The following is a 57,671-nucleotide window of genomic DNA, read 5'->3' on the forward strand; positions in this document are numbered from 1 at the left end:
TCAATCAAGTGAAATTCTGCGAATTTTCGCGCGATCGCTTCCGCGATCCTCTTCTCGATCTTTTTTCCGGTCGTTTTCCGGATCCTCTTTCAGATCCTGTTTTCGATCCTTTCCCAAATTATCCCGGCAGATTGTTTTTTTCGTGGTCTTTTTCCTTCCTTTTTCTGGTCACGCATTGACATCACAGACAACTAGGAATGCGATACAGGGTAGTGCACCTTATCTGACTTTCGACGGTGGTCGTACGCGTGTTGTTGATACTAACGGTTTGCTTGGGATTACACTATCTGATGGTACACATTATACGCCTTCTACCAATTCATCATCTTCTTCAAGACCTATCGTCTTGCCGGTTGTGGGTCAGAGTTTTGCTGATATTAGTATGTTGGTTCCTACTGATACTAATTCAGTCGATTTAAGTTCTCTTATCGGTCCTCCTAATAATTATTGGGGTGATGATGATGGTGATGCTGACGTTACTGCTACTGGTCGTTTAAGTTTATCTATCGTCGATAAAAACGGTCAAACGGTATCACGTAATTCAGTGTTAACGACTTGTAATTCTCCTTACAAGGTTACGTTATCTAGTACTAACGGCACATTATCTACTCGTTATGGATTTCCTAATCGTAGTACTTTCAGTGCTCGTAGTGAGACTTATTACGTCAATCCTAAGGCTTCGCCTGTGGTTTGTTTTGCAAAGCCTAATTTGGCTCACGGTGTATATGAATATGCTGGCCCTTCTTCAATGTGGGACCCTAATAAAGGTTTTCTCACTCAAGAAACAGACCCGTCACTTTACGGTAGAAACTTTCCTACTACAGGTCTTAATGGACTGTACTTTGATTTACTCATTACCGGTAGTAATCAGCCATTGTCTTGGTCTCCTGTTTCTCGGGGTGGTATCACAGCTACAATGTCTAATCCTACAGCTACAAGCGTACGCGTTACTTTAACAGGTCCTTACGCTAGCACATCCCAGCATAATTCAAACAATCCTGGTCGTATTTCCACTCCATCTTTGCCTCAGACCTTCGAGTTGGTCGGTCGTGATAGTAATGGTGCTCCAGTCGTCAAATATGGTTTTACTTTGAAGCAGTGGTTCGTCAACCGAGGTTTTAAGAATGACACTTATTCTAATACATTATCTTGGTGTAGTCGTATTGGTTATCGCCTTCCTAAGGTAAAGGATTTAACCAACGCATCTTGTTCTAACAGCGATTATAGGTGTCGTGGTTCAGTCGGCGCCACTCCTTCCTCATCCCATAATGGTTATATGCGTCATATAGGTTCTGGTTTTTTCACTGAGTGGGGTCGTATGGAGGATTATTCAGGCGTTGGCTTCATCGGTTGGTACTGGACTAGTGACTCGTCTGGTAGTAACCACTTTATCGTGCACATATACTCCGGTGACGTGATTTGGTACAACAGCGACAACCGCGGACTATGCTCCCATCCTTAGTTTTTATTTCTTCGTCCTTAATCCTTAGGGTGGGGGCGGGAGTGATAAAAAATAGTATTAGGTGATTAAAAGTAAGCTGACTCAAGGAGTCAACGTCGTTTAGCCATAAAAAAAAGCGATTTTGCGGCTAAGCGATGCTTCAATTACCCGCTTCGGCGGGTTTATTTTTGAAGTGTTTTATCGCAAAAAAAGTTGAGGAGCGGGGTTTTTGAGGTTTTAAATTTTACTTAAAAAATTATTCAAATATCAAACTCACTAAATTTCTAATTCAAAGCCCTAAAATAAAATTTTTAAGGATCAATTGCTCTAATTCTAAAGATTTGTAATTATAATATATTTAATTAAAACAACAATTAAACAATCATTCTTTAGATCCTTTTTAGATCTTATTTACAAAAGTTAACGTAAATGAGTGAAAAAAAGTGTTGCATCGTGTTTTTCCAATCACTATACTTTTTACACGGTTTTAGCTCAAAGGCTAAAATTTAGCAGAAAAGTATAAAATTGTAAATTAATCAAAAAATTACTTGACAGGATTGTCACATATGCATTATAATTTTCAACAGGCAACAGGCAACAGGCAACCTGGCCAACCTATCTTTTAAATTCGTCTAAGTCCAGCACCCAGTTTAAATTTTTCACTGAAACTTATTTTTCCACGCAATCAAGTGAAATTCTGCGAATTTTCGCGCGATCGCTTCCGCGATCCTCTTCTCGATCTTTTTTCCGGTCGTTTTCCGGATCCATTTTCAGATCCTTTTCTCGATCCTTTTTCGGATCCTGTTTTCGATCCTTCGATTTTTCCGAATTATCCCGGCAGATTGTTTTTTTCGTGGTCTTTTTCCTTCCTTTTTCGGGTCACGCATTGACATCACAGACAACTAGGAATGCGATACAGGGTAGTGCACCTTATCTGACTTTCGACGGTGGTCGTACACGTGCTGTCGATACTAACGGTCTGCTTGGGATTACACTATCTAACGGAGCTAATTACACGCCTTCTAACAATTCATCATCTACAACCCCAATCGTCTTGCCGGTTGAGGGTCAGAGTTTTGCTGATATTCGTATGTTCGTCCCAACTAATACTAATTCAGTTTCTTTAAGTACTCTTATCGGTCCTCCTAATAATTATTGGGGGGATGATGATGGAGATTCTGGCGTTAGTGCTACAGGTTCTTTAAGTTTATCTATCGTCGATAACAGAGGTCAATCGGTATCACGTAGTACAGAGCTAGAGATTTGTAAGGCACCTTATAAGGTTACGTTATCTAGTACTAACGGTACATTATCAACTCGTTACGGATTTCCTAATCGTAGTACTTTCAGTGCTCGTAGTGAGACTTATTACGTCAATCCTAAGGCTTCGCCGGTGGTTTGTTTTGCTAGGCCTAATTTAAAATATGGTAAGCTTAATGAGGATGGTATTTCTCACGATTTCCGCGGTCCATCTTCAATGTGGGACCCTAATAAAGGTTTTCTCACACAAAAAACAGACCCTCGCTATTACGGTCAAAACTTTCCTACAACTGGCGCTAATGGGCTGTACTTTGATTTAGATATTAGTGGTAGTAGTCAGCCATTGTCTTGGTCTCCTGTTTCTCAGGGTGGTATCACTGCTACTATGTCTAATCCTACTGCTACAAGCGTACGTGTTACTTTAACGGGTCCTTACGCTACCCTATCCCAGCAAAGTTCATCCACTCCTAGTCGTCTTCCCACTATTTCTTTGCCTCAGACTTTCGAGTTGGTCGGTCGTGATAGTAATGGTGCTCCTGTCGTCAAATATGGTTTTACTTTGAAGCAGTGGTTCGTCAACCGAGGTTCTTGGACGAACACTTATCCTAATACATTATCTTGGTGTAATAGTCTTGGTTATCGAATGCCTCGCGTAAAGGATTTAACTAATGCATCTCGTGGTTGGAATGGTAACCCTATATCCATCGGCGCCACCCCTTCCTCCCCAGGTAAGTATTACATGCGTCATATAGGTTCAGGTTTTTTCACGGAGTGGGGTCGTATGTATGGTTATTCAGGCGTTGGCTTCGACAACTATTGGGACTGGACTAGTGACCCGAATGGTAGTAGCCAGTTTCTCGTGTACACAGGCAACGGTAAGGTGACTTGGAACTACACCCACTACGACAACGGCTACGGACTTTGCTCCCATCCTTAGTTTTTATTTCTTCGTCCTTAATCCTTAGGGCGGGGGCGGGGGTGATAAAAAATAGTATTAGGTGATTAAAAGTAAGCTGACTCAAGGAGTCAACGTCGTTTAGCCATAAAAAAAGCGATTTTGCGGCTAAGCGATGCTTCAATTACCCGCTTCGGCGGGTTTATTTTTGAGTTTTTTTATTGCAAAAAAAGTTGAGGAGCGGGGTTTTTGGGGTTTAAAATTCTGCTTTGCAATGTTGCCTCAAATAAATAATTCTGCCCTAACTATGGCGCTTTTTAGTAGCTGTGTTTTTCTATCAAAAAAAGTTGAGGAGTGGGGTTTTTGAGGTTTTAAATTTCACTTAAAAAATTATTAAAATATCAAAATCACTAAATTTCTAATTCAAAGCTCTAAAATAAAATTTTTGAGGATCAATCGCTCTAATTTTAAAGATTTGTAATTGCAATATCTTTAATTAAAACATAAGTTAATCAAATATCGGTTAGATCCTTTTTAGATCCTATTTACAAAAGTTAACGCAAATGAGCGAAAAAAAGTGTTGCATCGTGTTTTTCCAATCACTATACTTTTTACACGGTTTTAGCTACTAGGCTAAAATTTGACAGAAAAGTATAAAATTGTAAATTAATCAAAAAATTACTTGACAGGATTGTCACATATGCATTATAATTTTCAACAGGCAACAGGCAACAGGCAACCTGGCCAACCTATCTTTTAAATTCGTCTAAGTCCAGCACCCAGTTTAAATTTTTCACTGAAACTTATTTTTCCACGCAATCAAGTGAAATTCTGCGAAATTTCGCGCGATCGCTTCCGCGATCCTCTTTTCGAACGTTTTTCCGATCGTTTTCCGGATCCATTTTCAGATCCTTTTCTCGATCCTTTTTCGGATCCTGTTTTCGATCCTTTTCCGAATTATCCCGGCAGATTGTTTTTTTCGTGGTCTTTTTCCTTCCTTTTTCGGGTCACGCATTGACATCACAGACAACAGCAAATCAGATACAGGGTAGTGCACCTTATCTGACTTTCGACGGTGGTCGTACACGTGCGGTCGATGCTAACGGTCTGCTTGGGATTACACTATCTAACGGAGCTAATTACACGCCTTCTAACAATTCATCATCTACAACCCCAATCACCTTGCCCGTTGAGGGTCAGAGTTTTGCTGATATTCGTATGTTCGTTCCTACTGATACTAATTCAGTCGCTTTGAGTTCACTTATCGGTCCTCCTAATAATTATTGGGGAGATGATGATGGTGATTCTGGCGTTAGTGCTACAGGTTCTTTAAGTTTATCTATCGTCGATAAAAACAATCAAGTTGTATCACGTAATTCAGTGCTAACAGTTTGTAATGCACCTTATAAAGTTACGCTATCTAGTACTAACGGTACATTATCTACTCGTTACGGATTTCCTAATCGTAGTACTTTCAGTGCTCGTAGTGAGACTTATTACGTCAATCCTAAGGCTTCGCCTGTGGTTTGTTTTGCTCGGCCTAACTTATTATATGGTAAGCCTAATGAGAATGGTTGGGGTATGGATTTCCAAGGTCCATCTTCAATGTGGGACCCTTATGATGGTTTTATCCCTCAGTCAACTGACCCGTCACTTTACGGCCAAAACTTTCCTACAACTGGTCTTAATGGACTGCACTTTGATTTACTCATTAGTGGTGTAAGTCAGCCATTGTCTTGGTCTCCTGTTTCTCATGGAGGTATCACTGCTACTATGTCTAATCCTACTGCTACAAGCGTACGCGTTACTTTAAGTGGTCCTTACGCTACCGAATCCCAGATTAATTCATCCAGTCCTATTCCTATTTCTAAACCTACTTTGCCTCAGACCTTCGAGTTGGTCGGTCGTGATAGTAATGGTGCTCCTGTCGTCAAATATGGTTTTACTTTGAAGCAGTGGTTCGTCAACCGTGGTGATAAGGAGGACACTTATCCTAATACATTATCTTGGTGTAATAGTATTGGTTATCGTCTTGTTAAGGTAAAGGATTTAACTAATACATCTCGTGATTGGAATGATAACCCTATATCCATCGGCGCCACCCCTTCCTCACCTGGTTATTATTACATGCGTCATATAGGTTCAGGTTTTTTCACGGAGTGGGGTCGTATGCGGGATTACTCAGGCGTTGGCTTCTACTACAATTGGTACTGGACTAGTGACCCGAATGGTAGTCTCCAGTTTATCGTGAACACAAACAACGGTTACGTGAATTGGGGCTACACCTACCGCGACTACGACGGACTTTGCTCCCATCCTTAGTTTTTATTTCTTCGTCCTTAATCCTTAGGGCGGGGGTGGGGGTAATAAAAAATAGTATTAAGTGATTAAAAGCAAGCTGACTCAAGGAGTCAACGTCGTTTAGCCATAAAAAGCGATTTTGCGGCTAAGCGACGTTTGAATTACCCGCCTCGGTGGGTTTATTATTGCGGTGTTTTATCGCAAAAAAAGTTGAGGAGCGGGGTTTTTGTAACGATAAAAAGCCGAACAAGCCTCTTTTCATCCCCTAAAACATTAAGTAACCCTTTTTTTAAAGTTCCAAAAAGCAATCTCCATTTTAAGTTATACAACTCTATGTTATCCTTAACGCAACATTCGATCACAGGACGTTCTATATGATAAAAGATCCATTTTATGATCGTGAGGCGAAAAAGTATGAATCGCCGATCGCCAGTCGTGAACTGATTTTGGATTATCTTACCAAAGAAGCAAAACCAGCCAGTTTAGAAAAAATAGCTAAAGCCGTATCAATCAAATCTGACGAGCAAAAAGAGGCTTTACATCGCCGATTGCGAGCGATGGAACGTGATGGTCAGGTGGTTTACACGCGTCGTAAATGTTATGCCTTACCTGAAAAATTCGATATGGTTAAGGGTAGTGTTATTGCACATCGTGATGGCTATGGCTTTTTACGGGTTGAAGGTAAGCCGGAAGACTATTTTTTGTCACACGAGCAGATGAAAAAGGTTTTACAAGGCGATGTTATTTTGGCTCAGCCAATCGGTAGTCAATACCGTGGTAAGACTGAAGCGCGAGTGGTGCGGATTTTAGAGCCGCGTACTAATCTGATTGTTGGTCGTTATTTTATTGAGCAAGGCGTTGGTTTTGTGGTGCCGGATGATAGCCGTTTGAATTTTGATATTTTAATCGCTGGCAAGCCAAATCGTACGGTTAGAATGGGCTCAGTTGTTGTGGTTGAATTGCAGCAAAGACCTGAACGACGCCAAAAAGCGGTCGGTGTGATTAAGGAAGTGCTTGGCGAGATAATGGGCACGAATTTAGCCATCGATATTTCATTACGTAATCATGAGATCCCTTATGAATTTCCAAAAGCGGTTGAAAACGCGGCTAACAAGTTTAGTGAGCAAGTGCCTGAAAGCGCTAAAAAAGGCCGTAAGGATCTACGCGATTTGCCGTTAGTAACCATTGATGGTGAAGATGCACGAGATTTTGATGATGCGGTCTATTGTCAAAAGAATCGTGGTGGTGGCTATCGTTTGTGGGTGGCGATTGCTGATGTGAGCTATTATGTGCGAACCGGTAAGGCGCTTGATAAAGAAGCTTGTTTGCGTGGGACTTCAGTCTATTTTCCGTCGCGCGTGGTTCCGATGTTGCCGGAAGTTTTATCCAATGGCCTTTGTTCGCTCAATCCACAAGTTGATCGCTTGTGTTTAGTGTGCGAAATGACCGTGTCGAATAAGGGGCGTTTGACCGGTTATCAATTTTATGAAGCGGTGATGAATTCACACGCGCGTTTAACTTATACCAAGGTAGCTAAGATTTTGGAAGGTGATAAGGATTTGCGTGAGCATTATCATGAGTTGGTTCCTCACCTTGAAAATCTTTATGGTCTTTATAAGGTGCTTAATAGTGCTCGAATTGCCCGTGGCGCAATCGGGTTTGAGTCGGAAGAGCCTAAATTCATCTTCAATGCTGATAAACGTATTGAGAGCATTGAGTTAGTTCAGCGAAATGAAGCGCATAAGATCATTGAGGAGTGTATGATTTTGGCCAATGTTGCCGCAGCAAAATTGGTGATTGATGCTGAGATTCCGTCGCTATTTCGTGTGCATGATAAACCGGATGAAGATCGCATAAATAATTTACGCAGTATTTTAAGTGAACTTGGTTTGTCTCTCGGTAAGGGTACCAGTCCAAAAGATATCGCTAAGTTGATGGTTGAGGTTGAAGCAAGACCTGATCATGAGATGTTGCAAACGGTCATTTTGCGCTCAATGAAGCAAGCAATTTACGATCCTGAAAATCGTGGGCACTTTGGGTTAGCACTTGAGGAGTATGCGCACTTTACATCGCCAATTCGTCGTTATCCTGATCTGTTATTGCATCGTGCGATTAAATGGGTTATAGCTGATCAGCAACATAGTAAACAACATGATAAAACCGGCGGGCACCGTTATACGACTAGCGAGATGCTCTATTTTGGTGAACACTGTTCAATGACTGAGCGCCGAGCGGACGAAGCGGTTCGTGATGTCGTTGATTGGTTGAAATGTGATTATATGCAAGATCATGTCGGCGAGGTATTCAATGGCACTATTTCGAGTGTTGTTAATTTCGGCTTTTTTGTGCGATTAGATGATCTATTTATTGATGGTTTAGTGCACGTTTCTTCACTCGAAAATGATTATTATATTTTTGATGCATCACGTAATCGTTTAATTGGTGAAAATACCCGTTTTATTTATCGTTTAGGTGATAAAGTTCAAGTAACAGTCGTTAATGTTAATCCTGACGAGCGTAAAATTGATTTTTCATTGGTTGGCAGTAATAATAAGCCACAACGCCAAGGTAAGACAGCCAAAGATAAGGCGAAGAAAGTCGATAGTGATGCTGAACAGCCAGTTAAGCGCAAAAATAAAAGCCAAGCTAATAGTAAAAAAACGAGCGCAAAGGTTGTCGCAAAGAGTAAAAAACGCAGTAAGCCAAAAACAGCTGCTAAAAAAACCTCTAAATCAGCATCGACCTCAAGCAATCAGAGAAAAAAGAGTAAAAAATAGATGAGTGAAACAGTTTACGGTATCCACGCGATTGAAGCTTTGTTAGCGCGTGCACCAGAAAGAATTATTGAAGTTTTTATCGTTAAAGGCCGAGAAGATAAGCGCCTTAATGCCCTTGTTCGTGAGTTGGAGCAGTTGGGTTTAGCCGTAAAAGTGACCAATAGGCAGTATTTAGATGAAAAAACGAAAAATGGCGTTCATCAAGGTATTTTGGCGATGGTTAAACCAAGCCGTGGTTATCAGGAAAATGATATTCCATTATTAATGGAGCAAAATTCCAATCCGATTATTTTAATTTTAGATGGTGTGACTGATCCACATAATTTAGGCGCTTGTATTCGTACTGCCGATGCCGCTGGTGTGAGCTTTATTGTTGTTCCTAAAGATCGTTCTGCACCACTTAATTCAACCGCTCAGAAAGTTGCATGTGGCGCGGCTGAAAGCGTGCCAGTGGTTAGAGTCACCAATCTGGCGCGTACTATGCGTATGTTACAAGATGAATATCAAGTTTGGATTGTGGGTACCGCTGGTGAAGCAACCAGCACACTTTACCAAACTGACTTTTATAAAAATTCAACAGCATTGGCCTTAGTGATGGGGGCAGAAGGTGAGGGGATGCGTCGATTAACCAAAGAGCATTGTGATGAGTTAGTCAGTATACCGATGGCAGGTATTGTTTCTTCGCTTAATGTGTCTGTTGCTACCGGCGTTTGCTTATTTGAGATTGTTAGACAAAAAAATAAATAGTTAGAGTTATAGTATGTTAGGATTTTTGAAAAAGCTTTTATCAGGGAATAAAGAAAAAAATGCTCCGGCGCTGTCTGAGCGAGATTTGAATGGTCGTAATCGTGTCGGATATCCGACAATGCAATTATCGCGTGAGATTGATAATTTAGTTAAATTGAAATACCGTCCTCTTAAACGTGTAATTAAGGTGTATAGAGACACGCTGTTTTTTAAATGGGGTCCTGCAGTTATCAATAATACTTTATCAGATGAGCAGTTGGCTAATTTGTCCGGACGGAATGTTCAGATGGTTTATTTATTGCTGTTTCGTGATATGTTAAGACATATTTCAGGTTTAGCTAAATTTAGGCATTTTGCCGAAGATTGGCCGGAACAATTTGCGAATGAGTTATTAGATAATTGTAAAATGCTAGGCGATAGTGATGATGTTGATGTCGCTAAAAAAGAAGCGTTATTTGCTAACACTGAGCTTTATAATGTTGATAATCCCATCGATCCTAAACACCCAGAAAATACGCAAATCCCTGATTGGACAGCGCCATTAGCGGAATTAATTATGCTGCCACCGGATATGATTTATAAGTGTCATCGTCCTTTAATGGTTGCAATTGACCGTCGCAAAAAGCGCTAACTTTAACGATTGATTGAGTTGAAGCTGTAATATCGATTCACTCAATCAATTTTGTTAACTTAATTTACTTCCTTCCTTAAATAACACTATTTATTACCAACAATTTTGCAATTTATCTTTGCAAAAATACCCACAGCAAATTCCTCTCACTGCTTGAATTTTGCATTTATACAATTCAATTCTTTTTGTCATAACTAATCAGCCCGATAAGTTCGACAAAGTCTAACAATTATGTGAGGAGAGATAGTAAAGGTATTAACACTTATTTCTATTAAGATAAAGGTCAATGCCGACACAATGGTGTCGGCACGATTATTTTGCTTTTTAGCTTTTGATTAGATCAACATCAATACCTAACCCTTTTGCTACACCTGAACCATAATCGGGATGGACTTTATAGAAGTGTTTAAGCTGTCTAATTTGAATATCACGATCGACGTTTTTCATCGAAGTGACAATATTATCAATAAGCAGTTGTTTTTGATCTGGACGCATTAAATTAAATAATGCACGTGGGTGCGAATAGTAATCACCATCAACACGATGATCGTGTTTATCCATTGTGCCGGCAGGGACATGCATCGGTGGCTCAGCATACTGAGGTTGTTGTTTAGGTGCACTATCAACACTATTTGGTTCATAGTTTGGTGCATTATCTGGCGTATAAAAGCGCATAGCTCCGTCACGTTGATAATTGTGTACTGGGCATTTAGGTGCATTGATTGGTAATTGTTGGTAGTTTGTACCGATACGATAACGGTGCGCATCAGCATACGCAAAAATTCGCCCTTGTAACATTTTATCCGGTGATAAGCCAATACCAGGTACAATATTACTTGGTTCAAATGCGGATTGTTCGACTTCAGCAAAATAGTTTTCCGGATTACGGTTAAGCTCCATAACACCGACTTCAATAAGCGGAAACTGTTTTTGCGACCAAACTTTAGTGACATCAAATGGGTTTTCTGGATGGTTATTGGCTTGTTCTTCACTCATCACTTGTATATAAAGTCGCCATTTAGGGTAGTTACCTTGTTCAATGGCATTAAAGAGATCTTCTTGCGCTGAATCAGGGTTGCTTCCGTCGAGTTCTGCGGCTTTTTTAGGATGAATATTTTTAATGCCTTGTTCCGTTCTAAAATGCCATTTTACCCAAGTTCGTACATTATCTTTGTTGATTAAACTATAAGTATGGCTACCAAAACCATGCATATGTCGAAATCCGTCCGGAATGCCTCGGTCAGAAAAGAGAATTGTTACTTGATGAAGTGATTCTGGCGATAAAGAGAAAAAGTCCCACATCATTTGCGGATCTTTTAAGTTGGTCTTAGGATCGCGTTTTTGGGTGTGGATAAAGTCCGGGAATTTGATTGCATCACGAATAAAAAATACTGGCGTGTTATTACCGACGATATCCCAGTTACCTTGATCTGTGTAAAATTTTACTGAAAATCCACGTGGATCACGTGCCGTGTCAGATGAACCACGTTCACCGCCAACAGTTGAAAATCGAGCAAAAACGGGAGTTTGTTTGCCAACTTCGGCAAAAATGCTGGCATAGCTATATTGAGTAATGTCATTGGTGACGGTAAATGTTCCGTGTGCGCCAGAGCCTTTGGCATGGACTCGTCTTTCTGGGATATTTTCACGGTTAAACTGAGCGAGTTTTTCGATTAATTGATAGTCGTCAATCAATACCGGTCCACGAGGGCCAGCAGTGCGAGAGTTTTGATTGTCGGCAATAGGGGCACCATTATTGGTGGTGAGTTCTTTTTTTTCTGACATTGCAATACTCCTTATTAGATTGTAACTTTATAGTTAAAGAGTTGTGATTGATTTTATTGAAAAACTAATTTACTAAGGAATAAGATAAAGACGGTGATGCGTGTAAAAAAAGATATTGCTCGATTTATTATATAACTAAATTGGCTATTAATTGTAGAAAAACAAATTTATTATTTTTTAATCTAGTAATGAGCGATAGTGAATATAAAAATGGGTCCTTAACCCGATTAAGCATAAATGATTTCCGGTAATTTAACATCCCAATGCTGATTATCAACATGATCAACTTTTTGGCAGGCAAATGCTAGCCCAATAGGATAAATTTGCTGTTGTTGGTAGTTTTCAAGTAAGCGATCATAATAGCCACCGCCCATACCGATACGAAATCCTCGGTCATCAAAAGCCACAAGTGGCGTAAAGATGATATCAAGTTGTTCTATATTTATGATTTTAGTTTTATCGATTACTGGTTCTAAGATACCAAAGCTATTTTTTACTAGTGGTGTATTTGGGGTGTAATTTAAGAAGATTAGTTTATGTTCAGCAACTGGGACAGGTAAATAGACCGATTTATTTTGTTGCCATAGATATTCAATAATCGGTTTAGTGTCGACTTCTCCATCAAATGATAAGAATATTGCAATATGTTGTGCTTGGCTGACGGCAGGATGGTTTTTAATTTGTTGGTAGATTTTGGCCTGTGCGCTGTCGCGTTGTGCCTGAGATAATTCACGTCTTTTTTGACGTATAGTTTGCCGAATGTCCATAAGTTTTTATTTGAAAGAGAGAAGGAATAAAGACTCCAAGATGCCGTTAGGGGCGTAACCCTTGAACCCGAGGTTCAAGGTGAATAGCATGTTTTAATTTTTAGGTTTCCTAAGTTAATTAGGCATACACACCAATTAAAAATCACACCATTCTAAATTAAAGATTATCGGCTCAGGGGACTAACCCATATCGCGAACATCTCAGAGATGTTTACTATGATACAAAATTTAGAAAATCATACAATAGTCTTTGTGGTTTATTTACATTTCATCTAACTAATTGTTAGTATTTAATGCGGAATCAAGTAATTGCTGTAGCATTTTTAGTCGATTTGCAAATTCATCGCTTTTTTCTTTTTCTTTCGTTAGTTCGTAAGAGATATTTAATGCAGCAGTCATGATAAGTTGATCGCTTCCAACTTGGGGGGATTTTTCTCGTAAATTTGTTAATCGCGCATCTAAATCTTTAGCTGCATTTGTAAGTGCGTCAACTTCATCGACTGGACAATTAAATTTTAACGTTCGCCCAAAAATCTGAACGGTGACAGCTTGATTTTCCATATTTAACCTATAGTTTGATAAATTTATTAATTTTGTCGATTATATGTTTAGCGTTTAATCCGACTTCATCGCGCATTTCTTGCTGTGAGCCTTGCGGGATAAAAATATCAGGCAATCCGATATTTAAAATATCACATTTTATTTTTTTCGATAACAAAAATTCATTAACAGCGCTTCCTGCTCCACCTTTGATGCTGTTTTCTTCGATGGTGACCAGTATATTATGGCTTTGGCTAATGTGCAAAAGGACTTTTTCATCAAGTGGTTTTACAAAACGCATATCTATCACTGTAGCATTTATTTGGTCGGCTACTTGTAAAACTTCAGGTAATAGTGTGCCAAAATTGAGTAAAGCGATCTCTTCGCCCTGCCGGCAGCATTTTGATTGTCCTAGTGGTATTGTTTTTAGTGGCTCTAAATGTGCGCCAGTGCCTTCGCCTCGAGGGTAGCGTACTAATGCTGGTCCATCATGTAAATAGCCTGTATAGAGCATTTGTCGGCATTCGTTTTCGTCACTTGGGGTCATGATGACTAAGTTTGGAATACAGCGTAAAAAGCTTAGATCAAACGCACCTTGGTGGGTTTCACCATCAGCCCCCACAATGCCTGCTCGGTCTATCGCAAATAAAACCGGTAAGTTTTGGATGGCAATATCATGAATGACTTGATCGTAAGCTCGTTGCAAAAAGGTTGAGTAGATAGCAACCACTGGTTTTAATTCGCTAATAGCAAAGCCGGCAGCTAATGTAACTGCATGTTGTTCAGCAATGGCGACATCAAAGAATTGATCTGGAAATCGTTTAGCAAATTCAGTCATGCCAGAACCTTCGCTCATGGCTGGCGTGATTGCCATTAGGCGTTTGTCTTGCTCTGCTATTTCACATAGCCAGTCACCAAAGATTTTGGAATAAGTTGGGGTAATTTTATTTGTGCTTGGTAATATTCCTTCATTTGGATTAAATTTAGGAACGCCGTGCCATAAGGTTGGGTTTTGCTCGGCTGGAGCATAACCTTTTCCTTTCTGGGTGATAATATGCAGTAATTGTGGGCCTTTTAGTTGTCTGACTTTTTGTAAGGTGGCAACTAATGTTTCAATATCATGTCCATCAACAGGACCAATATAGTTAAAACCTAATTCCTCAAATAAAATAGCCGGAGTGACTAAGCCTTTTAGGTGCTCTTCCGTTTTTTTGAATAGTTCTTTTAATGGTGGAATATTGGAAAGCACTTTTTTGCCACTTTCACGAAGTGAGGTGTAGGCTTTGCTTGATAATATTTGTGCCAAATGTTGATTAAGTGCACCTGTGTTTTCTGAAATGGACATATCGTTGTCATTAACGATAACTAGCATATCTGGTTTTATGTGCCCAGCATGGTTCATCGCTTCAAATGCCATACCAGCAGTTAAGGCCCCATCACCAATAATAGCGGCGACTTTTTTACCTGACTGTTTTTTTTGCTCTGCGATCGCAATACCCAGTGCTGCACTTATTGAGGTTGATGAATGCCCTGTTGTTAATACATCATATTCACTTTCATTTCGGTGAGGAAACGGGTGTAATCCCCCTTTTTGGCGAATAGTTAGCATCTGATCGCGTCGGCCCGTTAGAATTTTATGTGGATAAGCTTGATGACCTACGTCCCATATAATTTTGTCAAATGGTGTCTGATAGACGTAATGCAACGCGACTGTTAATTCGACAACACCAAGACCTGAAGCTAAATGACCACTAGATTGGCTGACACTGTCTAATAAAAATTGTCGTAGTTCCTGACTAATTGCTGGCAATTGTGCGAGCGGATATCGCCTAAGATCCGCAGGTGAATTGATTTGCTTTAATAGAGGATATTTGTCTAAATTCATTTTTATCATCTAGTTATTTAGTTAACTATTTCGATTAATAATAAAACCAGCAAGGTCTTGTAATGGTTGGCTATTATAAGGTATTTGCGTCAGACTATCGATAGCTTGTTGATATAACTTGTGTGTCATTTCGATGGCATTTTGTAAACCCATCAATGCTGGATAAGTGCTTTTTTCCAGCTTAAGATCAGAGCCTTGTGGTTTACCCATCAGCTCTTGTTCACCAATGACGTCTAATATGTCATCTTGTATCTGGAATGCTAGTCCAATTGCTTTAGCATAGTTGTCTAACATTGGGTAATAGGGTTGAGCTACCTCATCGCATGAATAAGCACCGAGCCTTACTGCCGCTTGAATTAAGGCGCCAGTTTTATAGTTATGGATAGTTTGTAAATGTTCCAACGTGACTGTTTGGTGTTCTGCTTGTAAATCCAGTGATTGACCTAAACACATTCCAGCAAGGCCACTTGCACTTGCTAGTTCAGCAATCATTTTTATTTTACTTTGGTTGCTGATTTGTTGGTTTTCGGATAATAGGCTGAATGCTAGTGATTGTAGTGCATCACCAGCGAGGATGGCTTGTGCTTGGCCAAATTTTATGTGGCAGGTTGGTTTTCCTCGCCTTAGATTATCATCATCCATTGCGGGTAAGTCATCATGAATTAATGAGTAGGTATGCATCGATTCAATGGCAGCAGCAACTGAATCGAGTTTGGTTAGCGGACAATTAAACATTTGTCCGGTTAAATAGACCAGAATAGGGCGTATTCGCTTGCCACCAGCAAGCAGGCTGTAACTCATCGCTTGTTGCAAATTAGATGGTGCAAACTGCGAAATATATGTTGTTAGATAGTTATCAATACGTTCTTGTAATGGTTTTAGGCTATTCATTATTATCAATGGAAAATTCAGATAATTGTGCATCACTATTTTCAGATAATAAAATTTGGATGCGTTGCTCAGCTTCATTAAGTTGTTTTTGACCAGAACGAGCTAGTTTGATGCCTTTTTCGAATTCATTTAGTGCTTCATCTAATGGTAAATCGCCATTTTCAAGTTGAGTGACAATTGCTTCAAGTTGCTTGATGGTTTCTTCGAAACTGACTTCATTATTGTTTGACATATCGTACTCCTTCTTATACCAAATGAGTATACACGTATTTTTTATGATGGTGAATTAAGATGTTTTAGTTAACAATTTAACTAAGCTGTTCTTTTTCATTTTCAAGTTCATCAACTGATAGTTGAGCTATATCTGGATTAATTGGTTTTTTTACTTCAATCCCTAATTCCCTAAATCGTTCTATTTGACCAATCACGTTACCACGCCCTTTCGAGAGTTTGTTCATTGAGTTTTGATAGGTCTGTTGGGCTTTATCCAAACAGTTGCCTAGATTTTCCATATCTTCGATAAATCCACGTACTTTGTCATATAGTTTGCTGGCTCTATCAGCAATAAGCTCGGCATTACGATTTTGGTATTCAAAACGCCATAAATTATGAATAGTTCGCAAGGCAACCAATAGGGTAGTTGGGCTAACAATCATGATGTTACTTTTTAATGCATCATTGATTAATGATGGATCTTGATCGATGGCGGATAAAAATGCCGGTTCGACAGGAATGAACATTAGAATGTAGTCTAATGATTGAATGCCATTTAGTTTATGGTAATCTTTTTGACTAAGTTGTTTTAAGTGATTACGCACAGCAATTAAATGATCAGCAATGGCTCTAGTTTTTGTCTCTTCGTCATCACTATTAAAATAACGTTCATAAGCAACTAAGGTGACTTTGGAATCGATGACTACATCACCGCCTTGGGGTAAGTGAACAATTACATCTGGTTGTAGACGTCGGTTATCTTCATTAGTTAGATTAACTTGAGTGTGATATTCGTAACCTTGACGCAACCCGGAATTATCCAATATTTGACTAAGAATAAATTCACCCCAATTACCTTGGGTTTTGTTATTGCCTTTTAACGCATTGGTTAAATTGGTGGCTTCTTTCGTCATGAGTTCGTTGAGCTGTTGCAAGTTGCGAATTTCGTGAGTTAAGGTATGGCGCTCTTTGGCTTCTTGACCAAAGCTATCTTGAACTTGCTTTTTAAAGCCTTCTAATTGTTGTTTAAGTGGTGAGAGTAAAAACTCTAAGCTTTGTTTATTTTGTTGCTCAATTTTTTTGCCACTGTGCTCAAAAATTCGATTGGCTAAGTTTTCAAATTGCGTGGTTAATCGTTGCTCGCTTTGTTCTAAAACGGTCTGTTTTTCATGTGCGGCATTGATAATCTCTTCTAAGCGCGTTTTTAATTCACTAATTTTGATATTTTGAGCAACATTTTGTTGTTGGTATTGGCTCAACTCTTGTTCTAATTGAGTGATATTTGCCATTAATGACTGATTTTCTTTATTTCTTTGATTAAGTTGTAAATCATATATGGCATGTAGGTTATTCGCTTTAAATTGCGCTTTTAGCATGGCAATTAGTAAGGCGATAATGGCAATAATTACAATAATGACTACTGCCCATTCACTTAAGCCTAAACTTCCTAACATGATTAAGCCCTTTCAAACGTGAATGAAATCACATCATCTAAATTCATTGCATCAAGTGCCAACATAATTAAGCGGTCAAGCCCAACGGCAACACCTGCACAATCGGGTAAACCCGCTTCCATAGCCGCGATTAATTCAATATCGATGTTTTGTGGTGGTAAGTTTTGATTTGCTCGATCAATATTATTTTGTTCAAAACGCATCTTTTGTTCTTGCGGATTGGTGAGTTCTTTAAATCCATTAGCTAGTTCAACCCCTTTGTAATAAAACTCAAAACGGCTTGCTACACGATGATCTTCTGAACTGATCGCTGCTAAAGCTGCCTGTGAGGCAGGGAAGTTATAAACAGCGATAGGTTTTTCTTGTCCAATATGCGGTTCAACGCCAAAACTAAATAAACATTGTAATAAGGTGTCGCGATCATAATCATCAGTATTGAGTTCAATATTTAGTTGTTTGATAGCTTCAACTAAAGTTGCGTGATCAGCTTCTAGTGGGTCAATATTAAGATGACGTTGGAATGCCTTTTGGTAAGAGATTCGTTCCGCAGGTTCACAATCTAGGATGCTTTGCAGTAGATCATCGACTTCGTTGATCATTTGCATCATATCAAATTGAATACGATACCATTCGAGCATTGTAAATTCAGGGTTATGATAACGGCTTACTTCTTCATGATTGCGAAAACATTTACAGATTTGATAAATCGGTCCACTGCCAGCAGCTAATAACCGTTTCATATGATATTCAGGGCTGGTGATTAATGACATTTTTCGCCCTTGTTGTTCATCGTTTTCACCAGGTTTTAAAAATAAGGTATGAAATGAACTAAGATGTACATCGGTTACCGCATATTGACTTAGGGTCGGGGTTTCCACTTCCAAAATACAGCGGTCAGCAAAAAACTGTCTTACTTTAGATACAATTTTAGCGCGCTTAAGTAAATTATTAATAGATGCAGTAGGTTGCCAAGTCATAAAAAATATCCATGCATATTGTTTAATTTCTAAAAGACGAAATAGGGCATTAAGCCCTATTTCTTATTGCTGGCATTCATTTTGCCACAATGTGAACAAATTGTCGTATTTTTCTTGTTGATGCCAGATATGGCGATGAAGTGCAGAAAGAATAATTGGATCTTCTAAGATCGCTAATTGTTGTTCTTTACTAATTTTTTCTAAATCCACTTGTTGATAATACTCAATAAGTTGTTTTCGCAACTGCTGATTTTTTGAGTTAGGTAAATGACGAGAAGTCGATAATGCACAGGCTAACGCATTATAAATTGGATCGACAAGCGCCATAATAAAGCCATGTTCAATAAAAGCAGCTTCGGTTTGGACTAAATAGTCACCAGTTAGTTTTACTGCTCGGGACGGATGTGTTTCTTCCGGTGTTAAGAATAACCCTGCTTTTTTGGCTTTCATACCAATACTTGATAAGCCAGAAATACGAACAACTAATGGTGAAATGGTTAATGGAATTAATATCGCTATATACCAATAAGTAAATTGAGGATTTAACCAAATAATCACACATAGCCAAACTATGCCTAGTAGCGATAATGGCCAACAGAAGTAGAATGATTCGCCCCAAGTTAAGGCATCATCGTTTCTTGCTGGTGATTTCCATTGAATTTTGCTACCCAGCCATGCTTTAACCACAAACTTGCTGTGGAAGATCATGCGGATTGGTGCAAGGATCATCGACCATACCATTTCAATTAAAATCGATAATGATAATTTGAATATTCCACCCACATCTTTTGCACCTGTTCGAGCAATAATAATGCCATAACTAAACAGTTTAGGTGCAAAAAGTAATACCATTGTGGTTGAAAGTAATTGAATAGCTAATTGTTCATCCCACTTTGGCCACGTTGGATAAAATTGGTTAGGTTGGAAGAAGTATTGTGGTTCAGATATATTGAACACTAATAATAAGAGTGTTGAGAAGATCAAGAAGATTAACCACAATAGTGACGAGATGTAAGCCATACCACTGGTTAAAAACATCACACGGTGAGTTAACGTAATTCCACTTTTAAAGATTAATCGCAAATTAATCAAATTACCCATACACCAACGATTATCGCGTTTGAGATCTTCTATCATGTTTCCTGGTAGCTCTTCATAACTACCATTCATATCATACGCAATCCATACGCCATAACCTGCACGACGCATTAACGTCGCTTCAACTAAATCGTGCGATAAGATATGAATAGGGCCTTTACGTTTTTGTAATGGCGATAAAATACAGTGCTCAATAAATGGTTTTAGGCGAATCATAGCATTGTGACCCCAATATTGGGCTTCACTTAATTGCCAGAAGTGAGTACCTGAGCAAAAAATATCACTGTATATTTGATTGGCAAATTGTTGAATACGACCATATAAGGTTGTCATTCTGACCGATTTAGGCGGAGACTGTAAAATACCTGCTTTTGGATTCATTTCCATCATTGCGATCATTTTTAAGATACAATCACCGGTCATAATACTGTCGGCATCAAGAATCATCATGTATTCATATTGGTGCCCCCAACGACGGCAGAAGTCATCGATGTTACCACTTTTACGTTTTACGCGACGCTTACGGTGGCGATAAAAGATATTACAACCATTGTCAGCTTTTTTAGCGTTAAATTCAGCCCATGCTTTTAATTCATTGACATAGAGATCGGGATCATTGGTGTCGCTTAGAATATAAAAATCACAACACTGCGCATGTCCTGTCTCAACTAGCGATTCATAAGTTGCTTCTAGCCCTGCAAATACCCGTGAAACATCTTCATTACAAATTGGCATGACTAATGCAGTACGATGTTTGGCGTCAATGTGGTTAGCAGGATCATTGGGGATGGCAATAGTGTAGCGATCTTTTTTGATCACCGCCAAAATAAGCCCCATGATGCTAGTCCAAAATCCTATTGAAATCCAACAAAATAGGATAGCAAATAAGGCAATGATAAAACCTTGTATGATATAAGGAATGATGCTGTAAATGGCAAGTTCTGGGTTAATATCCCAATTTGCTATAAAATTGATTTGTTGCCAGCTTTGATAAGGTAATAAGGTTGATAAGTAAGTTGTGCCGTAATAAGTTTGTATGGCAATAAGCACAAACATAATTAAACGACGAATAAATGCGATGATATTCAGACCAGGTTTGGATTGAGGACTATAACGTTCATTCCAAATTTGTGGTTGAACCGAAACACGCTCAACTTTTGGATAAGTTGGTTGTTGTTTTCTTTCATCATTAAAATGATCAGTTTTGCCAACTTGATTGAGTCGATATTTTAGAAATTCGAGTTTATCGTTTGGCAAGTCTTCCGATTTCTGACGCCAATATTCGGCGTCAGATAGGTTTTCGAAATAATCTTTTTTCATGTTATGTGCTTATTATTAAGATCATTGAGCCGGAAATTGTCCGCTCCAAGTTTCGGACACGATCGTATGTGATTTTTTCGACGATAATTGAAGGCGAATGTCAGTTGGTTTTTTGTTATCTTCAACGTTGAATCGCACTAGCACTCGCCAACCTTTTGTTACAGAGTTGTATTGTGTATCACAGCTAACTATTGAACCATTATTAATACTTGAAATAACGTCAACTGGGTCTTGCTCTGATAAGTTTGGACCAACAAAATCCACAACATAAGCATTAGAACCATCAAGTTTACGTATTAAGTTTGCTTGTTTTATATCACCTAATGATAAGCGCGTACTTTCTGCTCTAGCTTCATTTTTTGGATAACGTTGTTGTTCGTTGAGTGAATAATGTAATCGATATTTAACATCTAACACATCACCAGCTTTATATTGTTTTTCGGGTACCCAGTAGGTAACGATGTTGTCGTTGGTTTCATCTGCAGTAGGGATTTCAACCAATTCAACTCGACCTTTATGCCAATCATTCAATATTTCAACCCATACACTTGGACGAAGTTCGTAATGGTCGTCGAGATCTTGATAGTCATCAAAACCTTTGTCACGTTGAATTAAACCAAATGCTTTAGGGCTTTCTAAACTATATGATGAAAAAGATAAGCGTTTAGGATTATTTAATGGACGCCAAATCCACTCATTTTTGGCCTGAATTGAAAGTCCATTAGAATCGTGCATTGCTGGACGATAGTTTAATAGTGGTGATGGTTGGTTAGGGCCAAATAAGAACATACTAGTCAGTGGTGCCACACCAAGTTTTTTAACTGAATCACGGAAGAATACTTTGGCTTCTACAGTAATAGTAGTATCAACACTTGGGATTAAGGTAATTTTGTAAGCCCCTGTTACACTTTTAGAATCAAGTAGGGCATAAATGACTAAGTGTTTTTGATTTGGTTCTGGGCGTTCAATCCAATACTCTTTAAAACGTGGAAACTCTTCGCCAGACATTTCGCCTGTATCAATCGCAAGCCCTCGCGCTGAAAGACCATAATGCTGATTTTTACCAACAGCACGGAAATAGCTACCACCTAGTGCGGTAAATATTTCATCGTCGGTTTTTGCTGGGTTATTGATTGGATAGTGCACTTTAAATCCAGCAAAGCCTAGTTTTTTAGTATCTAACTTATCTAAATTAATAGGACTTAAATCGAAGTAATCTGGGCTAAATTTAATTTCATTAACTTGATTGTTTACAATCTCATTAATTTTGACAGGTACATCAAAATACATGCCTTCATGATAAAATTCGAGTTTGAAACGACTTTTGCGATCGCTCCAATATGCTTTATCATGCTTAAAATAAATCTTTTGATAATCGGCAAATTGTAGTGACGATAATTCACTAGGAATATTTTTAGATGGTTGGACGTAAGCTTTTTTTGATAGTTTTTCTGCTTGTGTCACAACATCGTTAAATGTAAAAGCCCATGAAGAAAAACTTAAACAAGATAAAGATGCGATACAAACTATCTTGCAAGTTAATGTTTTACTAAATCGACTAATAGGTAATAAATTGTACATAAAAAGACTCACTTGAGTATTATCTAAAAATATTGTTGTAATTGATAATATTGTCTTTAGGGCTACTTAAGCATTTTTCCATAAAGTCGCTTCTCATCTCTTGAAGAATACTTGGGTTTTCATCAATCAAAAAGTGAGAGTAGTTATCTTTGAGAATTTTAGCTTTTAAAGCGGCCAAATCTTGCACTGACATCTTAAATAAAGTTTGATAACTTTGGATTATATTATTGGTATCATTAGTATAAACTGCTTCAATAAAATCTGCTGACCATTGACAGTAATTTTTAACATTACTATCAGTTGGTGTGATTTTTTTCAACTCAAGATTATGTTCAGCTTGGTTTTCCTCGACGACTCTTTTAAGTTGAATGTCATATTTTAGCTTGTAGAATTCTTTGAGATAAAAATTTAGCACACAGGCAGATTGGTTGCTGTCACCTTTACAGTTTAAAATACCGTGTTTGGTTATATAGCTGTCAAAGTGTTTGTCTCCAACGAGTTGAAGTAATTGTTTTTTTGCGTCCACAACAAACGAATTATTTTGTTCAGATTGTTGCTTTAAAATCGCTAACTGATCAACTTTAGTTTTACCATCGGTTGAAGACGTATTGTTTTTTACACAGCCTGCGGCAAGAATAGAGACAATGGCGCATGTAAGGATATTACTTATTTTCATATATCAAATTCCACGAATATATTCTTGAGTTGTAATTTCAGGATGAGCAACTTACACTTTTTAGTGGAGCCGTAGCGCGAAATTATATACTCTTATTCTTTTAAAAACACTAGATGATTACATTAAATTTATAAAAACGCATTTATTATTCTTTTGTAAGTTTTTATTAATGTCGACATATTTTTCGAACATCGACGGTAAATTGTGAATCATCAATTGAAGCCGGCTTAAATTTTCCTTTTGCTTTTAAAAAGGCAATAAGTTGCTCGGCATTCATATCGGAGTTGGAACAGGTATGAAATTTAGCCTCGGTACCGAATTTTTTGTGTATGGCTTCAAGTAAAGATGATTCAGTATAATCATTCCCATCCATCATTTGTAACACTTCGTGGCCGTGAATTGACATCTTTTTTCCTCTCCATATAGCAGTTTAAACTAGCTTTATTTTTTATTTTTTTGAGCGGTGAAAGATAGCAGATATTATTATTAAAAAAAAGAGGATAAATGTTAAAAATATTATTAATATTTTTTAGCTTAACCCTGATAATTATCAGGGTTATTAATCATAGTTTGTAACTGATTAAATTGACTAGGGAATTTAAGAGTTAGATTCATTCAGTTTCACAATAACCGATAGATTTTCCATTTTAATTTCATGAATTTTAACAGTGATCAAATCAGCAATTTTGTATGCAGTTTCGCCTTTAATTTTAATTAGCCCTTCATCCGGACTAGTTGATATTTCATCGCGCACGGCATGAATCATTGACAGTGGTAAAAATGCTAATGCGCCAATATCATTTAAACGAACTCTCGCACCGCCACGGTTGATATCTAATATTTCCGCTGCGAACGCTTGTCCTATTTTGTTAGATAAATATTGGCAATAAAGGTTTTCGGCAATATCACGCTCAGCTAAACGTAATTTTTTACGTCTATCAGCCATGCTCTCTAATTGTTCGTTGGATGGAGCTGTTAAGGCTTCTGCTTTAAGCGAGGCTTTAAGTATACGATGGTTTATCATATCACCATATTTTCGAATTGGTGAAGTCCATGTTGCATAAGCATCAAATCCTAAACCAAAGTGAGGTTCTGGTTTTATAGAGAATTCAGCAGGTGTTTGGAACTTTCTCAATCGTGTTGATAAGAAGTCATTATCATCACTTAATCGGCGGAATTTAACATAGCCTTCAAATGAAGTAAGTGATTCTTTATCAAAATCTGTAATGCCATTGTCTGCTAATATTTTTAATATTTGTTCAATGTATTTGGTATCAAAGCCTGAATGAGTGTTAAATACGCCAGTACCTACGTTTTCTTTCAAATACATGGTGAGCGCTAAATTAGCGATAATCATCACTTCTTCAACAATATTATTGCCGATGCCACGTGATTCTTTAATGATTGTTTTTACTTGACGATTATTATCAAGGATAAATCGATAATCATTGTTCACTTTGAAAACTAACGCATTTTGTTGGCGCCAATTTATCCGTGTTTTTGCCAATTCTGATAATAATTTTAGTTGGTTTTTTATTGCCGCGTCATCGATATTTAAATCACCACGATTCTCTAAAAATTCAGACACATTGTGGTAAGAAAGCTTAGCTTTCGATTCAATCCATGCGGGTAAAAAACTGATATCATCATTCGTAAATTCGCCATTTTTATCAATTTTAATTTTACAAACCATAGCTGGACGTTTTTGATTAGCTTTTAATGAACAAAGATCGTCCGCTAACTGTTTTGGTAACATTGGAATATTAAAGTCGGGCAGATAGGTGGTAAAGTTTCGGTTTTTTGCGATATTGTCGATTTCACTATCTTGCTCAATATATGCGGTTGGATCAGCGATGGCGATCATCAGGTTATAATTACCCATATCATCTTGTGAAATGGTAATCGCATCGTCCATATCTTCGGTATTTTCACTGTCAATTGTAAAAAATTGAATATCCGTTAAATCTTGACGATTTTCTTTTTCAGTCTCTGAAATTGTTAAAGATTCAGCTTGTGGAGCTTTGTCTTCTAAATTATAACGAGCTAAAGTTTTAAGCCATAGTTGATAAATTGAATCAGCACTGGCAATAAATTTTGTTATTTCAGCAAGAAAATGATTTTTATTTTTTTCTAATGGATGAGATTGTAAGGTGGCAACAACCCAATCACCTTCTTTTAATTTTTGCTTTACTTCAGGATTAACTTTACAGCGAATGGCAAAATTGACAGGTATATTTTCGGGATAAATGACCATCGCATTATCTAAAAAACCAATTTTGCCAATAAATTTTTGTAAACTACTTTCAATTAATACTTCAGGTTCAAATGATGTTTTATCGTTAATGGTGGAAATAGTGCCAGAAACTTTATCACCATGACAAACCATTTTCATTTTCGAAACAGCAATAAAGTAGTCAGTTTTGTTGTCAACATTTAGAAAGCCAAAACCTTTTTCATGCGCTCGGACGATACCTTCAACACGAGGTTTTTGTTCATATAATTCTTTTTTTAGTTGGGCTAGTAAAGGGTTATTTTGAAACATAGTTTTTAATATTAATTGAAAAATTTGAACTAAATTCTATCATAGTTATGCTTTTGGGGTTATTGAATTGTTTATTAGTGATGACGAAACAGTCTTAATTACAATAAATTGTAGAGTGGCATAATGAAATTAAACTATAAAATACAGGGTGATAATCAACCAATTTTATTGATGCATGGTTTATTTGGAAGCTTAGATAATTTAAATATGTTAGCTAAAGATCTGTCTAGTCATTACCAAACTATTCAGGTTGATTTGCGCAATCATGGTCAATCACCATGGTCAAATGTCATGAATTATGAAGTGATGGCTGAAGATGTTGCTGAGTTATGTCATGATTTGCAGTTACAAAATATTATATTAATCGGCCATTCAATGGGAGGAAAAGTTGCCATGCAATTAAGCCAACTTATTCCTGTTTCTAAAATCTGTGTCATTGATATTGCGCCAGTTAAATATACTCAAACGGCAAACGCACCTGTTCTTAACGCTTTAGAAAAATGTATTAATCAACAATTAACTGATAAAAAGCAGATTATTGAACTTATGCATGATTTAAGTGCCCCGACAATTTCATTTTTACTTAAATCTTTTAAACATCAGCATTGGTTGTTTAATGCTCAAGTCATTATTGATCAATATGACAATATATGCGATTGGCACACAATTTCACCTTGTAACGTACCGACATTATTCATCCGAGGTGGAAATTCAAACTATATTACTGATAAGGATTATCCAGCAATATTTAGCCAATTTCCAAATGCTCAAATTGAAATAGTAGAAGGTGCTGGTCATAATGTTCATGCAGAAAAAACTCAGCAAGTTTTACAACTTTTACATACAAAAAGCTTCATCTAATCGATTGTGGTTGATGCATTGTTTAAAATGAGCTTATGGTCGTCATCCAACACAATAATGCTATCATTTATCACGTTAACTTTTGAAAAGTCTGGGATCGCAGTTTGTGCTCCGTGTTTGATAAGCTCAGCATCGCCTATTCCAACACAATAGGCGCCAGCTTCAACTGCTGAAGTCACGCCACTTATTGAGTCTTCAAATACTAACGTTTCAGCGGGTGGTAGCATAAGGCGTTTAGCGCCAAGAAGATAAGGATCGGGGTAGGGTTTTCCACGAGCCACATCGTTTCGTTCTACTATCACAGAAATACATTCCTGTATATTCAGCATTGCCATTATTCGATCTATTTTTTCGCGCCAACCACTGGTTACAATCCCCACCCTAATTTTGGCTTTCGCTAAGGCATGTATTAATAGTGCAACACCTGGTATTGGATCATAATCAGCAGTATTTTCAGCGTGCATGATATAGTCTTGAACACTTTTTTGCGCTTCAGTTGATAGATGCCCAAACAGTGCTTTAATCGTATGTGGCCCGGGTTGGCCATGAATATGTTTAATAATATCGTCATCCTTGACGGTTATTCCATATAACTTGCCAGCCTCAATCCACGCTTTTTCAATAATGGTATTTGAATCAATTAGAACCCCATCCATATCAAATAAAACCGCAGAAATTTTTTTTATTGCCTTACTCATAAGTTTTTTACCCCGTACGTTAACCTTAGCCGAGAATTTAACTATTTACATTGAATCTTTGGACTTATAGAAGAGCGTCCATTTAACAATAAACATCTTAATTTTATTCATAACTAATTGTACTTATTGAAATTAATATAAATAGTAAAAGTAATTATGTATAATGAAAAAAATGACTGATTTGATAACAATTAGGAATGGATATGGACATTGAAATGAAGTTGCTACGAGCTTTCGTCGCACTTGTTGAGGTAGGGAATTACCGTGTCGCTTCTGAGCAATTATTTATAACACAACCCGCGTTAACTAAACAAATTCAAGCATTTGAACGAGCAATTGATCGAAGACTGTTTATTCGTGGTCGGAATGGCGCAAAGTTAACTGAAGTTGGGAAGGCGCTATATCCTGAAGTTAAAAAGCTATTACAACAGAATAAGAAATTTTTACTCTTTGCTAATAATATTAAAAAAAACATGAATGGAGTTCTTTCAATCGGTTTTGGCATATCTTGTTTTCAACATGTTCCTAAATGGATTCGAACTTTTTCTGAAAGAAATCCGCAATGCCATGTTTCAGCAAAACAACTTCCCTCAAACGAGCAAATTACTCTGCTAATGCAGGGGGAATTAGATATTGGTTTTGTCCGTATGCCTGTGCCAGAGTCATTGAGTTCAATTATGTTATTTAAAGAGTATATCGTGCTAGCAGTTCCAAATAATCTAAAAGTCAGTAGGAACAATCTTAAAGATGTACTAGAAACGCATCCCTTATTACATATAAATCCCTGCTTGGCGCCTTGTTTGACCGAGCAAACAAAATTATTACTTGAGGCTATAAACGCTATACCAAAACAGGGCGGGGCGACGAATGATCTTCCCTCTCTTTTGGCTTTAATTGCTGCCAAAAATGGCATTGCTTTTGTGCCTGCTAGTGTTTGTCATTTTCTACCTAAAGGTGTAAAACTTGTCACGCTTGAATTAGCTCAAACAGGATGGGATATTGCGGTTGCATGGAATGAAAAAATTGAAAATAAACAGCGTGATTCATTTTTAGAAATGAACATTAATCACATAATAAACGTTGTTGTTTAATCGTCTTATGATTCGGTGGGGTAATATCAATAAAAACCATTTTACAAGGTGCACTATAAGGTTGGCTGTAAACTTGATATTGCCACTCTTTTGGTATGATTTTATCTACCGTATGAGGGTAACTATCAAGTAAAGCAAACGCCATTTGCTGTGCTTTGAAATGTTGATGAAAATAGTGGTGTTGATTAATAATTGAGGTTAAATAACGAATAAAACCCAGCATGATGATGGCAAACATTAAACATGACAACATAACTTCAATTAAACTAAAGCCAGCTGTTTTTTTATTACTTATATTTTTACTATTCACAATCAATCATCTTCTTTTCAGGGCAATAATCTAACCAATGACCTTTTTCAACAATAAGTTGGTTATCTTCAAAATGCGTTAACATATAAAGGAAATAATCATCATTAGCTTGTCCACGTACTAGGGTGTAGTTATCCACTTTTAATCGCGATTTTTTTATACATGCTTTTAATTGATATTGAGTATCAGATAAGCATTGCCACTCTTCAGTTGGCGGTTGCCAAATTTGTTTGGTTGCCCAATTTAAACTGGAACTAGCTTGATTAAACTGACGATAATATTGGGTTTCAATCAAATAGCTCCTTTTTATCGAATCAATGGTAATTTGAAACCCCGTTAGCAAAAGAAGTCCAACAATGGTTAATATGATCACCATCAAAAGCGTGCTAAAGCCATCATATTGAGTTACTGAACGATTAAAAGGGATTTTCATTTTTGATAATGGTTGTTGTTTGATATTTAATTTTTTTGTTTTTCTTCAATTGAGCACTAATATCTATCTCAAAATGATTATTTTGTTTTTTGATTGAAAATTGAGTGATTTTAATGTCGTGAGGATCGAAAATTTTCTCCCAATTGACACCTTCGCAATTGATTGTTCCAACCTTATATTCCAAATTATTATTATAAAGCCGATACGCAAAGATATCTGATTTGGTTGGAATAGTCGTATTATGAACCCAATCATTGCGGATCTCGCTATCGTAACGGAAGATATAGCAATTTTTTGCTAGATTGATTTCAATTGGTTGCTGACTCATCTTTTTTGGTTTATTGGCGATAAACCCAGCACGTTTCAAATCTTTGGAAATACTAACAATACCTTGATGAATATTCCTTTGTAGATGAGTATTAAGATTTTGCTGAAGTATAATCGATTGTAATTTACTATAAAAAGCTGTAATGCCAATGAAGATTAAGCTAGAAAAGGTGATGCTTAACATCATTTCAAATAACGAAAAACCATCTTGCTTTAACATCGCGGCAGCCCTGGTAAATAACTATTTTTCTTACAAAACCGAATCCGCCCTCGATATGAAATAATAATTTGTGTGGTGCCAATGGCATTATGCAATTCGAATGTACCGGTTTGAGCCATATTTTTTCGCCCCCAAAAAGAGATGGTTTTTTTATCGGCTAAATCATTTAATTCAACAGAATTGTTAGGTTTAATAAAATAGCTAGAGCCTTCTTGGCACGTCGCTGGTTTTTCGCCTTTGCTGATGCTTAAGCACCAAGGCGTCAAAAAATAATAGATGTGGACATTTTCGTTAGCGTTATAAGCTTTGGCTTGGACTTCCTCCAAAAAATAGGCTAGCTGTTTTGTGGTAGTAGTAAGTTCGTTACGGAGCTGTAATTCCTTCCAATGTTGCACGCCTATTGAAGCCAAAATAGCACCAATACAGATAACAAATAAAAGTTCTACTAAAGAAAATCCATCGTTTTGCATTATTTTTTGTTACAAGATTTAATGAGGATTCAACTTTATATTCAAAGAAAACAACTGTATTAAATATTGTTCAGATTTTGTGAAAGGTATTCCAAATAATTTATCCTTTTTGAGAAATCTCAATGATACGATAAACCACTTAAAAATAACTGCATATTATATTATACTGTTTGCCCAATTAAATTTGCTAACGGACTTAAAGTTAAAGGAAACGAGAAATGCAACAATTACAAACTATTATTGAGGCAGCATTTGAACGTCGTGCTGAAATTACGCCTTCGAATGTTGATACTGTAACACGTGATGCAATTAATCAATGTATCGCTCTATTAGACAGCGGTAAAATGCGTGTCGCGGAAAAGATTAATGGCGATTGGGTGACTCATCAATGGTTAAAAAAAGCGGTATTGCTCTCTTTCCGTATTAATGAAAATCAACTTATTGATGGTGGCGCAACAAATTATTATGACAAAGTGCCATTAAAATTTGCTGATTATGATGAAGCTCGCTTCCAACAAGAAGGCTTCCGTGTCGTTCCATCAGCAATTGCGCGTAAAGGTGCTTATGTTGCTCGTAATACCGTATTAATGCCATCTTACGTAAATATCGGTGCTTATGTTGATGAAGGCACGATGGTTGATACTTGGGTAACTGTTGGTTCATGTGCACAAATTGGTAAAAATGTTCACTTATCTGGTGGTGTTGGTATTGGTGGTGTGTTAGAACCATTACAAGCAAACCCAACTATTATCGAAGATAACTGTTTCATTGGTGCTCGTAGTGAAATCGTTGAAGGTGTGATTGTTGAAGAAGGCAGTGTGATCTCAATGGGCGTATTTATTGGTCAAAGTACTAAAATTTATGATCGAGCAACTGGTGAAGTTCATTACGGACGTGTTCCAGCTGGTTCGGTTGTGGTATCAGGTAACTTACCAACTAAAGATGGCAAATATAGCCTTTATTGTGCAGTTATTGTGAAAAAAGTCGATGCTAAAACTTTAGGTAAAGTTGGTATCAACGAATTACTTCGTACTATCGATTAATCTTAATAATAATGCCGCCGTAAATATTGTGGCGGCAATTAAAAGAGTTGTTTAAAATAAGTAATATTTATAACGATTAGAAGAGGAAAATTTATGCCTTCTTTTGATATTGTGTCAGAAATTCAAATGCCAGAAGTTAAAAACGGTGTCGACAATGCGACTCGTGAACTGACCACTCGTTGGGACTTCAAAAATGTCGAAGCATCTTTTGAGCTCAATGAAAAAAATGAAACCATCAAAGCAACTAGCCAATCCGATTTCCAAGTTCAACAGCTATTGGATATTTTACGTGATAAGTTGGCTAAACGTGGTATTGATGGCGGAGCGCTAGAAATTCCGGAAGAGCTGGAACATAGCGGAAAATTTTATAGTATTACTGTCAAACTAAAACAAGGTATCGATAAAGAGTTAGCTAAAAAAATAGTTAAGCTGATTAAAGACAGTAAACTTAAAGTGCAAGCTCAAGTACAAGGTGAGCAGGTTCGCGTTACAGGTAAGTCTCGTGATGATTTACAAGCAACCATGGCACTAGTCAAAAATGGTGAATTAGGGCAACCTTTCCAATTTACTAATTTCCGCGATTAATAGATCTTCATTCATGATTATTGCCGACTTGATGATTCCCTTTTAAAGCATTTTTCGGCAATATTTTTTTTATCTATTTCCTTAATAAATCTTAAAAAAAGTTGAGGAACGCACTTTTTGAAGCTTAAATTTTTAAGAATAAATGCTTTTATCTTTATTTTTAGGGATGCTATTTCTAAATAACGAGATTTTTTTAGTTAAATACGTTATGCTATCCGCTTGTCTATCCTCTTAAATTTAAAAATACTTATTATTATGAAAAAATTCGTATTATTTCTCGTTTTTTTTATTTTTTCATCTCCTTTATTTGCTCAAAATCCCAATAGTGAAGAAAAGAAAGCGTTTATTGATGACTTGATGTCAAAGATGACGATTAAAGAGAAAGTAGGGCAACTGCGATTAATCAGTGTGGGTGGCGATCTTACACTAGACAAAGTCCTTGACCAAATTGAAGCGGGTGAAATTGGTGGTATTTTTAATACTGTAGTTGAGCCCGATCTATCACAAATGCAAGAAAGAGCATTAAAATCGCCGAATAAAATCCCTGTTTATTTTGGTTTTGACATTATTCATGGTCATCGTACGGTATTTCCTATTAATTTAGGGATTGCTGCAACTTGGGATCGTGATGCGATAGGTAAAGTTGCTGAAGTATCGTCTGATGAAGCAACTTCTGATGGGCTTAATGTAACTTGGGCGCCAATGGTTGATATTACGCGAGATCCAAGGTGGGGCCGAGTGTCAGAAGGATTTGGTGAAGATCCTTATTTAGCGTCGGAAGCAGGGCGTATTTTTGTCGAAAAAATGCAAAAACAGTCTCTTGAGGATAAAAAATCATTAGTGACAACCGTTAAGCATTTTGCGCTATATGGTGCGGTTGAAGCTGGTCGTGAATATAATAGTACGGATATGAGTGAACGAAAAATGTTCCAAGAATATCTTGTACCATATAAAGCGGCTGTAGATGCAGGCAGCCGAGCGGTTATGGTTGCACTTGTTAGTGTAAACGGTATTCCTGCTACCTCTAATCATTGGTTATTAACCGAGGTACTGCGTGATCAATGGCATTTTGATGGTGTAGTGGTTAGTGATCATGGTGCTATTCGTGAATTAATTAATCACGGTGTGGCAAAAGACGCTAAAGATGCAGTTAGAATTGCGATCCTAGCTGGTATTGATATCAGTATGAATGATGAGTATTTTTTACAGTTTATACCAGAACTAGTTAATGAAGGTGCAATCTCTCAAGAGCAGATTAACCAAGCGTGTCGTCATGTATTAGAACTGAAATATGATATGGGATTATTTAAAAATCCTCATCGAAATTTAGATCCTAATTTTGATATTGAAACCATGTTCGCCAACGATCGTTTACATCGTGCAGAAGCAAGGGATGTTGCGCGTCGTAGTATTGTATTGTTAAAAAATGAAAACAATGTTTTACCGTTGAGCAAAAATAAAAAAATTGCGGTGATTGGACCGTTAGCAGATTCAAAACGCGATATTTTGGGTAGTTGGTCTGGTGCTGGGCGAGCTAATTTAGCCGTAACCCCTTTGGAAGGGATTAAGAATGCTGTTATTAATCCAAAATTAGTTAGCTATGCATGGGGTGCCAATATTTCGGATGATCCAAATCTTTATAAATTCTTAAATTTATATGAAGAGATCACTAAATTTGATAAAAGACCTGCTGATAAAATGATTGCCGAAGCGGTTGCTCAAGCGAAAAGATCAGATGCTGTTGTTTTATTTGTTGGCGAAGCCGAAGGAATGGCGCATGAATCATCAAGTCGAACTGACCTCAATTTGCAAGCAAGCCAAAAACGTTTAATTACAGCATTAAAAGCAACAGGTAAACCACTAATTATTGCATTGATGAATGGGCGCCCACTTACCGTGAAAGAAGAATATGAACAAGCCGATGCGATGCTTGAAACTTGGTTTTTAGGTACTGAAGGTGGTAATGCTGTAGCTGATGTTCTCTTTGGTGATTATAACCCTTCAGGTAAATTACCGATGTCTTTCCCAGATAATGTTGGTCAAATTCCTGTTTATTATGGTCAATTAAATACTGGTCGACCTCATGGCACGGTCAATATGGGTAAATACACCACTTCTTATTTTGATAGTCCAAACGAACCGTTATTTCCATTTGGTTATGGTTTGAGTTATACCAATTTTACGATTGATTTTTCACTATCAAAAACTGAAATGTCGCCAAATGGTGAAATCGAAGTGATAGCCAATGTAGAAAATACTGGTGATAGAGAGGGGACGCAAGTTGTCCAATTATACTTGCAAGATGTGACTGCTTCAGTTAGCCGTCCTGTCAAAGAGTTAGTTGGATTTGAGAAAATAGCACTTAAACCTCACGAAAAAGGCCAAGTAAAATTTGTTATCAAATATGACATGTTAAAATTCTGGAATGACAAAATGCAATATGTTGCAGAACCAGGTAAATTTAATGTGTTTGTAGGCTCAGATTCGACAACCAAACAAAAGCAAACATTCACTTTACTTGATAAATAAACACAAAAACCGTCGGTTTTAATCGACGGTTTAGTTCTTTTATTCAATCTTTCAACCTTTAAGACTAATATATAAGATTATTTACTGGTATCGTTTACGTTTTTAAGGTAAAAAAATACGAGTCAATGACTCGTATTTAATCCATTTATTATTACAATTATCTATTGAGTGCTTTTACTTTCAGAACTAATCCATCAACAGCAATCACTTCAACAGGTTGTCCAACTTCTAGATCTTGGTTACATTTTGCTGACCATGTGCCATCTTTTATTTTTACCCGACCCGAACCATTAATTATAGCCTCGGTAACGATGGTTTTGATTCCGATTAATTCTTGTTGGGGTTGATTGATTTCACTTTTACCAGATTTATCTTTACCATGTTTTTTTAACCACACCCACCAAAGATAAGCCGATACCAAAGTAAAAATAGCAAATAAAATCCATAGAATCGGCCAAGATAAAGGGACAACCCAAGCTATTAAACCAACAACAATGGCTGCAATCCCACTCCAAAGCCCATATCCGGAAGTTCCCAATAGCTCAAGGATCAGTAAAATACCACCTAAAGCAATAAATACCCAGTGAGGATAATCATAAATAACCGTTAAAAAATCAGTCATTGATTGTTACCTAATTTATTAAAATATAATATCTTCCTAATTAGATTAGGAAGAATTGTTTCACTAAAGCAAATTATTTAGAGTTTTTAATTAATTCTGCAATACCGCCAATGCTACCCATTAAGCTAGAAGCATCTAGTGGCATCATCACTACTTTACTGTTATCTGAAGCACCGATTTGTTGTAAAGCTTCAGTATATTTTTGAGCAACGAAGTAGTTGATCGCATTAATGTTACCAGCAGCAATCGCTTCTGAAACCATTTGTGTAGCTTTTGCTTCGGCTTCGGCAGCACGTTCACGCGCTTCTGCTTGTAAAAATGCAGCTTGTTTTTCACCTTCTGCTTTTAATATTTCTGACTGTTTTTCACCTTCAGAGCGTAAAATAGCCGCTTGGCGGATACCTTCTGCTTCAAGGATCTCAGCACGTTTGTTACGTTCAGCTTTCATTTGCGCGTTCATGGCTGCAATAAGTTCTGCTGGTGGGCGAACGTCACGAATTTCGATACGGGTAATTTTAATTCCCCAAGGGCTAGTTGCATCATCAACAATGCTAAGAAGTTTTGAGTTGATGTGATCACGTTGTGATAACATTTCATCAAGTTCCATACTACCAAGTACGGTACGAATGTTTGTCATCATCAGATTAATAACCGCACGCTCAAGTTGATTAACTTGGTAAGCAGCTCTTGCAGCTTCTTGTACTTGAATAAAGCAAACCGCATCAATTTGTACATTCGCATTATCTTTAGAAATAACTTCTTGAGATGGGATATCAAGAACTTGTTCCATCATATTGATTTTGCGACCCACACCATCCATAAATGGGATAATGATGTTTAAGCCAGGCTCAAGCGTATGAGTGTATTTACCAAAACGCTCGATGGTATATTGGTATCCTTGTGGAACAATGGTAATAGCTTTAAAAACGGTTACGATAGCTAATAAAACTATTATCGCAATAAGAATATAAAATATTGGCATATATCAAAATCTCTAAATTTTATTAATGTATTGATTATTCTAATTGGTATTAGGATATTTGACAAACTATTAGTTTTTAACCATTTGAAATCAAAACAACCTAATAGATCATTTGTTAAATACGGCAACGTAGAAAATTATCTTGAAAAGATCAACCTAGCTCCTCGATTTTAATTTCATCATTAAGTTATTGAGCACTGCTTTATTCGCTGGTCTGAAATCATATAGGTTAAAATCGTTCAATCATCAATGTCATTAATTTAAAAAATGAGTCTAAATAAACCTATTTTTTATAAAGGCTAATTTTATTTATTGAATATAAAATATTCGCTTGACAACACACTAATGAACTAGTTTAATAGTACAACATCTTTTTTAAGCAGATATAATAATGATAAATCATCAAAATCCTATAACTCACTATAAAAAAACTACTGTTTTGAGTTGGTGGCGCATCACTTTCTGCGGGTGATGTGATGATGTCCTTTTTTCGCAAGACCCGCTAAATGCGGGTTTTTTAGTTTAAAAAAAAGATAAAAAATAATTTTATATAAAGAGAGTCAACAATGAATAAGCCTACATTAACACAAATAATCAAAACCATTGGTTATTATCAGGATCCGACTCAGGTATTTTATCAACTTTGTGATAATAAACCGGCAACATTGTTGCTTGAATCTGCCGAAATTGATAATAAACAAGGGATTAAAAGCGTAATGATCATTGATAGCGCTTTAACTATTTCGGCCCTAAACAACGAAGTGACTTTTCAAGCTTTAACCAGCAACGGGCAAAAATTATTACCTTTGTTAGAGCAAGCATTTCCTGATAACGTCACTAAAACAAAAATAGATGAACATAATCTTAAGTTAGTGTTTCCACCTATTGATGGTTTGCAAGATGAAGATTCTCGCTTGAAGTCATTATCGATTTTTGATGCATTAAGAACATTATTAAATATCGTTAATATTCCCGAAAAAGCGAGTTCAGATGCCGTTTTTGTTGGTGGATTATTTGCGTATGATTTAGTGACAAATTTTGAACATTTACCAATATTACCAACTGAACAACGTTGCCAAGATTTTCGTTTTTATTTAGCTGAAACTTTATTGGAAATTAATCACAAAGATCGCGTTTCATTATTAAAAGCAACGGCCTTTACTTCTTGTCCTGATGAAGTTACACGCTTAAATCAACGATTAGATGAATTGCAAAATAAACTCAATCAACCAATGAGCACAATTAAAAGGCAATCGTTGGCTGAAATGGATGTCGTTTGTAATAAGAGTGATGATGATTTCAATACCATTGTTAAGAAAATGCAAGATGCGATTCAACAAGGTGAAATTTTCCAAGCTGTTCCATCTAGACGTTTTTCATTACCTTGTCCTCAACCATTATCTGCATATCAAGTCTTAAAAAATAATAATCCAAGCCCTTATATGTTTTATATGCAAGACGAGGATTTTGTTTTATTTGGTGCCTCACCTGAAAGTGCACTCAAATATAATAAAGCCAATAATCAAGTTGAAATTTATCCAATTGCTGGTACTCGCCCACGTGGTTTAAACACTAATGGCGAGATTGATTACGATTTGGATAGTCGATTAGAGTTGGAAATGCGCACCGATAAAAAAGAGTTAGCTGAACATTTAATGTTAGTCGATTTAGCACGAAATGATTTAGCTCGAATTTGTCAGCCAGGGACGCGATATACCAAAGAGTTATTAAAAGTTGATCGTTATTCTTACGTTATGCATTTAGTTTCAAGAATTGTTGGTCAACTACGTCAAGATCTTGATGCACTACATGCTTATCAAGCTACCATGAACATGGGAACATTAACTGGAGCGCCAAAAGTTAGGGCAATGCAGTTAATTGCCGAATCGGAAAAAATAAAACGGGGTAGTTATGGTGGGGCAGTTGGATATTTTACTGCCAATGGTGATCTTGATACTTGTATCGTTATTCGCAGTGCTTATGTGGAAGATGGTGTTGCAACCGTACAAGCTGGATGTGGCGTGGTTTTAGATTCAGAACCACAAGCAGAATCGGATGAATCACGTAACAAAGCACGTGCTGTTGTTCGCGCGATTATGGCAGCACATAATGTAGAAGGTGTATTCTAATGGCTAATATCTTATTTCTTGATAACGTTGATTCGTTTACTTATAACTTAGTCGATCAGTTACGTCACAATCAACATAACGTGACAATTTATCGCAACACAATTCCAGCTGATGTGATCATCGAAAAATTATCACAAATGCAAAATCCTATCCTAATGTTATCACCAGGACCTGGAGCACCGAGTGAAGCAGGTTCAATGCCTGAATTACTTAAACGTTTAAAAGGTAAATTACCGATCATTGGTATCTGTCTTGGACATCAAGCGATTGTTGAATCTTATGGTGGTATGATTGTCCCTGCGGGCGATATTTTACATGGAAAAGCTTCATTAATTGAACATGATGGGCAAGCGATGTTTAAAGACTTACCCAATCCATTACCGGTTGCGCGCTATCACTCATTAAAAGGTGAAAACATACCGAAAACATTAACCGTCAATGCCATGTGTAATAACATCGTTATGGCAGTACGTAATGACCAAGATCGGGTTTGCGGTTTTCAATTTCATCCTGAATCAATTTTAACGATTCAAGGGGTAAAATTATTAGAACAAACCATTGAATGGGCACTGAATCCACCACAAAAACAGCCAGAAGCAAAACAAGAAGCGATTGTTGATAAGCAAGAATACAATATTCAACCGATTTTAAATAAATTGTACTTAGGGCAAGTATTGTCTCAAGAAGAGAGTAAAATACTGTTTAATTTAATTATTCAAGGTAAAATAGAACCAACGGTACTAGCAACCGCTATCATTAGTATGAAAGTTCGGGGTGAAAAACCTGATGAAATTGCCGGAGCAGCTCAGGCCTTACTTGAAAATGCTGATCCATTTGAAGTGCCTGATTATGATTTTACCGACATCGTTGGGACTGGTGGAGATGGAACTAACAGCATCAATATCTCCACAGCCAGTGCTTTTGTTACTGCGGCATTAGGGTATAAAGTTGCTAAGCATGGTAACCGTGGTGTGTCGAGCAAATCAGGATCATCAGATGTTTTATCCGCTTTAGGTATTAAACTAAACATGTCAGCGGAAGCATCTCGAAAAGCGCTTGATGAATTAGGTGTGTGTTTCTTGTTTGCTCAGCAATATCACTCAGGATTCCGCCATGCTGCACCAGTACGTCAGCAACTTAAAACACGAACAATTTTTAATGTTCTTGGGCCGTTGATTAATCCATCACGACCAAAACGTATTTTACTTGGTGTTTATCATCCTGATTTGATAAAACCGATTGCAGAAACATTAAAAATGTTAAACTATACCCATGCTTATGTGGTACATGGCTCAGGGATGGATGAAGTCGCTATTCATGGCGAAACTCAAGTTGCCGAAGTAAAAAATGGCGAAATTCGCTATTTTACTTTAACACCAGAAGATTTTGGTCTACAGCAATATACTTTGAAAGATATTGAAGGTGGAACACCAGAAATGAATCGTGATTTATTGTTAGCGATTTTACAAGGACATGGTAAACCAGCGCATGAAGCAGCTATTGCTGCAAATGTGGCGATGTTAATTAGCCTATTTGGTGAACCAGACTTAAAACAAAATGCTAAGCGTGCAATAGAATTAATGCGTAGCGGTAAAGCTTATGAGCTATTACAAAAGTTAGCAGCAAGATAATGAGTGGAGAATAAGATGGCAATTGCAGCATTAACTGAAAATGTTGAAATGGCAACGGTTTTAAAAAAGATCATTGAAGATAAACAGCTATGGCTTGCCGAGCAACAAATTAAAAATCCACTGGCTAATTTTAAAAATAAAGTTGTACCTAGTGATCGTGATTTTTACCAAGCGTTAAATCAACCGAAAACGGTATTTATTTTAGAATGTAAAAAAGCATCGCCATCCAAGGGATTAATTCGAGATGATTTTGACCCAGCAAGTATAGCCAAAGTTTACAAAGATTATGCTTCGGCAATCTCAGTTTTAACTGACGAAAAATACTTTCAAGGTCGTTTTGAGTTTTTACCAATAGTACGTAATGAAGTCACCCAACCCGTACTTTGCAAAGACTTTATTATCGATGAATATCAAATTTACTTAGCACGTTATTATCAGGCTGATGCCATCTTGTTAATGTTATCGGTAGTCAATGATGATGAATATCGTCACTTAAGCCAAGTTGCTCATCAACTTAATATGGGGGTACTGACGGAAGCGAGTACCGAACAAGAAGTTGAACGAGCTATCAAACTTGGCGCTAAAGTGATTGGTATTAATAACCGTAATTTACGCGATCTGTCGGTTGATCTCAATCGGGTAAAAACTTTATCAAAAACAATCCCTGATGATCGAATCATTATTAGTGAATCAGGTATTTATACGCACAATCAAGTTAAAGATCTTAGCCATTATGCTAACGGTTTTTTAATTGGTAGTGCACTTATGTCTGAGCCAAACTTAACCTTAGCTATCCGTAAAGTAATGCTAGGTGAAAATAAAGTTTGTGGCTTAACCCAACCACAGGATGCAATAACCGTCTACCAAGCTGGTGCGGTTTATGGTGGATTAATTTTTGTGCCTAAATCACCAAGATATATAACACCGACTAAAGCGCGTAGTGTTATCGCATCGGCACCCTTGAATTGGGTTGGTGTTTTTAAAGATAGTGATATAGATGAAGTATGCGAAATAGCTAAACAACTATCACTTTATGCAGTGCAATTGCATGGTCATGAGGATGATAACTATATCAAAACACTTCGCCAAAAATTACCCTCAACCTGTCAGATCTGGAAAGCGTTAAGTATTAGCGATAACATCCCAAATCATGATAACCCACTAGTATCACGTTACATATTTGATAATGGTGCCGGTGGAACAGGTAAAAGTTTTGATTGGTCACTTTTACGTGACAAAGATTTAAGTAATGTCATTTTGGCTGGTGGTATTAATCCGCAAAATGTGAGTGAGGCGCTCACTACCGATGTTATTGGTGTTGACCTTAATTCGGGCGTTGAAGTTTCACCAGGAATTAAAGATAAACAAAAAATCAAATTAGTATTTGAACAAATTTAACTGATTACATTAAAGGAATGGTTATGTCTAAATTAAATCCTTATTTTGGCAAATTTGGTGGTCAATATGTGCCACAAATATTGATGCCTGTGCTTGAACAACTTGAGGATGCTTTTATATCGGCGATACACGATCCAAGTTTTCAAAAAGAATTTAACGATCTTTTGGTTAACTACGCTGGTCGCCCGACAGCATTAACACTGTGTAAAAATCTTACCGCAGGGACCAAAACAAAACTATATCTAAAACGTGAAGATTTAGTTCACGGTGGTGCGCATAAAACTAATCAAGTATTAGGCCAAGCATTACTCGCTAAAAGAATGGGTAAAACTGAAATTATTGCCGAAACTGGCGCAGGTCAGCATGGCGTTGCTTCAGCATTGGCGTGTGCATTATTGGGTTTAAAATGCCGAATATATATGGGGGCTAAAGATGTTAAACGCCAAGCTCCGAACGTATTTAGAATGCGACTCATGGGGGCAACAGTTATTCCGGTTGAAACCGGCTCTGCAACCTTAAAAGATGCTTGTAATGAAGCATTGCGAGATTGGTCTGGTAGTTACGAAACCGCTCACTATATGTTAGGTACCGCTGCTGGACCGCACCCATTCCCAACCATAGTGCGTGAATTCCAACAAATAATTAGCCGTGAAGCGAAACAACAAATTTTGGAAAAAGAGGGTCGATTACCTGATGCTGTCATCGCTTGTGTTGGTGGCGGTTCAAACGCAATTGGGATGTTTGCTAATTTTATTGATGATAAGTCAGTAAAATTAATTGGGGTTGAACCAGGAGGCCATGGCATCGAAAGTGGCGAACATGGTGCATCACTTAAACATGGTAAACTCGGTATTTACTTCGGTATGAAAGCCCCAATGATGCAAACCGAAGAAGGCCAAATTGAAGAGTCTTATTCGATTTCTGCAGGCCTTGATTTTCCAGCTGTTGGACCGCAACACGCTTATTTAGATAGTATTGGTCGGGCAGATTATGTCTCTATCACTGATGATGAAGCGCTTGAAGCGTTTCAGGCCTTATCACGCAATGAAGGAATTATTCCGGCTTTAGAGTCATCTCATGCCTTAGCCTATGCACTTAAGATGATTAAAGAAAATCCAAACAAAGAGCAACTATTAATTGTCAATTTATCAGGTCGTGGCGATAAAGATATTTTTACGGTTTACGATGTATTAAAAGCAAAAGGAGAAATAGAATGAGCCGTTATCAAAAACTGTTTGACCGATTAACAGTCGAAAAACGAGGTGCATTTGTTCCTTTTGTTCCAGTTGGTGATCCTAATCCACAGCTTTCCTATCAAATTATTCAAACAATGATTGATGCAGGGGCTGATGCGTTAGAACTAGGCATTCCTTTTTCTGACCCAATGGCAGATGGTCCAACTATACAAAATGCTAATATTCGTGCTTTTAATGGTGGCATAACCGTTGCCAAATGCTTCGAAATCTTAACCAAAATCCGCGAAAACAATCCTGATATTCCAGTTGGATTATTAATCTATGCCAATTTAGTATTTAAAAATGGTATTGATAACTTCTATGCGAAGTGTGCTAAAGCAGGGGTGGATTCAGTATTAATTGCTGATTTACCTGTAGAGTATGCCGAAGAGTTTACGGGTGCTGCTGAAAAACATAGCATCGCACCAATATTTATCTGTCCACCTAATGCGGACGATGAAGTGATTGAAAATATTGCTAAACGAGGCAAAGGTTATACTTACTTAGTATCACGAGCAGGAGTAACCGGTACAGAAAACCGTGCTAATAAACCACTCACTCATTTACTCGAAAAACTAACTGAATTTAAAGCACCACCAGCAATTCAAGGTTTTGGTATTTCAGAACCCGCTCAAGTTAGTGAAGCAATTAAATCGGGTGCAGCGGGAGCTATTGCTGGATCGGCAACGGTTAAAATCATTGAAAACAATCTTAATAATCCAGACAAAATGCTGAGTGAATTAACAACTTTCGTTAAAACCATGAAAGCAGCAACGCAAAAGTAACATCAACCAATGATTAATCCGCTGAATATTAGGCGGATTAATTCACTTGAAAAACGAATAATTATACATATATAAAACACAACTATAGATTAATCATAATTGTTCACCATTTAAAAATCATAGCCCCTTAGTTTCAATAACTTTAGGCTTTTTGTGAATTCTGATATGATTTTGGGTTGCAATTTTTACAAAATACAGTATAATCTTCAGCCATCTATCGCGGGGTGGAGCAGCTTGGTAGCTCGTCGGGCTCATAACCCGAAGGTCGTTGGTTCAAATCCAGCCCCCGCAACCACTTAAATTTTCATTCATATTAATCTATCCTATTTTTATTGTCTGAAAGTTCGAATCAAGTGGCTTCATTATATTATGTTTTATATGTAGCCTCGCTTGTCGGGGTTTTTTTATATGATTTAAACGTTAGTTTAAAAGGAATGTTGGGCTTTATGCCCTTTTTTATTTTCTGCAGTGGAGGTTTGTTTGGCTAATTTAGAACAGCAATTGACCGAAATCATCCAAGAGCCTGTTAATGCACTTGGCTTTGAGCTAGTTGGGGTTGAATACATTCGTGGTCGTTACCCAGTTTTGCGCGTATATATTGATAGTGAAAATGGTATTACCGTTGATGATTGTGCTGATGTTAGTCGACAAATTAGTGCGGTACTTGATGTAGAAGACCCAATTAAAGATGCTTACAATCTCGAGGTCTCCTCACCAGGTATGGATCGACCTTTGTTTACGCTTGAACATTACCAACGTTTTATTGGTGAAGAAGTCACAATAAGTTTGCGTATTCCTGTTGCCAATCGCCGCAAGTGGAAAGGAAAGATTAAATCCATTGATAATGAAATGATTACATTAATCGTGGATGAAAATGATGAAGTGTTTGCTTTTAGTAATATACAAAAGGCGAATATTGTACCTAATTTTAACCTTAAATAGAGTACGGGTGTAAAGGATGAATAAAGAAATTTTAGCTGTTGTTGAAGCGGTATCTAATGAAAAGGCACTTACACGTGACAAAATTTTCGAAGCGCTAGAAACCGCGTTAGCAACGGCCACTAAAAAGAAACATACTGTTGATATAGATGTTGTCGTAAAAATTGACCACAAAACGGGTGATTATGATACGTTCCGCCGTTGGTTAGTGGTTAATGAAGTGACTCAACCTACTAAAGAAATCACATTGGAAGCAGCTCAATTTGAAGATCCTAATGTAAAAGTAGGTGACTATGTTGAAGAACAAATTGAATCAGTCGCATTCGACCGCATTACAACACAAACAGCTAAACAAGTCATCGTTCAAAAAGTACGCGAAGCTGAGCGTGCTATGGTTATTGACATGTTTAGAAACCGAATTGGTGATATCGTAACGGGTATTGTTAAAAAGACCAACCGTGATAGTGTTATCCTTGATTTAGGTAATAACGCTGATGCAATGATGTCTCGCCATGATATGTTACCACGTGAAAACTTCCGAATTGGTGACCGTGTTCGAGGTATTTTATATCTTGTAGAACAAGATAATAAACCAGCACAACTCTGTGTTAGTCGTTCAAATCCTGAAATGATGGAAGAACTATTCCGTATAGAAGTACCTGAAATTGGCGAAGAGATGATCGACATCAAAGGTGTTGCTCGTGATCCAGGTTCTCGCGCTAAAATTGCTGTTAGCAGTAATGACCGCCGTATTGACCCTGTTGGTGCATGTGTCGGTATGCGAGGTGCTCGCGTTCAAGCTGTTTCGAATGAATTTGGTGGTGAACGTATTGATATTGTTTTATGGGATGATAACCCAGCTCAATATGTTATTAATGCTATGGCACCAGCCGATGTAGTATCTATCGTAGTTGATGAAGACAAACACACTATGGATGTTGCCGTTAATGCCGATACCTTACCGCAAGCTATCGGCCGTAATGGACAAAATATCCGTTTAGCATCACAACTTACTGGTTGGACGTTAAACGTCATGAGTACTGAAGATCTTCAAGAAAAACACCAAGCAGAATCTTTCGCAGCAATCAATAACCTAATGAAACATTTAGATATTGAAGAAGATCTTGCACAACTTTTAGTTGAAGAAGGATTTACTTCACTTGAAGAGCTTGCTTATGTACCAGTAGATGAGTTACTTGAAATTGAAGAACTTGATGAAGAACTGGTTGATGCATTAAGAAATCGAGCAAAAGATGCCTTAACGACTATCGCACTTGCTCACAGTGGTGATAAACGACCTGCACAAGATCTATTAGATCTACCAGGTATGACACAAGAATTAGCCTATCAATTAGCACAACAAGATATTGTGACTCTAGAAGATTTAGCTGAACAAGGTACAGATGATCTTACAGACATTGAAGGTTTAACAAGCAAACAAGCTGGCGATTTTATTATGGCTGCCCGTAATATTTGTTGGTTTGCAAATGAATAATTGAGGGAAAGTTATACATGACCAAAGTATCAATCGAAACACTGGCTCAAGAAATAAATACACCAGTGCAAACACTTTTGCAACAGTTTGCTGATGCCGGAATGAAAAAGACTGCATCAGATACTGTTACTCAAAAGGAAAAAGAAGCTTTGCTTGCGCATTTAAAACCTCAGCAAGGCCCAACAAAATTAACTTTACAACGTAAAACACATTCAACACTAAATGTGTCAAGCGGTGGTGGCAAAAGTAAAGAAATCAAAGTTGAAGTTCGTAAAAAACGCACTATCGTGAAACAAGATCCTGCTGAATTAGAGAAAGCGCGTCTTGAAGCGGAACAAAAAGCGAAACAAGAAGCTGAATTGAAAGCACGTAAAGAGGCTGAAGAAAAAGCTAAACAAGAGGCTCAAGAGCAGAAGAAACGCGAAGAAGCCGAAGCTAAAAAACGCAATCAAGAAGAAAAAGCGAAAGTTGCTCAAGAACAAGCAGCTGATCCAAAAGTGAAAAAAGCGCAAGAAGAAAAAGCTCGCTTAGAAGCCGAAGCAAACGAAATCAAGCGTAAAGCGGAAGAAGAAAACCGTCGTAAACTTGAAGAAGAAGCCAAACGTATGGCGGAAGAAGCGCGCAAACTTGCTGAACAATATAACGATAGTGATGAAACAGATAACAGTGATGATGATGATTATCATGTCACTACATCTAAATATGCTCGTGCAGCTGAAGATGATACCGACCGTGAAGTTGAAGGTGGTCGTGGTCGTGGACGCGGTAGTAAACAGACTAAACAGAAAAAATCGAGCAAATTATCAGAAGGTAAAGCAGAACGTGAAGAAGCGCGTGCTGTAACGCGTAGTAGCCACAAGAAGAAAGGCAAAAGTACTTTACAACAAAGCTTTACTAAACCAGTACAAGCAATTAACCGTGATGTGGTTATTGGTGAAACCATCACTGTTGCCGAACTTGCTAACAAAATGGCAGTAAAAGGTTCAGAAGTGATCAAAACCATGATGAAAATGGGTGCAATGGCAACCATCAATCAGGTTATCGACCAAGAAACCGCTCAACTTGTTGCTGAAGAAATGGGACACAAAGTGGTACTTCGTCGTGAAAACGAACTTGAAGAATCACTAATGAGCGACCGTGATACTGGTGCAGAAAAAGTTTCTCGCGCACCTGTTGTGACTATCATGGGCCATGTTGACCATGGTAAAACCTCACTACTTGACTATATTCGTAAAGCAAAAGTTGCTTCAGGCGAAGCTGGTGGTATTACTCAGCACATCGGTGCTTACCATGTTAAAACCTCAAGCGGAGAAATCACATTCTTAGATACTCCAGGCCATGCTGCATTTACATCAATGCGTGCTCGTGGTGCTAAAGCAACCGACATCGTGGTATTAGTTGTTGCCGCTGATGATGGTGTGATGCCACAAACTATTGAGGCGATTCAACATGCGAAAGCGGCAAATGTACCAATTGTTGTTGCAGTAAACAAAATTGATAAGCCAGAAGCCGATCCGGAACGTGTCAAAGGTGAACTTGCTCAATATGGCGTGATGTCAGAAGATTGGGGCGGTGATACTCAGTTCGTTCATGTTTCAGCAAAAGCTGGTACGGGAATTGACCAACTACTTGAAGCGATTTTATTACAAGCAGAAGTACTTGAACTTACTGCTTATGAATCAGGTATGGCTAGCGGTGTCGTTATCGAATCATTCCTTGATAAAGGTCGTGGTTCTGTTGCTACAGTACTTGTTCAATCAGGTACCTTACGTAAAGGTGATATCGTATTATGTGGATTTGAATATGGTCGTATTCGTGCAATGCGCAACGAATTAGGTAAAGAAGTTACCGAAGCGGGCCCATCAATTCCGGTTGAGATTTTAGGTCTTTCAGGTGTACCGTCAGCAGGTGATGAAGCAACAGTTGTACGTGATGAAAAGAAAGCACGTGAAGTTGCCTTATATCGTCAAGGTAAATTCCGTGATGTTAAACTTGCACGTCAACAAAAAGCGAAACTTGAAAACATGTTTACTAACATGACTGAAGGTGACGTATCTGAACTTAATATCGTCCTTAAAGCTGACGTACAAGGTTCGGTTGAAGCAATTTCTGATTCATTACTAAAACTATCAACAGATGAAGTTAAAGTTAAAATCATTGGTTCAGGCGTAGGTGGTATCACCGAAACTGATGCATCACTTGCAGCAGCATCTAATGCTATTATCCTTGGTTTTAATGTTCGTGCCGATGCTTCAGCGCGTAAAGTTGTTGAAGCTGAAAACTTAGATTTACGTTACTATTCAGTTATTTATGACTTAATTGATGAAGTTAAACAAGCCATGAGCGGTATGCTTGCTCCAGAATACAAGCAAGAGATTATTGGTCTTGCTGAAGTGCGTGATGTATTTAAATCACCTAAATTTGGTGCAATCGCTGGTTGTATGGTAACTGAAGGCGTAGTTAAACGTCATAACCCAATTCGTGTATTACGTGATAACGTGGTTATCTATGAAGGCGAACTTGAATCATTACGTCGCTTCAAAGATGACGTTAACGAAGTTCGTAACGGCATGGAGTGTGGTATTGGTGTTCGTAACTACAATGATGTTCGCGTTGGCGATACTATCGAAGTCTTTGAAACTGTCGAAATCCAGCGTACTATTTAGTTAATACGCTAAATAAGCAAGGTTTTTATAAACCTTGCTTATTCACATTTTAAGGAAAATAGATATGGCAAAAGCATTTAATCGATCGTCTCGGGTCGGACACGAATTACAAAAAGAGATTGCGATTATTTTACAGCGTGAAATCAAAGATCCACGTTTAGGCATGGTAACGGTTTCGGGTGTAGATATTTCACGTGATCTCTCTTATGCAAAAGTGTTTGTAACGTTTTTAAACGATGATGATCCACAAGTTATCGAGCAAGGATTGACTGTCTTAAATGATGCTAAAGGGTATATTCGAACACTCATTGGTAAAGCAATGCGTTTACGAATTATTCCTGAAATTAAATTCTTTTATGATGAATCACTTGTTAAAGGTATGCAGATGTCTAGTCTAGTATCTGATGTTATTAAACAAGATAACGAACGTCATAAAGATTAATAAAAAAATTGCTCAATATTGTAAAAAATATTGAGGAGTGTGATCCGTTTCAAATAAAATATCGATGATGAATATAAAAAAAACTCGCCGTGATGTTCACGGCGTTTTGTTATTAGACAAACCACAAGGCATGACATCAAATGATGCCTTACAAAAAGTGAAAAGATTATTCAACGCAAAAAAAGCAGGGCATACTGGCGCGCTAGATCCATTAGCCACTGGAATGTTACCTATCTGTTTTGGTGAAGCGACGAAATTTTCACAATACTTGTTAGATTCTGACAAACGCTATCGCGTGATCGCCAAATTGGGTGAGCGTACTGACACGTCTGATGCGGATGGTCAAATAATTTCAACTAGATCGGTTAATATCACTCAATCACAAATCGACGAAGCATTAACTCATTTTCGCGGTGATATTTTACAAGTTCCAACCATGTTTTCGGCTTTAAAATATCAAGGCAAACCACTTTATGAATATGCTCGCCAAGGTATTGTTATAGAGCGAGAAGCTAGGCCCATTACAATTTATGAAAACCAGTTTATCCAATACGATTCAACTAAGCACGAATTAACCTTAGAAATCCATTGTTCAAAAGGGACTTATATTCGTACCATTATTGATGATTTAGGTGAATTACTTGGCTGTGGTGCACATGTAATTTATTTAAGACGTCTACAAGTATCAAATTATCCTATCGATAACATGATAACCCTAGATGAATTGCAAAATGAACCATTGCTTATGCCAGTCGATAGCCCACTACAAGACCGCCCTAAAGTGGTATTAAGTGAAAGCCAAGGTAAAGACATTTTATTAGGTAGAACTGTAATTGTTGAAAATAGTGTAAGCGTTGAAACATTAGTCAGAATTTATCAAGGCCAACAATTTATTGGTGCAGGAACTCAAATCCTTAATAAATTGTCACCTAAAAGATTAATTTCAACATCCTAATTAAAACGTTAATCCATTTAAAATATTAGCAATTAGTAAAAAACATTTCGGTATCAATAGTATGGCATTGTGATAATGATGTCATATTATGTTCAAGAAGATCACATAACAATTGTGCTGATTTACATCCCATTTTGTATAAAGGCTTATTGACTCTACTCAATTGATCTAATTCATTATATTGAAGATCATTGGTATGGCTAATATAAGTAATTGCAAGCGGATGTAGTAATTGTGATTGGCTCTTTTTGACTTGGTGTAATGCGCCAAAAAGTGAACGATAATTCGATAAATAATTTTGCGTATGATAGCAATCATAACAAGAGAGACTACTCAAATCCTCAAAAATAACGGCTGTCGGCGGCTTATTGCTTTGAAGTAGTGTCTTAATGGCATCTCGCCCATGTTCATACGTAAGGCAACCTTGAATGACATAATCACTATCGATCGGCATATTGATTCGTTGAAAAGCCTGTTGATAGCCTTGCAAGAAAAATGAGGAGTTAGTATTTTTATCGCTATTAATAAAAATTGCGATCTTATTATGCCCCTGCTCAATTAAATGCTGAGTGGTTTGATATCCAATTGTCAGATGATCGAAATGAACACAGGTAAAATTCTTCTTAAAATGATTAACAAATACAATGGGTGGTAATGAATTTTTATAACTATATAGCTGGGTAAGGTAGGGAGCTTGATTTATAATGATAATGCCAATAAAACAATTTTGCTTAATATATTGAATTAAATAATAGAGATCATTTTTAACCTTATAAGGAAATTGTAAATAAAACAGTTGAAACCCAGCTTCATGTAAAACTTGCTCAATACCAAAATTGATTAAGCTTTTAGAGATAAGCTGATTATCAACAACTAAAATTTTATTGCTTTCATGAACGGGTTGATAATCTTTTAAATTTTTTGATAGATCAACATTTAAAGCCTTCATCGCCTGATAAACAAGAAATTGAGTTTGTGGAGATGTTAGGTTGGGTGTTCTTAATACTCTTGATACAGATGCGATTGAAACCTTTGCCTCTTTCGCTATCATTGATAATGAGATCTTCGCCATAATTATAAATTTAGTTAAATATAAAATTACTTTAACGAGGATTATTAAAATTGTAATCAACTAAAATTCAATTTTTCGAGCAAGATTCCAAAATTTAGAAAATATCTTTTTTCCAAAATCTTTAACAATAAAGTGGTATAATTGCCATTAAATACTTTAATTCGGGTTTATCATATGTCTGCATGGAATATCGCCATTGTTGGTGCGACAGGACAAGTAGGTTCTGCGCTAATTGAGTTATTAAATGACTCAAAAACTATTGAAATTGAAAATCTCTATTTAGTCGGTAGCGATAATAGCGCTGGCGAAGTAATTCGTTTTGCCGGTAAAAATTTAACCGTCATTGATAGCGAGCAAATGGATTGGAGCCAATGCCATTTTGCCTTTTTTGTTGCAGGTACTAAAACTAGCGAAAAATATGCTCAAACAGCTGCTCAAGCAGGCTGTATCGTTATTGATGCGAGCGGATTTTTTGCTGATCAAGACCATATCCCATTAATTGTACCTAAAGTAAATAACAGCGTATTAACCGAATATCGCAATGAAAATATCATTGCTGTTGCAAGCCCAACCGTATCTCAATTATTACGTTGCGTTGCATCACTAACCGATATTCAATTACTGACTAATCTTCATTTAACCAGCTTTATTCCTTCATCATTATATGGCAAGCCAGGTGTGGATGAATTGGCAGGACAAAGCGCTAGATTACTCAATGGAATGCCAGTTGATAACGAGCTATTTGACAATCAACTTGCTTTTAACTTATTACCGCTTTCGCATGAGTCTGATCACCAAAGTTTAGGTGAACACACTCAAATTAACCAAATTCGTAAAGTGATAAGTAATTATGATTTACCTATCTCAATTGAATCCGTTATTGTGCCGGTATTTTATGGACTAGCTCAAGCGGTGAATGTTTCCAGTAGCTTACCCATTGAATTGGACATGGCTCGTTTTAGTGAATTTGGCGTTGAAGTAAAAAGTGAAGATTTACCAACCCCAGTAACCGAAGTCAATACCGAAGGTGAAAAGAACTTAACCATTAAACTCGCTAATTTACGACACAGCTATGGAAATTATGAACAAATTCAATTTTGGTCAGTAGCAGATAATATCCGTTACTTAGGTGGACTAATGTTAATCGAGACACTTGAGATCCTGATTAATGACTACCTCTAAAATTGCATTAGGTATCGAATATGATGGTAGTGGCTATTTTGGTTGGCAACGACAACAGCACGTTGACTCTATCCAAGAAAGGTTAGAATCGGCTTTGTCTGTCATAGCTAACGAGCCAATAGCCGTATTTTGTGCAGGACGAACCGACGCTGGCGTACATGCTACAGGGCAAGTAATTCATTTTGAAACCAACGCTCAGCGCGGTGAAGGAGCATGGACAATGGGCGTAAACTCTCATCTTCCTGACAATATCGCTGTACGGTGGTCAAAAAGTGTGGATGACAGTTTTCATGCTAGATTTAGCGCAACGGCTCGGCGTTACCGATATGTGATTTATAATCATCGTTATCGTCCAGCAATTTTGGCCAAAGGCGTAACGCATTATTATCTGCCATTAAATGAAGAACTGATGCACCAAGCGGGGCAATATTTATTAGGTGAAAATGATTTCTCATCATTTAGAGCTGCGCAGTGTCAATCGCGAACGCCCTGGCGTAATATTCATCATATTCAAGTTACAAGACAGGGTGAATATGTTATTGTCGATATCAAAGCAAATGCCTTTGTACATCATATGGTACGCAATATTGTCGGAAGTTTGTTAGAGGTTGGTGCAGGTAATCAACCACCACAGTGGATTGATGAGCTATTAAAAGCGAAAGATCGTACTCAAGCTGCAGCAACCGCGAAACCTGAAGGTTTATATTTGGTTCAGGTAGATTATCCATTAGAATATCAAATTCCTGATTGCGCTTTAGGGCCATTATTTATAAAGTAAGCAAATTAGCTATAGATTAAATTAAATAAAAAGATGAATGCAATGAATACTGATGATTCAAATAAAGAACTCAAAAATCAAGACGCAAAAAAATCAAAAGTACAAAATATAAAATTACCACCTCACTCAATCGAGGCAGAACAAGCTGTGCTTGGTAGCCTAATGCTGGATAATCAGCGTTGGGATGTTGTTGCTGAAATGATTACCGACCGTGATTTTTATTCTCGTCATCACCAACTCATATTTTCAGAAATGCATACCTTAGTCAGTCGTGGTACCCCGATTGACTTAATCACTTTGTCTGAAAGCTTAGAAAGTAAAGACTTACTTGTTGATGTGGGTGGATTTGCTTATTTAGCTGAGTTATCGAAAAACACACCAAGCGCCATTAACGTAGTGGCTTATACCGACATTATTCGCCAGCAAGCGATATTGCGGGAACTGATTAGTGCTTCAAATGAAATTGCTGATAACTGTTACTCAACTGAAGGCCGAGACAGTACCGAAATTTTAGACTTAGCTGAAAGCAAAATCTTCCAAATTGCAGAAAGCCGTACTAAGCAGGGTGAAGGACCGAAAAATATTACCGATGTGCTAGAAGCTACCGTCGCAAAAATTGAAGAGTTATTCCAGCGTCCACATGATGGCGTGACAGGGGTCTCAACCGGCTTCCTTGATTTAGATAAAAAAACCGCAGGATTACAGCGTTCAGACTTAATTATTATTGCCGCTCGTCCATCAATGGGTAAAACCACATTTGCGATGAACCTTTGTGAAAACGCCGCTATGATGCAAGATAAGCCGGTACTAATCTTTAGTTTAGAAATGCCATCAGAACAGATTATGATGCGTATGCTGGCCTCGTTATCACGTGTTGATCAGACTCGTATTCGTACAGGCCAACTACAAGATGATGATTGGGCAAGAATATCGAGCACCATGGGATTACTGCTGGAAAAGAAAAACATCTACATTGATGACTCATCAGGATTAACCCCTATGGAACTACGCTCACGAGCAAGACGAATTTACCGTGAACATAAAGGATTAAGTATGATCATGGTCGATTACTTACAGCTGATGCGAGTACCAAACATATCAGAAAACCGAACGCTTGAAATTGCAGAGATCTCACGCTCATTAAAAGCATTAGCCAAAGAGTTACAAATTCCGGTTGTTGCTCTTTCACAGCTAAACCGAAGCTTAGAACAACGCGCCGATAAACGACCTGTTAACTCCGACTTACGTGAATCAGGATCTATCGAACAAGATGCCGATGTAATTATGTTCATCTACCGTGACGAAGTATATAACGAAGCATCAGAACATAAAGGTATTGCAGAAATCATCTTAGGTAAACAGCGAAATGGTCCAATTGGTAAAGTACGCTTAACTTTCCAAGGTCAATTCTCAAGGTTTGATAATTACGCTGATGCGGGTAAATATTTGGATGACGAATAATTGAAGTATCGTAAATGTGAAAAACAATACTTCAATTAACGCCTTATTTTTTTATTAGCGTAGATCCGATAAAACTGGGCAAGAGTAAAAATCACTGCTTGTAAAATCACAATACAAGCACTGGTTGACGCATCTATATGAAAACTGATTAAAGTACCAGTTACCGTTGAAAATACCGATACAATTACTGCAATCACTAACATCTTTTCAAAACGTTTAGTCAATAAAAATGCGGTTATGCCCGGCGCAATTAACATCGCAATCACCAAAATAACACCTGCAGCTTTAAGTGATCCAACAATAGTCAATGCTAAAATACTTAATAAACCGTAATGTAATAATTTAACTGGCAAACCAACTACTCTTGCTTGTACGGGATCAAAACAATACAGCATTAAATCACGGCGTTTAATGATAACTAAAATCGAAACAATGCTTGCAATCGTAATAATTTGGATGAGTTCTTGATAGCTTGTTCCCAATACACTACCAAATAAAATATGATTCAAATGTTGCGACGTTTCCACTTTAGAAAACAGCACTAAACCAAAAGCAAACATTCCCGAAAAAACGATGCCCATCACAGTATCTTCCTTTATTCGACTGTTATCTTTAATGTAACCAGTAGCAACCGAACAAAATAACCCCGACGCAAATGCACCAATTATTAAAGGGATCCCAGCTAAATAAGCAAGTACAATACCGGGTAATACCGCGTGAGAAATAGCATCGCCCATCAACGACCAGCCTTTTAACACTAAAAAGCATGACAGTAGGGCGCAAACAATACCAGTAGCTAGCGCAGCTAGAATGGCACGTTGAACAAAAGGAATTGTAAGAGGATGATAGATAAGTTCCCATATCATACTGAACCTCCTTGTCTTGCTTGGCTGATTCGGCGTGAAATCAACCCTTGTCTTGGTGCAAATAAAAATGCTGCCAAAAAGACTAAAGTTTGTAATGTCACAATCACACCACCTGTTTCACCATTAAGGAAATAACTGATCCAAGCGCCAATTGCACTCGTCAGCGCACCGATGATAACTGAAATAATTAACAACCGTGAAAATCTATCGGTAAGTAAGTAAGCCGTCGCGCCAGGGGTTACTACCATCGCTATGACCAAGATTGCACCGACCGTTTGCAGTGCAGCAACAGTACAGGCACTTAAAATAGTAAAAAAAAGAATCTTTAACTGTAATGGTTTTAAGCCAATTGAACGAGCATGAGTTTCATCAAAAAAGACCACTAACAGATCCTTCCAAAAAAACAGTAGTAAAATCAGTGAAACTAAAATAATAATTTGCACTTGCCACATATCACTATCATCAATTCCCAAAATATTACCAAAAATAATAGTTTGCACATTAACAGAAGTTGGATTTAGTGAAATGATTAAAAGACCAATAGCAAAAAAGGTCGAAAAGATAAAACCAATAATGGCATCTTCTTTTAAACGAGTGAAAGCACGTACAATTGTTATTGATAAAGCCGCTAACAAACCGGTAAAAAAAGCGCCCACTGAATAAGGTAAGCCAAGCGCATAAGCACCCGCCACACCGGGCACTACTGAGTGCGAAAGGGCATCTCCCATTAAAGACCAGCCTTTTAACATCAAAAACGCCGACAAAAATGCGCAAGCTGCACCAACAATACTACTTACCCAAATGGCTTTTAACATAAAGCCATAAGTAAAAGGTTCAAGAAGCAGTTCCATTTAGTGTTGCCCTTTAGTTTCAATAACAGTTGGTTCGACTAGAAAATCTTTGTGAGCCGAGTCATCATTGCCTTCACCATAAAATATAGCTGCCCGCTCATCATCAGTTAAAATAGACATTTTACGAGGATCTTCATCTTGGTGTAATTGCTCACCAGACAAGCTTAAATAACGTAGTGCGCCACCAAATGTCATCATCAAATTTTGTGGGGTAAATGTTGTTTTAGTTTCACCAAAAGCCAACACGGTTTGATTAATCAACACTACCTGATCACAAAACTCTGGCACACTACCTAAATTGTGGGTAGAAACTAAAATCAAATGGCCTTCATCACGAAGATCTTTAAGCAGATCGATAATGGCATTTTCGGTTTTCACATCAACGCCCGTAAATGGCTCGTCTAACAATAACACCTTACCTTGTTGAGCCAAAGCTCTAGCTAAAAAGACACGTTTTTTTTGACCGCCAGAAAGTTGACCAATCTGGCGATGCTTAAAATCCAACATATTGACTCGTTCTAGTGCCAGATCGACTTGTCTTTTATCTTCCTTACTTGGTATTCGTAAAAAAGACATATGACCATAACGCCCCATCATCACCACATCCGATACCAAAACCGGAAAATCCCAATCGACTTCTTCAGTTTGAGGAACATAGGCAATAATATTTTGCTTTAATGCTTGTTTTACCGAAATATCATTAAACGTCACTTGTCCTTTAGTGGGTTTTATCATCCCCATAATGCTTTTAAATAGTGTCGATTTCCCACTACCATTAACGCCGACAAGTGCACAGATAGTGCCACCATTCAAACGAAAACTCGCATCATGAATTGCTGTATGACCATTATTATAGGTCACGGTAATATCATCAACATTTAAGCAAATTTGAGTCATTATTTTTCGAATCCTTTAGCGATTGTTTCAACCGTCACTTTTAATAAATCGATATAAGTAGGAACAGGGCCATCTTTAGTAGAAAGTGAATCAACATACAACACACCACCATAAGTAGCGCCAGTTTCTTTACTTACCTGCTTAGCAGGTTTATCAGAAATCGTACTCTCACTAAATAAAACAGGTATATTATTAGCACGCACTAAATCAATAAGATGCTTAACTTGTTTAGGTGTACCTTGTTGCTCGGCATTAATTGGCCAGAGATACGCCTCTTTAAGATTATAATCACGTGCTAAATAACTAAAAGCGCCTTCACTGGTCACTAACCAACGCTGTGATTCAGGGATCTTAGCTAAACGCTCACGAAGTGGGGCATCAAGCGCCTTAATTTTTGCCACATATTCTGCGGCATTCTTATTATATATTTCGGCGTTTTTCGGATCATATTTAACCAAAGCCGCACGAATATTTTCGACATAAGTTAAAGCAAGTGTTGGTGACATCCAAGCATGAGGATTTGGATTACCTTTATAGCTACCTTCTTGAATCGGCATTGGCTCAATGCCTTCTGTTACGACAACTGAAGGCACATCTTTAATATCTTCAAAAAAGCGCTCAAACCAAAGTTCTAAGTTTAAACCATTCCACAACACCAAATCGGCAGACAGTGCTTTATTAATATCTTGTGGTGTAGGATCGTATTCATGAATTTCGGCGCCAACTTTAGTGATTGACTCCACAACCGCGGCATCACCAGCCACGTTTTGGGCAATATCTTGTATAACGGTAAATGTGGTAACAACTTTAAATTTTTTCTCATCAGCTGATGATGAATTGGTCAGACCCGTCAAAACCAGTAGCGATGCTAAAATCGCATTTAATAATGTCTTACGGCTTTTAAAAAAATTGAATTTCATTGATTAATCCTTATTGT

At 37.5% G+C, this 57,671-nt stretch carries 49 protein-coding genes, 1 tRNA gene and 1 other RNA gene; 25 read left to right on the top strand and 26 right to left on the bottom strand.

Features of this window, described 5'->3' with window-relative positions:
* Positions 1-142: 142 nt before the first annotated feature.
* The 6 genes from J3U27_RS09955 (at position 143) to J3U27_RS09980 (ending at position 10,052) form a co-directional block, all read left to right on the top strand.
* The gene (locus J3U27_RS09955; RefSeq protein WP_267377378.1) at positions 143-1,462 is read left to right on the top strand and encodes a hypothetical protein; all 1,320 of its coding nucleotides are present in this window, start codon (positions 143-145) and stop codon (positions 1,460-1,462) included.
* Between the two features lie 832 nt (positions 1,463-2,294).
* A complete protein-coding gene (locus J3U27_RS09960; RefSeq protein WP_267377379.1) occupies positions 2,295-3,638 on the top strand; it encodes a hypothetical protein in 1,344 nt (447 codons plus the stop codon).
* Between the two features lie 939 nt (positions 3,639-4,577).
* Positions 4,578-5,918, top strand: coding sequence for a hypothetical protein (locus tag J3U27_RS09965; RefSeq protein WP_267377380.1), 1,341 nt, complete (start codon positions 4,578-4,580; stop codon positions 5,916-5,918).
* 353 nt (positions 5,919-6,271) lie between these two features.
* The gene (gene rnr / locus J3U27_RS09970; protein ID WP_267377381.1) at positions 6,272-8,674 is read left to right on the top strand and encodes a ribonuclease R; all 2,403 of its coding nucleotides are present in this window, start codon (positions 6,272-6,274) and stop codon (positions 8,672-8,674) included.
* Positions 8,675-9,421, top strand: a complete 747-nt coding sequence (rlmB, locus tag J3U27_RS09975; RefSeq protein ID WP_065733738.1) for a 23S rRNA (guanosine(2251)-2'-O)-methyltransferase RlmB — start codon at positions 8,675-8,677, stop codon at positions 9,419-9,421.
* Between the two features lie 13 nt (positions 9,422-9,434).
* Entirely contained in the window at positions 9,435-10,052 is a 618-nt protein-coding gene (locus tag J3U27_RS09980) for a hypothetical protein (protein WP_267377383.1), read from the top strand.
* A gap of 324 nt (positions 10,053-10,376) precedes the next feature.
* Here J3U27_RS09980 and J3U27_RS09985 read toward each other — a convergent pair whose 3' ends face one another.
* The 14 genes from J3U27_RS09985 to J3U27_RS10050 form a co-directional block, all read right to left on the bottom strand.
* Positions 10,377-11,837: a catalase gene (locus tag J3U27_RS09985; protein WP_267377384.1), complete on the bottom strand. Its 1,461-nt coding sequence runs from the start codon at positions 11,835-11,837 to the stop codon at positions 10,377-10,379.
* A 227-nt stretch (positions 11,838-12,064) separates the two neighbouring features.
* Positions 12,065-12,604: a 5-formyltetrahydrofolate cyclo-ligase gene (locus tag J3U27_RS09990; RefSeq protein WP_267377385.1), complete on the bottom strand. Its 540-nt coding sequence runs from the start codon at positions 12,602-12,604 to the stop codon at positions 12,065-12,067.
* 28 nt (positions 12,605-12,632) lie between these two features.
* Positions 12,633-12,815, bottom strand: a non-coding RNA gene (gene ssrS, locus J3U27_RS09995) — 6S RNA.
* 65 nt (positions 12,816-12,880) lie between these two features.
* Entirely contained in the window at positions 12,881-13,165 is a 285-nt protein-coding gene (gene zapA / locus J3U27_RS10000) for a cell division protein ZapA (RefSeq protein WP_065563351.1), read from the bottom strand.
* Positions 13,166-13,172: 7 nt separating this feature from the next.
* Complete coding sequence (gene dxs, locus J3U27_RS10005) at positions 13,173-15,035, bottom strand: 1-deoxy-D-xylulose-5-phosphate synthase (RefSeq protein ID WP_416380563.1); 1,863 nt, start codon at positions 15,033-15,035, stop codon at positions 13,173-13,175.
* Positions 15,036-15,050: 15 nt separating this feature from the next.
* Positions 15,051-15,920 (bottom strand): (2E,6E)-farnesyl diphosphate synthase, encoded by an 870-nt coding sequence (gene ispA, locus J3U27_RS10010; RefSeq protein WP_220225753.1) that lies wholly within the window; start codon positions 15,918-15,920, stop codon positions 15,051-15,053.
* Positions 15,913-16,152: an exodeoxyribonuclease VII small subunit gene (gene xseB, locus J3U27_RS10015; protein ID WP_065563353.1), complete on the bottom strand. Its 240-nt coding sequence runs from the start codon at positions 16,150-16,152 to the stop codon at positions 15,913-15,915. The genes ispA and xseB overlap by 8 nt, the downstream gene beginning before the upstream one ends.
* Positions 16,153-16,228: 76 nt before the next feature.
* Positions 16,229-17,587 carry a DNA recombination protein RmuC gene (rmuC, locus tag J3U27_RS10020; protein ID WP_267337721.1) on the bottom strand — a complete coding sequence of 453 codons (1,359 nt, stop codon included), beginning with the start codon at positions 17,585-17,587 and terminating at the stop codon, positions 16,229-16,231.
* 2 nt (positions 17,588-17,589) lie between these two features.
* Positions 17,590-18,564, bottom strand: coding sequence for an elongation factor P--(R)-beta-lysine ligase (epmA, locus tag J3U27_RS10025; protein ID WP_065563355.1), 975 nt, complete (start codon positions 18,562-18,564; stop codon positions 17,590-17,592).
* A gap of 63 nt (positions 18,565-18,627) precedes the next feature.
* Positions 18,628-20,982: a glucans biosynthesis glucosyltransferase MdoH gene (mdoH, locus tag J3U27_RS10030; RefSeq protein WP_267377387.1), complete on the bottom strand. Its 2,355-nt coding sequence runs from the start codon at positions 20,980-20,982 to the stop codon at positions 18,628-18,630.
* A gap of 21 nt (positions 20,983-21,003) precedes the next feature.
* Positions 21,004-22,563: a glucan biosynthesis protein G gene (locus J3U27_RS10035; protein ID WP_065563357.1), complete on the bottom strand. Its 1,560-nt coding sequence runs from the start codon at positions 22,561-22,563 to the stop codon at positions 21,004-21,006.
* Positions 22,564-22,582: 19 nt separating this feature from the next.
* A complete protein-coding gene (locus tag J3U27_RS10040; RefSeq protein WP_220225756.1) occupies positions 22,583-23,239 on the bottom strand; it encodes a hypothetical protein in 657 nt (218 codons plus the stop codon).
* Between the two features lie 166 nt (positions 23,240-23,405).
* Positions 23,406-23,645, bottom strand: coding sequence for a YecH family metal-binding protein (locus J3U27_RS10045; RefSeq protein ID WP_065563359.1), 240 nt, complete (start codon positions 23,643-23,645; stop codon positions 23,406-23,408).
* Between the two features lie 192 nt (positions 23,646-23,837).
* Complete coding sequence (locus J3U27_RS10050) at positions 23,838-25,781, bottom strand: exoribonuclease II (RefSeq protein ID WP_267377388.1); 1,944 nt, start codon at positions 25,779-25,781, stop codon at positions 23,838-23,840.
* A 123-nt stretch (positions 25,782-25,904) separates the two neighbouring features.
* Here J3U27_RS10050 and J3U27_RS10055 point away from each other — a divergent pair, with 123 nt between their 5' ends.
* Positions 25,905-26,642: an alpha/beta fold hydrolase gene (locus J3U27_RS10055; protein WP_220225758.1), complete on the top strand. Its 738-nt coding sequence runs from the start codon at positions 25,905-25,907 to the stop codon at positions 26,640-26,642.
* Here the strand turns inward: J3U27_RS10055 and J3U27_RS10060 are convergent.
* Positions 26,639-27,340 (bottom strand): HAD family hydrolase, encoded by a 702-nt coding sequence (locus tag J3U27_RS10060; protein WP_267377389.1) that lies wholly within the window; start codon positions 27,338-27,340, stop codon positions 26,639-26,641. The genes J3U27_RS10055 and J3U27_RS10060 overlap by 4 nt on opposite strands.
* Positions 27,341-27,543: 203 nt before the next feature.
* Here J3U27_RS10060 and J3U27_RS10065 point away from each other — a divergent pair, with 203 nt between their 5' ends.
* Positions 27,544-28,431 carry a LysR family transcriptional regulator gene (locus J3U27_RS10065; protein ID WP_267377390.1) on the top strand — a complete coding sequence of 296 codons (888 nt, stop codon included), beginning with the start codon at positions 27,544-27,546 and terminating at the stop codon, positions 28,429-28,431.
* Here the strand turns inward: J3U27_RS10065 and J3U27_RS10070 are convergent.
* Genes J3U27_RS10070 through J3U27_RS10085 form a run of 4 tightly spaced genes read right to left on the bottom strand, consistent with a single transcriptional unit; the run spans position 28,403 to position 30,191 of the window.
* The gene (locus J3U27_RS10070) at positions 28,403-28,741 is read right to left on the bottom strand and encodes a type IV pilus modification PilV family protein (protein WP_176713942.1); all 339 of its coding nucleotides are present in this window, start codon (positions 28,739-28,741) and stop codon (positions 28,403-28,405) included. The genes J3U27_RS10065 and J3U27_RS10070 overlap by 29 nt on opposite strands.
* Positions 28,734-29,174, bottom strand: coding sequence for a DUF2509 family protein (locus tag J3U27_RS10075; RefSeq protein ID WP_267353042.1), 441 nt, complete (start codon positions 29,172-29,174; stop codon positions 28,734-28,736). The genes J3U27_RS10070 and J3U27_RS10075 overlap by 8 nt, the downstream gene beginning before the upstream one ends.
* Positions 29,158-29,721 carry a prepilin peptidase-dependent protein gene (locus tag J3U27_RS10080; RefSeq protein ID WP_267377391.1) on the bottom strand — a complete coding sequence of 188 codons (564 nt, stop codon included), beginning with the start codon at positions 29,719-29,721 and terminating at the stop codon, positions 29,158-29,160. The genes J3U27_RS10075 and J3U27_RS10080 overlap by 17 nt, the downstream gene beginning before the upstream one ends.
* Positions 29,715-30,191, bottom strand: coding sequence for a prepilin-type N-terminal cleavage/methylation domain-containing protein (locus J3U27_RS10085; RefSeq protein ID WP_267337728.1), 477 nt, complete (start codon positions 30,189-30,191; stop codon positions 29,715-29,717). The genes J3U27_RS10080 and J3U27_RS10085 overlap by 7 nt, the downstream gene beginning before the upstream one ends.
* 218 nt (positions 30,192-30,409) lie before the next feature.
* Between J3U27_RS10085 and dapD the strand changes: the two genes are divergently transcribed.
* The 3 genes from dapD (at position 30,410) to bglX (ending at position 34,348) form a co-directional block, all read left to right on the top strand.
* Positions 30,410-31,234: a 2,3,4,5-tetrahydropyridine-2,6-dicarboxylate N-succinyltransferase gene (gene dapD / locus J3U27_RS10090; RefSeq protein WP_065563367.1), complete on the top strand. Its 825-nt coding sequence runs from the start codon at positions 30,410-30,412 to the stop codon at positions 31,232-31,234.
* Between the two features lie 93 nt (positions 31,235-31,327).
* Positions 31,328-31,819, top strand: a complete 492-nt coding sequence (locus J3U27_RS10095) for a YajQ family cyclic di-GMP-binding protein (RefSeq protein WP_065563368.1) — start codon at positions 31,328-31,330, stop codon at positions 31,817-31,819.
* 255 nt (positions 31,820-32,074) lie between these two features.
* Entirely contained in the window at positions 32,075-34,348 is a 2,274-nt protein-coding gene (bglX, locus tag J3U27_RS10100) for a beta-glucosidase BglX (RefSeq protein WP_267331738.1), read from the top strand.
* 157 nt (positions 34,349-34,505) lie between these two features.
* Here bglX and J3U27_RS10105 read toward each other — a convergent pair whose 3' ends face one another.
* Complete coding sequence (locus tag J3U27_RS10105; protein ID WP_065563370.1) at positions 34,506-34,970, bottom strand: NfeD family protein; 465 nt, start codon at positions 34,968-34,970, stop codon at positions 34,506-34,508.
* A 73-nt stretch (positions 34,971-35,043) separates the two neighbouring features.
* Complete coding sequence (locus J3U27_RS10110) at positions 35,044-35,952, bottom strand: SPFH domain-containing protein (RefSeq protein ID WP_065563371.1); 909 nt, start codon at positions 35,950-35,952, stop codon at positions 35,044-35,046.
* A 566-nt stretch (positions 35,953-36,518) separates the two neighbouring features.
* Between J3U27_RS10110 and J3U27_RS10115 the strand changes: the two genes are divergently transcribed.
* From J3U27_RS10115 to truB, 11 genes are all read left to right on the top strand, one after another.
* Positions 36,519-38,081: an anthranilate synthase component 1 gene (locus J3U27_RS10115; RefSeq protein WP_267331032.1), complete on the top strand. Its 1,563-nt coding sequence runs from the start codon at positions 36,519-36,521 to the stop codon at positions 38,079-38,081.
* The gene (gene trpD, locus J3U27_RS10120; protein WP_065563373.1) at positions 38,081-39,712 is read left to right on the top strand and encodes a bifunctional anthranilate synthase glutamate amidotransferase component TrpG/anthranilate phosphoribosyltransferase TrpD; all 1,632 of its coding nucleotides are present in this window, start codon (positions 38,081-38,083) and stop codon (positions 39,710-39,712) included. Before J3U27_RS10115 ends, trpD begins: the two co-directional genes overlap by 1 nt.
* A gap of 15 nt (positions 39,713-39,727) precedes the next feature.
* A complete protein-coding gene (gene trpCF / locus J3U27_RS10125) occupies positions 39,728-41,110 on the top strand; it encodes a bifunctional indole-3-glycerol-phosphate synthase TrpC/phosphoribosylanthranilate isomerase TrpF (RefSeq protein ID WP_065563374.1) in 1,383 nt (460 codons plus the stop codon).
* A gap of 23 nt (positions 41,111-41,133) precedes the next feature.
* Positions 41,134-42,327 carry a tryptophan synthase subunit beta gene (gene trpB, locus J3U27_RS10130; protein WP_065563375.1) on the top strand — a complete coding sequence of 398 codons (1,194 nt, stop codon included), beginning with the start codon at positions 41,134-41,136 and terminating at the stop codon, positions 42,325-42,327.
* Positions 42,324-43,130, top strand: a complete 807-nt coding sequence (gene trpA, locus J3U27_RS10135; RefSeq protein WP_267377392.1) for a tryptophan synthase subunit alpha — start codon at positions 42,324-42,326, stop codon at positions 43,128-43,130. Before trpB ends, trpA begins: the two co-directional genes overlap by 4 nt.
* Positions 43,131-43,348: 218 nt before the next feature.
* Positions 43,349-43,425 (top strand) — tRNA-Met (locus J3U27_RS10140).
* A 185-nt stretch (positions 43,426-43,610) separates the two neighbouring features.
* Positions 43,611-44,072 carry a ribosome maturation factor RimP gene (gene rimP, locus J3U27_RS10145; RefSeq protein ID WP_065563377.1) on the top strand — a complete coding sequence of 154 codons (462 nt, stop codon included), beginning with the start codon at positions 43,611-43,613 and terminating at the stop codon, positions 44,070-44,072.
* 16 nt (positions 44,073-44,088) lie between these two features.
* Positions 44,089-45,564, top strand: coding sequence for a transcription termination factor NusA (gene nusA / locus J3U27_RS10150; protein ID WP_065563378.1), 1,476 nt, complete (start codon positions 44,089-44,091; stop codon positions 45,562-45,564).
* A 17-nt stretch (positions 45,565-45,581) separates the two neighbouring features.
* Positions 45,582-48,230 carry a translation initiation factor IF-2 gene (infB, locus tag J3U27_RS10155; protein WP_267331030.1) on the top strand — a complete coding sequence of 883 codons (2,649 nt, stop codon included), beginning with the start codon at positions 45,582-45,584 and terminating at the stop codon, positions 48,228-48,230.
* A gap of 64 nt (positions 48,231-48,294) precedes the next feature.
* Complete coding sequence (gene rbfA / locus J3U27_RS10160) at positions 48,295-48,672, top strand: 30S ribosome-binding factor RbfA (RefSeq protein ID WP_065559531.1); 378 nt, start codon at positions 48,295-48,297, stop codon at positions 48,670-48,672.
* Positions 48,673-48,736: 64 nt separating this feature from the next.
* Positions 48,737-49,627: a tRNA pseudouridine(55) synthase TruB gene (gene truB, locus J3U27_RS10165; protein ID WP_267377393.1), complete on the top strand. Its 891-nt coding sequence runs from the start codon at positions 48,737-48,739 to the stop codon at positions 49,625-49,627.
* Positions 49,628-49,652: 25 nt separating this feature from the next.
* Here the strand turns inward: truB and J3U27_RS10170 are convergent, their stop codons facing one another.
* Positions 49,653-50,699, bottom strand: coding sequence for a LacI family DNA-binding transcriptional regulator (locus J3U27_RS10170; protein ID WP_081299551.1), 1,047 nt, complete (start codon positions 50,697-50,699; stop codon positions 49,653-49,655).
* Between the two features lie 174 nt (positions 50,700-50,873).
* Here J3U27_RS10170 and J3U27_RS10175 point away from each other — a divergent pair, with 174 nt between their 5' ends.
* Genes J3U27_RS10175 through dnaB form a run of 3 tightly spaced genes read left to right on the top strand, consistent with a single transcriptional unit; the run spans position 50,874 to position 54,120 of the window.
* Complete coding sequence (locus tag J3U27_RS10175; protein ID WP_065563382.1) at positions 50,874-51,881, top strand: aspartate-semialdehyde dehydrogenase; 1,008 nt, start codon at positions 50,874-50,876, stop codon at positions 51,879-51,881.
* Complete coding sequence (gene truA / locus J3U27_RS10180) at positions 51,868-52,659, top strand: tRNA pseudouridine(38-40) synthase TruA (protein WP_065733761.1); 792 nt, start codon at positions 51,868-51,870, stop codon at positions 52,657-52,659. Before J3U27_RS10175 ends, truA begins: the two co-directional genes overlap by 14 nt.
* A gap of 33 nt (positions 52,660-52,692) precedes the next feature.
* Positions 52,693-54,120, top strand: coding sequence for a replicative DNA helicase (gene dnaB, locus J3U27_RS10185; protein WP_267362479.1), 1,428 nt, complete (start codon positions 52,693-52,695; stop codon positions 54,118-54,120).
* A gap of 35 nt (positions 54,121-54,155) precedes the next feature.
* Here the strand turns inward: dnaB and J3U27_RS10190 are convergent, their stop codons facing one another.
* From J3U27_RS10190 to J3U27_RS10205, 4 genes are read right to left on the bottom strand one after another with little or no spacing between them, the layout of a single operon-like run.
* Positions 54,156-54,986 (bottom strand): metal ABC transporter permease, encoded by an 831-nt coding sequence (locus J3U27_RS10190; RefSeq protein ID WP_324169849.1) that lies wholly within the window; start codon positions 54,984-54,986, stop codon positions 54,156-54,158.
* Positions 54,983-55,837: a metal ABC transporter permease gene (locus J3U27_RS10195; protein ID WP_220225774.1), complete on the bottom strand. Its 855-nt coding sequence runs from the start codon at positions 55,835-55,837 to the stop codon at positions 54,983-54,985. Before J3U27_RS10195 ends, J3U27_RS10190 begins: the two co-directional genes overlap by 4 nt.
* Positions 55,838-56,734 (bottom strand): manganese/iron ABC transporter ATP-binding protein, encoded by an 897-nt coding sequence (locus tag J3U27_RS10200; RefSeq protein WP_081303320.1) that lies wholly within the window; start codon positions 56,732-56,734, stop codon positions 55,838-55,840.
* Positions 56,734-57,654, bottom strand: a complete 921-nt coding sequence (locus tag J3U27_RS10205; protein ID WP_065563387.1) for a metal ABC transporter substrate-binding protein — start codon at positions 57,652-57,654, stop codon at positions 56,734-56,736. Before J3U27_RS10205 ends, J3U27_RS10200 begins: the two co-directional genes overlap by 1 nt.
* Between the last annotated feature and the right edge of the window lie 17 nt (positions 57,655-57,671).

Origin of the sequence: Gilliamella sp. B2911 (genome assembly GCF_026536965.1) — a bacterium.
Lineage (GTDB): Bacteria > Pseudomonadota > Gammaproteobacteria > Enterobacterales > Orbaceae > Gilliamella > Gilliamella apicola_E.

Excerpts from the sequence above, each read along its gene's own strand:
- J3U27_RS10045 (WP_065563359.1), bottom strand. The coding sequence starts at position 23,645 with ATGTCAATTCACGGCCACGAAGTGTTACAAATGATGGATGGGAATGAT.
- epmA (WP_065563355.1), bottom strand. The coding sequence starts at position 18,564 with ATGACTTGGCAACCTACTGCATCTATTAATAATTTACTTAAGCGCGCT.
- J3U27_RS10195 (WP_220225774.1), bottom strand. The coding sequence starts at position 55,837 with ATGGAACTGCTTCTTGAACCTTTTACTTATGGCTTTATGTTAAAAGCC.
- J3U27_RS09990 (WP_267377385.1), bottom strand. The coding sequence starts at position 12,604 with ATGGACATTCGGCAAACTATACGTCAAAAAAGACGTGAATTATCTCAG.
- trpD (WP_065563373.1), top strand. The coding sequence starts at position 38,081 with ATGGCTAATATCTTATTTCTTGATAACGTTGATTCGTTTACTTATAAC.
- truB (WP_267377393.1), top strand. The coding sequence starts at position 48,737 with ATGATGAATATAAAAAAAACTCGCCGTGATGTTCACGGCGTTTTGTTA.
- nusA (WP_065563378.1), top strand. The coding sequence starts at position 44,089 with ATGAATAAAGAAATTTTAGCTGTTGTTGAAGCGGTATCTAATGAAAAG.
- J3U27_RS10085 (WP_267337728.1), bottom strand. The coding sequence starts at position 30,191 with ATGCAAAACGATGGATTTTCTTTAGTAGAACTTTTATTTGTTATCTGT.
- rlmB (WP_065733738.1), top strand. The coding sequence starts at position 8,675 with ATGAGTGAAACAGTTTACGGTATCCACGCGATTGAAGCTTTGTTAGCG.
- mdoH (WP_267377387.1), bottom strand. The coding sequence starts at position 20,982 with ATGAAAAAAGATTATTTCGAAAACCTATCTGACGCCGAATATTGGCGT.
- rmuC (WP_267337721.1), bottom strand. The coding sequence starts at position 17,587 with ATGTTAGGAAGTTTAGGCTTAAGTGAATGGGCAGTAGTCATTATTGTA.
- trpB (WP_065563375.1), top strand. The coding sequence starts at position 41,134 with ATGTCTAAATTAAATCCTTATTTTGGCAAATTTGGTGGTCAATATGTG.
- J3U27_RS10190 (WP_324169849.1), bottom strand. The coding sequence starts at position 54,986 with ATGATATGGGAACTTATCTATCATCCTCTTACAATTCCTTTTGTTCAA.
- J3U27_RS10095 (WP_065563368.1), top strand. The coding sequence starts at position 31,328 with ATGCCTTCTTTTGATATTGTGTCAGAAATTCAAATGCCAGAAGTTAAA.
- J3U27_RS10175 (WP_065563382.1), top strand. The coding sequence starts at position 50,874 with ATGTCTGCATGGAATATCGCCATTGTTGGTGCGACAGGACAAGTAGGT.
- trpA (WP_267377392.1), top strand. The coding sequence starts at position 42,324 with ATGAGCCGTTATCAAAAACTGTTTGACCGATTAACAGTCGAAAAACGA.
- J3U27_RS10060 (WP_267377389.1), bottom strand. The coding sequence starts at position 27,340 with ATGAGTAAGGCAATAAAAAAAATTTCTGCGGTTTTATTTGATATGGAT.
- zapA (WP_065563351.1), bottom strand. The coding sequence starts at position 13,165 with ATGGAAAATCAAGCTGTCACCGTTCAGATTTTTGGGCGAACGTTAAAA.
- J3U27_RS10065 (WP_267377390.1), top strand. The coding sequence starts at position 27,544 with ATGGACATTGAAATGAAGTTGCTACGAGCTTTCGTCGCACTTGTTGAG.
- J3U27_RS10055 (WP_220225758.1), top strand. The coding sequence starts at position 25,905 with ATGAAATTAAACTATAAAATACAGGGTGATAATCAACCAATTTTATTG.
- J3U27_RS10050 (WP_267377388.1), bottom strand. The coding sequence starts at position 25,781 with ATGTTTCAAAATAACCCTTTACTAGCCCAACTAAAAAAAGAATTATAT.
- J3U27_RS10075 (WP_267353042.1), bottom strand. The coding sequence starts at position 29,174 with ATGAAAATCCCTTTTAATCGTTCAGTAACTCAATATGATGGCTTTAGC.
- rbfA (WP_065559531.1), top strand. The coding sequence starts at position 48,295 with ATGGCAAAAGCATTTAATCGATCGTCTCGGGTCGGACACGAATTACAA.
- J3U27_RS10200 (WP_081303320.1), bottom strand. The coding sequence starts at position 56,734 with ATGACTCAAATTTGCTTAAATGTTGATGATATTACCGTGACCTATAAT.
- rnr (WP_267377381.1), top strand. The coding sequence starts at position 6,272 with ATGATAAAAGATCCATTTTATGATCGTGAGGCGAAAAAGTATGAATCG.
- J3U27_RS10035 (WP_065563357.1), bottom strand. The coding sequence starts at position 22,563 with ATGTACAATTTATTACCTATTAGTCGATTTAGTAAAACATTAACTTGC.
- J3U27_RS09985 (WP_267377384.1), bottom strand. The coding sequence starts at position 11,837 with ATGTCAGAAAAAAAAGAACTCACCACCAATAATGGTGCCCCTATTGCC.
- J3U27_RS10040 (WP_220225756.1), bottom strand. The coding sequence starts at position 23,239 with ATGAAAATAAGTAATATCCTTACATGCGCCATTGTCTCTATTCTTGCC.
- ispA (WP_220225753.1), bottom strand. The coding sequence starts at position 15,920 with ATGAATAGCCTAAAACCATTACAAGAACGTATTGATAACTATCTAACA.
- J3U27_RS10110 (WP_065563371.1), bottom strand. The coding sequence starts at position 35,952 with ATGCCAATATTTTATATTCTTATTGCGATAATAGTTTTATTAGCTATC.
- dnaB (WP_267362479.1), top strand. The coding sequence starts at position 52,693 with ATGAATGCAATGAATACTGATGATTCAAATAAAGAACTCAAAAATCAA.
- dapD (WP_065563367.1), top strand. The coding sequence starts at position 30,410 with ATGCAACAATTACAAACTATTATTGAGGCAGCATTTGAACGTCGTGCT.
- J3U27_RS10115 (WP_267331032.1), top strand. The coding sequence starts at position 36,519 with ATGAATAAGCCTACATTAACACAAATAATCAAAACCATTGGTTATTAT.
- J3U27_RS09980 (WP_267377383.1), top strand. The coding sequence starts at position 9,435 with ATGTTAGGATTTTTGAAAAAGCTTTTATCAGGGAATAAAGAAAAAAAT.
- J3U27_RS10105 (WP_065563370.1), bottom strand. The coding sequence starts at position 34,970 with ATGACTGATTTTTTAACGGTTATTTATGATTATCCTCACTGGGTATTT.
- infB (WP_267331030.1), top strand. The coding sequence starts at position 45,582 with ATGACCAAAGTATCAATCGAAACACTGGCTCAAGAAATAAATACACCA.
- J3U27_RS10205 (WP_065563387.1), bottom strand. The coding sequence starts at position 57,654 with ATGAAATTCAATTTTTTTAAAAGCCGTAAGACATTATTAAATGCGATT.
- J3U27_RS10080 (WP_267377391.1), bottom strand. The coding sequence starts at position 29,721 with ATGTTAAAGCAAGATGGTTTTTCGTTATTTGAAATGATGTTAAGCATC.
- trpCF (WP_065563374.1), top strand. The coding sequence starts at position 39,728 with ATGGCAATTGCAGCATTAACTGAAAATGTTGAAATGGCAACGGTTTTA.
- bglX (WP_267331738.1), top strand. The coding sequence starts at position 32,075 with ATGAAAAAATTCGTATTATTTCTCGTTTTTTTTATTTTTTCATCTCCT.
- J3U27_RS10170 (WP_081299551.1), bottom strand. The coding sequence starts at position 50,699 with ATGGCGAAGATCTCATTATCAATGATAGCGAAAGAGGCAAAGGTTTCA.
- truA (WP_065733761.1), top strand. The coding sequence starts at position 51,868 with ATGACTACCTCTAAAATTGCATTAGGTATCGAATATGATGGTAGTGGC.
- xseB (WP_065563353.1), bottom strand. The coding sequence starts at position 16,152 with ATGTCAAACAATAATGAAGTCAGTTTCGAAGAAACCATCAAGCAACTT.